The following is a 57,137-nucleotide window of genomic DNA, read 5'->3' on the forward strand; positions in this document are numbered from 1 at the left end:
GTTGTTTCCCTCTCCACGACGGACGTTAGCACCCGCCGTGTGACTCCCGGATAGTACTCTCAGGTATTCGGAGTTTGGTTGGGTTTGGTAAGACGGTAAGTCCCCCTAGCCCATCCAGTGCTCTACCCCCTGAGGTATTCATCCGAGGCGATACCTAAATATCTTTCGCGGAGAACCAGCTATTTCCCAGTTTGATTGGCCTTTCACCCCTAACCACAAGTCATCGGAGCCTTTTTCAACAGGCACCCGTTCGGTCCTCCAGTGAGTGTTACCTCACCTTCAACCTGCTCATGGCTAGATCACTAGGTTTCGGGTCTAATACAACGAACTTGACGCCCTATTCAGACTCGCTTTCGCTACGCCTTCGCCTATCGGCTTAAGCTTGCTCGTTAAATTAAGTCGCTGGCCCATAATACAAAAGGTACGATGTCACCCAGAACGTATCTTGGGCTCCATCTGTTTGTAGGTGTCCGGTTTCAGGTCTATTTCACTCCCCTCGTCGGGGTGCTTTTCACCTTTCCCTCACGGTACTGGTTCACTATCGGTCGCTGAGGAGTACTTAGGCTTGGAGGGTGGTCCCCCCGCGTTCAGACAGGATTTCACGTGTCCCGCCTTACTCGTGGATACATCATCGCATTACTCGTACGGGGCTATCACCCTCTGGGGCCCAGCTTTCCTGACTGGTTCCGATTGTCTTTGATGTATCACTGGCCTGGTCCGCGTTCGCTCGCCACTACTAACGGAGTCTCTGTTGATGTCCTTTCCTCCAGGTACTTAGATGTTTCAGTTCCCTGGGTTTGCTTGAAACCTCCTATGTATTCAGAAGTCTCATACCTTCTCTTGATAACCGGAAATCCAAAACCTCACGGTCAAGGATCGTTTGATTATCTCTCACAACCCCAAGACCAAGGTCTTGGAGTTCCGGCTATCGAAGGTGGGTTTCCCCATTCGGAAATCCATGGATCAAAGCTTCTTCGCAGCTCCCCACGGCTTATCGCAGCGTAGCACGTCCTTCATCGCCTCTCAGCGCCAAGGCATCCACCGAACACCCTTAAGGCACTTGATTGCTCTCATTATCAATGTCCACACACTCGGCAGAATGTTGTCTGTACGATTGCCTTGCGGCGCGCGCCCTCGATGAACGCTACGTACAGCCGGACAATGATTAGAAAGACCAGCTTGCTTCGTAAGATCGTTCCGATAGCGAGGCGGTCAAGCTTCGCTAAAAGGATCATTTACAACTCGCATGTCTTTCAGACGCAGCCTTGTGAGCTGCACTGAACGACGCGCGAGCGCCGAAATGATCCGGAGATAATGAAGTATCGCGCAACAATTGCTTGTTGCCCGATCCAACTCGGATCGATCTCCTCTTTACGATGTCAGAAATCACGCAACTTGCTGTCTATCCAGACTAGCAGGATGCGAAGTGATGTTTCGCGGACGATTTGGTACAAACAGCGCCGGCAATCAGCCATCTGGTGGAGCCAGACGGGATCGAACCGACGACCTCATGCTTGCAAAGCACGCGCTCTCCCAGCTGAGCTATGGCCCCGTAACCAGAAGACGAATGCTCACTCGATGAGTGTGGTGGGCCTGGGAAGACTTGAACTTCCGACCTCACGCTTATCAAGCGCGCGCTCTAACCAACTGAGCTACAAGCCCCTAACGCATATCCCGTCAAGGACCATGGGATCCTGCCGATGCAGGCCCAGCGCGTGTTCGTCCGCGAAGAAAGAGAAACGTAGACGGCGAAATCCCGCCAATGCAGCTCAACGATCCTGACGACCGTTGGCCACTGATGTTTCTAAAACAGCTCGATAGAAGCAAGCTTCTGAAGAGCCATCCTTAGAAAGGAGGTGATCCAGCCGCAGGTTCCCCTACGGCTACCTTGTTACGACTTCACCCCAGTCGCTGACCCTACCGTGGCCGGCTGCCTCCTTGCGGTTAGCGCACCGTCTTCAGGTAAAACCAACTCCCATGGTGTGACGGGCGGTGTGTACAAGGCCCGGGAACGTATTCACCGTGGCGTGCTGATCCACGATTACTAGCGATTCCAACTTCATGGGCTCGAGTTGCAGAGCCCAATCCGAACTGAGACGGCTTTTTGAGATTTGCGAAGGGTCGCCCCTTAGCATCCCATTGTCACCGCCATTGTAGCACGTGTGTAGCCCAGCCCGTAAGGGCCATGAGGACTTGACGTCATCCCCACCTTCCTCGCGGCTTATCACCGGCAGTCTCCTTAGAGTGCTCAACTAAATGGTAGCAACTAAGGACGGGGGTTGCGCTCGTTGCGGGACTTAACCCAACATCTCACGACACGAGCTGACGACAGCCATGCAGCACCTGTGTTCCAGGCTCCGAAGAGAAGGTCACATCTCTGCGACCGGTCCTGGACATGTCAAGGGCTGGTAAGGTTCTGCGCGTTGCGTCGAATTAAACCACATGCTCCACCGCTTGTGCGGGCCCCCGTCAATTCCTTTGAGTTTTAATCTTGCGACCGTACTCCCCAGGCGGAATGCTTAAAGCGTTAGCTGCGCCACTAGTGAGTAAACCCACTAACGGCTGGCATTCATCGTTTACGGCGTGGACTACCAGGGTATCTAATCCTGTTTGCTCCCCACGCTTTCGTGCCTCAGCGTCAGTATCGGGCCAGTGAGCCGCCTTCGCCACTGGTGTTCTTGCGAATATCTACGAATTTCACCTCTACACTCGCAGTTCCACTCACCTCTCCCGAACTCAAGATCTTCAGTATCAAAGGCAGTTCTGGAGTTGAGCTCCAGGATTTCACCCCTGACTTAAAAACCCGCCTACGCACCCTTTACGCCCAGTGATTCCGAGCAACGCTAGCCCCCTTCGTATTACCGCGGCTGCTGGCACGAAGTTAGCCGGGGCTTATTCTTGCGGTACCGTCATTATCTTCCCGCACAAAAGAGCTTTACAACCCTAGGGCCTTCATCACTCACGCGGCATGGCTGGATCAGGGTTGCCCCCATTGTCCAATATTCCCCACTGCTGCCTCCCGTAGGAGTTTGGGCCGTGTCTCAGTCCCAATGTGGCTGATCATCCTCTCAGACCAGCTACTGATCGTCGCCTTGGTAGGCCATTACCCTACCAACTAGCTAATCAGACGCGGGCCGATCTTTCGGCGATAAATCTTTCCCCGTAAGGGCTTATCCGGTATTAGCACAAGTTTCCCTGTGTTGTTCCGAACCAAAAGGTACGTTCCCACGCGTTACTCACCCGTCTGCCGCTGACGTATTGCTACGCCCGCTCGACTTGCATGTGTTAAGCCTGCCGCCAGCGTTCGCTCTGAGCCAGGATCAAACTCTCAAGTTGGACTTGAACTTTGAACCGGCTGATCACAACGTTTGACGAGGTCCCACCATTATCGACCGAAGTCGATGTGCTGCCTGCGATTCACATCGCGGGCAACGATGGTGTTTCCTTTGAAACGTGTACCGCCGAAGTCTTTCGTCCGGTCTCGATCAAAAAAAGCCGAAGCTTTTCAGATGCGAGACCCGCAAGGACTCCGCCGTCCACGTTTCTCTTTCTTCATCTTCACTTGTCAAACAGCCCGGGACCAGGAGGCCCCAACCTTCCGGAGTGGAAGGATCCCGACACCCTTACCGGCGACGAATGAACTCCAACCGATTTGTGTCGGCTGTTGTGCACTCAACGAGGTGAGGAGCATCAGTGGCGCGTTCGCTCGCCTTGGTCAGTGACCCGGCGGCGCCGCGCTCAGTGGTCGGGTTATAGGCCCCCCCGCCCGGGATTGTCAACGCCCATCGTCAACAAATCGTCGCACAGTGGATTGTCGAAAATAATCGAGTGATTACAGCGGATTAGGCGACCGCCGATTGAGTGGAGCGAAGCCCCTCGGCAAAAAAATCTGAAAAAAGTTTGCCTCCCAGGGGGCTCTGAACGGGCTCGGAAGGGGCTCCTGGGGGAGAACTCCGGATGCAGCCTGCTGCGCCGCACCAACCGGGGCCCGCACCCGGTCGTTCAGGAAACTTTTTCCATAGTGGGTGCCGTACTAGAGCCACAATCCCGCGGCGTTCTGGTATGAGACAAGCTTGAATCGCTGGATGCCAGTGGGGGCTGCCGGCGATTTTCATGGGGTTCAGAGAAGGCGATCTGACGATGACGCGGCCTTCTTCGGACATTCGAAAGACATCGAGAGACCTTCACCTGCCCAGCTGTTCGTAATTTCGGCCGGGCCCTAGCTTGGGGCCTACTGAGCGCGAGCACCTGTGCGATTAGGCTTTTCCGGCGATGCCCCTGCAAGAGGGCAACCAGGGAGAGGCTTGAAACGAGGGATTTCGGGTCGCTGATTGGGGGACTTGGGTTGAACCAGAGGACGTCACGCGGCGCTTACGGGCGTGAGACCGGGATCATCGATCTCGGCCACGAGCCGCCGCTGTCCGTCGATGGTTCTGAAGCCGCCGTCATCGATCGCCGTCGCGTCTCGGTACAATGGTTCAGCGGTACAATTCTGACCGGACTCTGCGGCGCAGCCCTGATCGGCGGCGCCGTTTTCGCATCTCTCGACGGTGAAATGACCTTCGCCAAGGTACCGGAGCGGGTCGAAGGCGCGCTGCGTGGTGCCTTCGGAGCTGCCGACCGCACCGCCACGCTGCACAAGAGCGACCGCCTGCCGCCGCCGAATGATTCCACGGCATCGCGCAACATCGTGCGCGTCTCGACGGTCGCCCGCGTCGGCAACCGCGACGTGATGCGGGTGCGGCCCTTCATCCGGATCTCCGGCAATTTGTCGATGACGACGAGCGATCTGTCGGCAAAGATTCCCCCGTTCAACGCGCAGCGTCTGCTCACCGACGTCGGCTCCGATTCGAAGACCGCGGCCGACGATCCGAACAATCCTGAGGCCGTCGAGCCTGACGCCGAGGTTTCCTTCGTCACCAAGGATCTTTCGTCGGTGCTGCCGAAGGCCAAGATTTCCGCAGTGGTGGCGCTCGACGACATCCTGATGCGGGTGCGCGATGCCGCCAATTGGCGCGGCAATGGCGGGGTGCGCTACGCCTCGCTCTCCAATGCCGCCGCCGATGTCTCGGGCGCGAGCGGCCCGTCCGACATGAAGATGGCCTACGCCACCGAAGTGTCGCCATCCGATCCCTATGCCGGCTTCGAGACCCGCGTGGTGCCGGAAAACGTCACTCTGCTGCCGAAGACCAAGGAGCAGATCACCGGCGGCAATCCCAACGGCGAACGCGTCCATCTGGTCAAGAAGGGCGACAGCGTCGGCTCCGTCCTGCGCGATCTCGGCGCCACACCTGACGAAATCAAGGCGATCGTAGCGACGCTCGGTCCCCGCGGCCGCGACGGCGGCCTGAAGGAAGGCGAAAAACTTCGCATCCTGATGGCGCCCGCAAGCCCCGGCGCCAGACTCCAGCCCTACCGCGTCGTCGTCGCCAACGACACCATCGTCGAGGCGATTGCCGCATTGTCGGATCTCGGCAAATACGTCGCCGTCGACGTTTCGAGCATGAACACCGTCGCCGATGCCACGGCCAACGCCAACAGCGACGACGATGACGATGACGACGGCAGCGGTGTCCGGCTTTACCAGAGCATCTACGAGACCGCGATGCGCAACAAAGTGCCGATGCCGGTCATCGACGACATGATCAAGATCTACTCCTACGACGTCGACTTCCAGCGCAAGGTACAGCCGGGCGACTCGTTCGACGTGTTCTACGCCGGCGAGGACGAGGGCACGACCGCGGTCGACAAGAACGACGTGCTGTTCGCCTCGCTCACGGTCGGCGGCGAGACCAAGAAATATTATCGCTATCAGAGCCCCGACGACGGCGTCGTCGACTACTACGACGAGACCGGCAAGAGCGCGAAGAAGTTCCTGGTCAGGAAGCCCGTCAACAGCGCCATCATGCGCTCCGGCTTCGGCGGCCGCCGCCATCCGATCCTCGGCTATGTGAAGATGCACACCGGCGTCGACTGGGCCACCGCCTACGGCACGCCGATCTTTGCCGCCGGCAACGGCGTGATCGAGAAGGCCCAGCTCGAAGGCGGCTACGGCAAATACGTCCGCATCAAGCACAACAACGGCTACGAGACCGCCTACGGCCATATGTCGGCTTTTGCCAAGGGCATGGAGCCCGGCAAGAAGGTGCGACAGGGCCAGGTCATCGGCTTCGTCGGCTCGACCGGCCAGTCGACCGGCCCGCACGTTCACTACGAAATTCTCGTCAATGGCCGCTTCGTCGATCCGATGCGCGTGAAACTGCCGCGCGGCCGTTCGCTCGAAGGCCCGATGCTCGCGGGCTTCGAGAAGGAACGCGACCGGCTCGACGGCATGATGAGCGGCCGCGCCGGTGCCATCGCCCGCATGTCGGATGCGACCGGCGGGCCGTTGCAGGTCAGCAACCGCTAGTTTTTAGGATCAGACGTCAAAATAAACGCCCCGGAGAGGACAAGCTCTCCGGGGCGTTTTCATTTTGCTCTGAGTGCTGCCGCTCAGTTCAGCTTGCGCTTCGACACGGGCGCCTCGAACTGGGCGATCTCCGCGGTCTGTGGCGCCTTGCCGTTGAAGGTCAGCACGTTGCCTTCGGACGAGATCGCAACGGTATCGCCGTCCCTGACGTCGCCGGCCAGGATCATCTCGGCGAGCGGATCCTGGAGGTAGCGCTGGATCACCCGCTTCAATGGCCTTGCGCCATAAGCGGGATCCCAGCCCTTGGCAGCGAGCCAGTCTCGACCCGACGCATCGAGCGTCAGCACGATCTTGCGATCGGTCAGCAGCTTCTGCAGCCGCGCGAACTGGATCTCGACGATCCGGCCCATCTCGCTCCGCTGCAGGCGATGGAACAGGATGATCTCGTCGACACGGTTCAGGAACTCGGGGCGGAAATGCCCCCGCACCATCCCCATGACCTGCTCACGCACGGCAGAGGTGTCTTCGCCTTCGGGTTGATTCACCAGAAACTCCGAACCGAGGTTCGATGTCATGATGATCAGCGTGTTGCGGAAATCGACGGTACGCCCCTGACCATCGGTCAGACGACCATCGTCGAGCACCTGCAACAGGACGTTGAAAACGTCCGGATGCGCTTTCTCGATCTCGTCGAACAGCACGACCTGATAAGGCCGGCGTCGCACGGCTTCGGTGAGCGCACCGCCCTCGTCATAACCGACATAGCCCGGAGGCGCGCCGATCAGCCGCGAGACGGAATGCTTCTCCATGTACTCGGACATGTCGAGGCGGACCATCGCGGTCTCGTCGTTGAAGAGATACTCGGCGAGCGCTTTGGTCAGTTCGGTCTTGCCGACGCCGGTCGGGCCCAGGAACATGAACGAGCCGGTCGGCCGGTGCGGGTCCTGCAGGCCGGCACGCGAACGGCGCACGGCGGTCGCGACCGCACGCACGGCCTCGGCCTGGCCGACGACGCGCTGTCCGAGCTGCTCCTCCATCTTCAGGAGCTTCTCTTTCTCGCCCTCCAGCATCTTGTCGACGGGTACGCCGGTCCAGCGCGAAACCACCTGCGCGATGTGGTTGGCGGTCACCGCCTCCTCCATCATCTCGCCTGAGCCTTCGCGCGCCTCGATGTCGGCGAGTTGCTTCTCGAGCTGCGGGATCCTTCCATAGGCCAGTTCGCCGGCCTTCTGGAATTCACCGCGCCGCTGCGCATCGGCCAGATCGACGCGCAGGGCGTCGAGCTCCGACTTCAGCTTCTGGGCGTTGGAGAGCTTGTTCTTCTCCGCACTCCAGCGCGCGGTGAGCGCCGCAGACTTCTCCTCGAGCTCGGCCAGTTCTTTCTGGAGCGTCTCGAGTCGAGACTTCGAGCCGAGATCGCTTTCCTTCTTCAGCGCCTCCTGCTCGATCTTGAGCCGGATGATCTCACGATCCAGCGAATCCAACTCTTCCGGCTTGGAATCGACCTGCATCTTCAACCGCGCAGCCGCCTCGTCCATCAGATCGATGGCCTTGTCGGGCAGGAAGCGGTCGGTGATGTAGCGGTTGGACAGGGTCGTCGCCGCCACGAGCGCGGAATCGGTGATCCGCACGCCATGGTGCTGCTCGTACTTGTCCTTGAGGCCGCGCAGGATGGAGATGGTGTCCTCGACCGACGGCTCGCTGACGAAGATCGGCTGGAAGCGCCGTGCCAGCGCCGCGTCCTTCTCGACGTGCTTCTGATATTCGTCGAGCGTGGTCGCGCCGATGCAGTGCAACTCGCCGCGCGCGAGCGCCGGCTTCAGGAGATTGGAGGCATCCATCGCGCCATCGCCCTTGCCAGCGCCGATCAGCGTGTGCATCTCGTCGATGAACAGGATGAAATTGCCGTCGCTCGCGGTGACTTCCTGGAGCACGGCCTTCAGCCGCTCCTCGAACTCGCCGCGGTATTTTGCACCGGCGATCAGCGCGCCGAGGTCGAGCGAGAGCAGCTTCTTGTCCTTCAGGCTCTCCGGCACGTCGCCATTGACGATGCGCAGCGCGAGCCCTTCCGCGATGGCGGTCTTGCCGACACCGGGCTCACCGATCAGGACGGGATTGTTCTTGGTCCGGCGCGAGAGCACCTGGATGGTGCGGCGGATCTCCTCGTCGCGGCCGATGACCGGGTCGAGCTTGCCGTCACGCGCAGCCTGGGTCAGGTCGCGGGCATATTTCTTCAGCGCGTCATAGGCGTTCTCGGCCGTGGCGGAATCCGCGGTGCGGCCCTTGCGCAGCGCCTCGATGGCGGCGTTGAGATTTTGCGGGGTGACGCCGCCCTTGGCGAGGATCGCGCCGGCCTCGCTGGTCTTCTCCAGCGTGAGACCGAGCAAAAGTCGCTCGACGGTGACGAAACTGTCCCCGGCCTTCTCGCCGGCCTTTTCGGCGGCGTCGAAAGTGCGCGCGAGTTCGGGCGCCAGATAGATCTGGCCGGCACCGCCGCCAGACACCTTCGGCACCTTGCCCAGGGCGTCCTCGGTCGCCTTCAGGATTGCACGGGAATTACCGCCGGCACGGTCGATCAGACCTGCGGCCAGCCCCTCGTTGTCGTCCAGCAGCACTTTCAGGACGTGCAGGGTCGAAAACTGCTGATGCCCCTCGCGCACCGCAAGCGACTGCGCGGATTGGACGAAGCCCCTCGATCGCTCGGTATATTTGTCGATATTCATGTCTTTTCTTTCCCTCGGCCTGCCCCTGGGGCCCTCTAAGGCACCCCAAACGGCATCTTCATTGGGTTTCCGCGAGCCGCGTTGACGTTCCTCAACCGACAGCGGTCGTCATCAGCCGGCGCTGGCGCCGGCCTGATCCAAATGTGGGAAGCGTGCCCTCGGATCGGAAGAGGCCAGTTCACAATTTCGTGCGCCGAACGTCTGCTTGGCCAGGGCAGAGAGAATCCCCTAAGTAGACCCATGAACCTCAGCGCAAAGTCAGCCAACCAGACGGCGGAGATCGCCGGCCTTTACCGCTACCCGATCAAGGGCCTGACGCCCGAATCCCTGCCCCGGGTGCCCTTGCGAGCCGGCCAGACCCTCCCCGCCGACCGCCGCTATGCCATCGAGAACGGGCCCAGCGGGTTCGACCCGGAGGCGCCGGAGTGGAAGCCGAAAATCCAGTTTCTGATGCTGGCCCGCAATGAGCGGCTGGCCTCCCTCGACAGCCGTTTCGAGGACGCGACCAACCGCCTGACCATCCGCAAGGACGGCCAGATCGTCGCCAGCGGCGACCTGGAAACTGCGGCCGGGCGCGCCGCGATCGAGAGCTATTTCAGCGAAAACTTTCAGCCGGAGCTGAAGGGCCCGCCAAAATTGCTGTCAGGCCGGGGCCACAGCTTTTCCGACGTGGCCCGCAAGGTCGTGTCCATCATCAACATCGAGAGCGTCCGCGCCATCGAGACCATGCTCGGCGGCGCCGCCGTCAATCCGTTGCGCTTCCGCGCCAACCTTTACCTGACGGGCTGGCCGGCCTGGTCCGAGCTCGATCTCGTCGGCCAGACGCTCGCGATCGGGCAGGCCCGGCTGAAAGTGGTGAAGCGCATCGTCCGCTGCCCGGCCGTCAACGTCGATCCCCAGACCGCCAAGCGCGATCTCGAGATACCGCCGACGCTGTCGCGCCAACTCGGCCACATGGATTGCGGCGTCTATGCCGAGGTCATCGCTGACGGCGAGATCGGCGTCGGTGACGTCGTTGCGACGGAAGAGCCGAAGCTGGTGTGACGGGACGCAGCTTCAACACACGCCGTCATTGCGAGCGCAGCGAAGCAATCCAGACGAATTCCGTGGAGGGATTCTGGATTGCTTCGTCGCTTCGCTCCTCGCAATGACGAGAGTGAGACGTCGCTACCTCAATTCGGCATCACATACGCATAGATGCGGCCGCGCGAAATCGGGGCCTCGCGGACGCGGTTGCCGTTGTTGCCGGAGATCATGATCGGATTGCCCTGCGCGTCGATGCCGGTGATGATGCCGACATGACCGCCGCGGCGGCCGCGCGACATCACCGCGATGGCGCCGACCTGCGGGCCGGAGACGCGCGTGCCGTAATGCGCAAACGAGCTCGCCATGTCTGAGCCGGTGCCATGATGCCCCGTGTGTTGCAGCACCATGTTCATGAAGCGCGCGCACCACAGGCTGCCGCGCCCGGTGGGATTGCCGCCGATATAGCGGCGTGCCTCGGAGACGAGACCGGATCCACCGCCGAGGCCGCCGCTCGCGACGGCGCTGCCGCCATTTGCGCTCGGATCATAGCTGGCCTGCGTGTTGGCGAATCCGCTCGCCCGCAGTTGCGCCGCGCCGCGCTCGAAGCGCGAGCTGCGTGCATGATGGCGATAATGATGATGTCTGGCGTGATGCACGTAAGCGTGCCGCTCTGCGCTGTGACGATGATGGGGCCGCGCTGAGGCCGGAGAAACGAACGCGGCAAAAGCCGCGAAGATAATCGCCATCGCGGCAACACGGCGCGACAGGCGAGACGCAAGCAACTCAAACATTCTTCATCCTTCGTTGACACCCCCACTTCCAATCGGCCCGTGCGGTGGCCGACATCCGACTGGCCGTTAAGCCGTCCGATGTGGCGAGAAAAAGACGCGGCGGCAGCGAATAGCTGCGATGATCTTGCGGCAATGCTGGTTCGATGCTGCCTCATTGCGGCCAACAGCATTAACTGCAATCCTGAAGTCACGGCTTGAAGAGAGGGAAACGGTTAATGCCCCACGCCACGACCAGGGACGACGTCCGCATCTACTTCGAAGAAGCGGGTCAGGGAACGCCGATCATTTTTCTGCACGAGTTCGCGGCCGACTACACCAATTGGGAGCCGCAGATGCGCTACTTCTCGCGCGGCCACCGTTGCATCACCTATTCCGCGCGCGGCTACACCCCGTCTGACGTGCCTGATGGCGAGGTCTATACCTACAAGCATTTCTACACCGACGCGCTTGCGGTGCTCGATCATCTCAAGATCGAGCGCGCGCATCTCGTCGGCCTGTCGATGGGCGCCTACTCGTCGCTGCAGATCGGATTGAACGCGCCGCAGCGCGCGCTGTCGATGACGCTCGCCGGCGTCGGCTCCGGATCGGAGGTCGAGAACCTGGAAGCCTGGCGCAAGCAGTGCCGCGCCAATGCCGAGCAGTTCGAGGCGCTTGGATCTGCCGAGGTCGCAAAAGTCACGCGCGAGGCGCCGAGCCGGATTCCCTTCCTGGTCAAGGACCCGCGCGGCCACGCCGATTTCTATGCCGCGCTGGCGCGGCACGACTCCAGAGGCTCGGCCAACACGATGCGCGGCTTCCAGGGCGGCCGCCCCTCGATCTATGCGATGACTGATACGATCAAGAGCGTGGCCACACCGGCACTGATCATCTGCGGCGACGAGGATGATCCGTGTGTGGGTGCAAGCCTGTTTCTGAAAAAACATCTGCCGGCTGCGGGCCTTGCAATGTTTCCGAAGTCCGGCCACGTGCTGAATCTCGAGGAGCCCGCACTGTTCAACCAAAGCGTGGAGCGGTTCGTGACGCTGGTGGAAGCGGGACGATGGCCGGTGCGCGATCCGCGGTCGCTGGCGGCGCATTAGGCACAGGCGCCGCCACACACTCCGTCGTTGCGAGCGCAATGACGGAGGATTGACTTCAGGAGCGCGGACGAAAAGCTACTTCCCCTGCCCGCGGCTCAGCAAGAACACGCCCTGCTCGCCGAACAGATTCCACACCCACCATGGCAGCCGCAGCCGCAGCGGACGGCCGTAGAGGTCGAGCGCCTCGGCACGCTCCATCTTGACGCCGATGGCGTCGCAGAGCTCGACGAAATCCTTGATGGTGCAGAAATGGATGTTGGCGGTGTCGTACCAGCTCGCCGGCAGATTTTCCGTGCGCGGCATGTGACCGCCGACCAGGAGCTGAAGGCGCATCCGCCAGAAGCCGAAATTCGGGAACGTGACGATGGCGCGGCGGCCAATGCGCAGGAGATTCTCCAGCACGACCTTCGGCTGCCGCGTCGCCTGCAGCGTCTGCGACAGGATCACGTAGTCGAAAGCGTCATCAGGGTAGTTGATGAGGTCAGTGTCGGCATCGCCCTGCACCACAGCAAGGCCCTTTGCCACGCAGCGATTGACGCCCTCGCGCGACAGTTCAATGCCGCGGCCGTCGATGCCGCGGGTCTCCAGCAGCTGAAGCAGATCGCCGTCACCGCAGCCGACGTCGAGCACCTTCGAGCCCGGCTTGACCATTTCGGCGACCAGCAGGTGATCAGCGCGAAATGGGCCGGACTGTTCCGACGCGAGGCCGCCCAGCGGCAGCGCTTCCTGTACAGACATCGCTAGCCGTCCTTGTCAGTCATTCCTGGCTGTGAGCCCGCGCGCTTTGCCCGCCGATTGCAGGAAGGCACGCGAGATATCGAAGAATTCGGGCACTTCGAGCAGGAAGGCGTCGTGGCCGCGATCGGTTTCGATCTCGGCGAACGACACTCGCGCGCTCGACGCGTTGAGCGCATGCACCAGCGCGCGCGATTCCGACGTCGGGAACAGCCAGTCGCTGGTAAAGGAGACCACGCAGAAGCGGGTCTCGATACCCGCGAACGCTTTCGCCAGCACGCCACCATGGTCGCCGGCGATGTCGAAATAGTCCATCGCGCGGGTCAGATAGAGATAGGAGTTGGCATCGAACCGCTCGACGAAGGACGAGCCCTGGTAGCGCAGATAGGACTCGACCTGGAAATCGGCGTCGAACGAGAAGGTCGGCAGCTCGCGATCCTGCATGCGGCGGCCGAACTTGCGATGCAGCGCTGCATCCGAGAGATAGGTGATGTGCGCAGCCATGCGCGCGACCGCGAGGCCGCGATGCGGATGGATGCCCTGATCGGCGTAAGCACCGTTGTGCCAGTCGGGATCGGCCATCACGGCCTGACGGCCGAGTTCGTGGAAGGCGATGTTCTGCGCGGAGTGCCGCGTCGAACAGGCGATCGCCAGCGCGGAGTAGACGCGTGCGGGATAGGCCGCGGTCCATTGCAGCACCTGCATGCCGCCCATCGAACCGCCGACCACCGCGAACAGCGTGTCGATGCCGAGCCGGTCGATCAGCATCGCCTGCGCACGCACCATGTCGGGAATGGTGATCACAGGGAAATCCAGCCCCCACACCTTGCCGGTGGCGGGATTGATCGAGGCCGGGCCGGTCGAGCCCATGCAGCCGCCGATCACGTTGGAGCAGATGATGAAGTACCTGGCGGGATCGAGCGGACGGCCGGGGCCGACCAGCGTCTCCCACCAGCCAGACTTGCCGGTGACCGGATGCTCATTGGCGACGTGCTGATCGCCGGTCAGCGCATGGCAGATCAGCACCGCGTTGGAGCGATCGGCGTTGAGCTCGCCATAGGTCTTGTAGGCGATCTGGAACGGGGTGAGATCGACGCCGCAATCGAGCCGCAGCGGCTGGTCGGCGCCGAACAGCGCGACCTCTGAACTCGGATGATCGACCTCATGCGACCGATCGTCGGCACTGATCGTGGGACTTGGGATCGCAGGACTTGGGACAGACTTGACGCCAACCATCTCTGACCATCGACCTCGTTCGCGATCGGACTTCAGACCGCCACTGACATCAGGCCATGAAAAACCCGGCCTGAACGATAGGTTCGGCCGGGATCGAAAGCGTCCCCGGCCTGTTTAGCGAGTTTTTTAACGTGGCTGCAAGCCGGCCGGCTCAAATGACCACGGAACAGGCAAAAACCTACCGGCTTGGGCTGATTTCGTCAAGTCGCGGTCCGGATTAGCCAAAATAGCCTCGCCCCGGGCAGCACGACAGGTCGTCATTTCTCTTTGCTTTCGCCGCCCTGACTGCCTAATCAGGACATCGACCGCAGCGGTTCCGGCTTGCCGATCCGCATTGGAATGCCTCTCAACAGCCTTGTCAGATATGTCCCAACGTCCGCCCGCGCCACCATCGCTCCAGGAATTGCGCAAGGAGATCGACGCGATCGACGAGGGCATGCATCGCCTCTTGATGCAGCGCGGCGACATCATCGACCGCCTGATCCAGGTGAAGCAGACCCAGGAGGTGGGCTCGGCGTTCCGCCCGGCGCGCGAGGCCTCCATGATGCGCGACATCGTTCAGCGCCATCGCGGCATCCTGCCGCTCGACACGGTCGAGAGCATCTGGCGCGTCATCATCTCCACCTTCACCTATGTCCAGGCGCCCTTCTCCGTGCATGCCGACGTCTCGGTGAGCGAGCCGGCGATGCGCGATTCCGTCCGCTTCCATTTCGGCTTTACGGTTCCCTATGTCGCGCATTTCAGCGCGCAGGCCGCGGTCGAGGCAGTGGCGAAGTCCAAGGGCGATCTGGCGCTGGTCTCGGCGACCTCCAGCCGCACGCCGTGGTGGCTGGAGTTGGAAGCAGACGGTGCGCCGAAGATCATTGCGCGCCTGCCCTTCGTCGAGCGCGCCGATCATCCGGCGGCGCTGCCTGTGTTTGCGGTCTCGCGCGTCGCCGACAGCGCCGTAGTGACCGAGGTCGAGACGTTCAGCGTGCGCGTCTCGGGCTGGAACGCCGAGGTCGCGCGAACGCTGTCGCCGTTCGCCGACATCGTGGCGGTGCCCGATACCGCCTTCGACGGCGCGGCATTGCTGGTCTCGGTCACATCAGACACCAGCATCGAGAAAATCAGGGCTGCCCTGATTGCAGCGGGAGCCTCGGTGCGGTCCACGGCCCTCGTCGGCAGCCACGCAACGCGCTATACGGTGCCCCCGACCGGGTCGAAATCGTAGATCGCGTACCGCTTAGCCTATCCGGAGTTGAAGAATGTCCCGCCCCGTGCCGAATCCCGGCATTCTCGATATTGCCCCCTACACGCCGGGCAAGACCCCGGTCGCCGAGCCCGGCCGCAAGGTGTTCAAGCTCTCCGCCAACGAGACGCCATTCGGACCCTCGCCCAAGGCAATCGAGGCCTTCAAGCACGTCGCGGATCACCTGGAAGATTATCCTGAGGGAACCTCGCGCGTGCTGCGCGAAGCGATCGGTCGCTCCTTTGGCCTCGATCCCAACCGCATCATCTGCGGCGCCGGCTCGGATGAGATCCTGAACCTGCTCGCCCACACCTATCTCAGCCACGGCGACGAGGCGATCTCGACCACGCACGGCTTCCTAGTCTACCCGATCGCGACCATGGCGGTCGGCGCCAAGAACGTGGTCGCGGCGGAAAAGAACCTGACCTGCGACGTCGACGCGATCCTGAAAGCAGTGACGCCGAAGACAAAGCTGGTCTGGCTCGCCAACCCCAACAATCCGACCGGCACCTATATCCCGTTCGACGAGGTCAAGCGCCTGCGCGCCGGACTTCCCTCGCGTGTGCTGCTGGTGCTGGATGCCGCCTATTGCGACTACGTCTCGCGCAACGATTACGAGATGGGGATCGAGCTGGTCGCCACCACCGACAACACGGTGGTGACGCACACCTTCTCCAAGATCCACGGCCTTGCGGCCCTGCGCATCGGCTGGATGTTCGGCCCCGAGCACATCATCGACGCCGTCAACCGCATCCGCGGTCCCTTCAACGTGTCGACGCCGGCGATGTATGCCGCGGTCGCCGCGATCGAGGACACCGCGCATCAGGCGATGTCGAAGCAGTTTACCGAGACCTGGCGCAACTGGCTCACCGAGGAGATCACCAAGCTCGGCCTGAAGGTGACCTCTGGCGTCGCCAATTTCGTGCTGATCCACTTCCCGGAAACCGGCAAGACCTCGGACGCGGCCGACGCCTATCTCACCAAGCGTGGCCTCGTGCTGCGCGCGCTGAAGAACTATGGCCTGCACCATCAGCTGCGCATGACCATCGGCACAGAGGAGGCGAACCGCCTCGTCGTCGAGGGCCTGCGCGACTTCATGGCCGGCAAATGAGCGTGGATCCGCACTTCCAGCGCGTCGCATTGATCGGCTTCGGCCTGATCGGCGGTTCGATCGCACGCGCGGCGAAGCTTCAAGGCTTGGCTGGCGAGATCGTCACCACCGCGCGCTCGGAGAAGACACGCGCGCGCGTGCTCGAGCTTGGCATCGTCGACCGGGTCGTGGCGACCAATGCGGAAGCGGTGAAGGATGCCGATCTCGTCATCCTCTGCATCCCCGTCGGCGCCTGCGGCCCGGTGGCGCAGGAGATCGCCGCGCATCTCAAGCCCGGCGCCATCGTCTCTGACGTCGGCTCCGTGAAGGGTGCGATCGTCAAGGACATGGCGCCTTTTCTGCCGAAGAGCGTCCATTTCGTACCGGCGCACCCCGTCGCCGGCACCGAGCATTCGGGCCCGGATTCCGGCTTCGCCGAGCTCTTCATCAACCGCTGGTGCATCCTGACGCCACCTGAAGGCACGGACGCCGCGGCCACCGCGCACTTGCGCGCGTTCTGGGCCGCGATGGGCGCCAAGGTCGAGGTGATGACGCCGGATCATCATGATCTCGTGCTCGCGATCACCAGCCATCTGCCGCATCTGATCGCCTATACCATCGTCGGCACCGCCGACGAGCTGCAACAGGTGACGGAGTCGGAAGTCATCAAATTCTCGGCGGGCGGCTTCCGCGACTTCACCCGTATCGCGGCCTCCGATCCGACGATGTGGCGCGACGTCTTCCTCGCTAACAAGGACGCCGTGCTGGAGATGCTCGGCACCTTTACCGAGGATCTGGCCAAGCTCACCCGCGCGATCCGCCGCGGCGACGGCGAAGCGCTGTTCGACCATTTCACGCGCACCCGCGCCATCCGCCGCGGCATCGTCGAGATCGGCCAGGATTCGGCGGCAGCGGATTTCGGCCGCCAGCACGGGCAGCTCGACAAGAAGCCGGGCTAGGCGCGATCCTTCTGCGCGATGCGGCGGCGACCGGCGAGACCGGCGCCGATCTGCATGCACACGCCCAGCATCCAGGTCGCGCCGAACAACAGATTGCCAACCGGATCGGACGTCTCATCGAAGACAAAGGCATAGAGCGCGAGCAGGCCGGCTCCGGCCGCGAGAAACGTGCCGCCCGCGCTGACGAGCCCGATTGCAGGCGAACGATGCGCCGGCCCTGCCTGAAGCAGCGGCCAGCGCGGGATGTCGATCCCGAGATAGGCGCCGGTCATCCCGAGCACGATCAGAAGTGCTGTGAACTCGACGGTGTCGAACCAGGGCAACTCGACCCGCATCAGCAAGGCGGCGACGAAGGTCGCACCGACCGCGCCCGTCATCGCCAGGCCAAGCCGGGCGATGACGTGCGCGAGCCGAAGGATCAGGGCACCGCCGGACAATTGCCGTCCTCTGCAGATTAGAACGGGTAGTACCGGACCTGCGTCATGACGATGTTGTCGTCGGTCTTGGGCGCCCCGCCAACACCGGCGAAGGCGAATCGTTGCGTGTGGGAATACTGCACGCCGGCTTTGAGCGTGCCGTAATTGCCCTGGTAGATGGTGTCGTAGATGCCGGCGGTGATCTGCCGGACTTCCTTCGTATTGCCGTTACAGGTCGCGGCCGGCGTGTTCTCGGTAAAGCAGCCGGTGTTGTTGTAGAGCGGATTGCCGTACCCGAACGGCACCGTGCCGACATTTGCGAAATTCGCCTTTGCCTTTTCCAGGCCGGCATAGGAGTAGACATCGAGGGTCGGCATCGCATGCCAGACCAGGCCGACCGTGGCCGCCGTGATCGTCAGCGGCAGGACCGTGCCGTCCTGCGCCAGCGCCGCGTCCGGGAACGGCGTCTGCGTGAAGCGGCCGAGCACACCATGCGAGCCGTAAAGCTGGAGGTCGAGTGTTTTCGGAATCAGCTCGGCAAAGATGTGACCACCGAAGCTCCCGGTGTCGTAGGTGTGGTTGACACCGTTGAAGCGATCGAACAGCTGGCGATAGAGAGCCCAGGCTTCGACATGCAGTTTGTAGGGCCCGAGCCTCGGATCCCACGCCGCCTTGACGGTGACGTCAGGCACCTGATTCAGGCTGACATTGTTGAGGTTGTTGAAGAAGCTGCCGCCGGGGCCGGTCAGATTGACCTGGAGGTTCGGATTCAGCACGCCTTGCGGACCCACCGCGGGTGTACCGACCGTCGGGGTGTTGCCGCCGAAGAACGACGTCTGCGCATTCTCGACGGAGGCAGCCAGCTTGAACTCCGGCCCGATGTCCTGCCAGACGCGCAGGCCGGGTTGGCGCGCAGAGATGAATCCAGGAACGGATTCGAAGTCGATCACGCCGGGCGCATCGACACCGCGCGGATCGATGCCCGCCTTGCTCGGCGAGTTCAAGGACCATGATTGACCGGCGAGGACGTGAAAGCCAAGATCGCGACGATAAACTTCGAGGCTGAGCTGCCGCATCCGCGGGTTGAACGAGTTGGTGGCAACGGAGCTTGCCGTCTGCGCCGCACCCTCGAAGTCGATTTCGCCGTAGCCGGCGAGATGCGTATCGGGATCAGCGTCGCCTTCGGCAAGCACCGAGAACCGGCTCTGGCGCGCGGAGAACCGCGTCTCCGGGAAATAGAAATTGTGGCTCTGCGGATAGGGAATGAAATTGTAGACCGAGCCGGTGTCGGAGGCGATGTTGCGCGAGCGGTAGATGCCGGTGAGATCGACCCAGCCGCCGAATGTCAGGGTGATGCCCTTGTAGCAGATCTTGCCCGACGCTGACGCGCACGCATCGACGGGCAGCGCCTTATAGGCGGCTGGCATCGGCAGGGCGCGCGACTGCGCCGCCTCGACCTGGCGCGTCTTACGCGCCTCCGAATCCACCTTCTGCTGGAGCTCCTTCAGCTTGGCCTTCAGCGCCTGGATTTCTGACGTGACATTGTCGTCGGCACGCACCTGTCCCGAACAGGCAGCGAGTAGTCCCAGCATGAGTCCGCGAGTGATGATCCGCACGTAAGCCTCCCTCCACTGGGGAAGCAGGTTCTGATGTTTGCGCCCCCGGCGCGTGCATGCTTCCCTGGTGTGGAGTGATTTGAATGCGGCCGCGGTTATTCTCAGCGAGTTGCATCTTCTGCATCACGTTTTCCTGACGATCCTGTTTGGAATATTGTCGTGGCTTCCCTGATCCGCACGCGCGCGACTGCCGTGCGCCCGATGCAACGCGGATTGGGCCCGACCGGGACATGGCCGGGCCCAACTCCGCGACGCGCAACATCCCAAGGGGGATGGCGGCTATGGGCCCTTGGTCGCGCGGATCACCGTGGGGCGCGGTGATTTCGCAGAAGGCGTATTGGCGATGGAATCGCGCTTCGCCGTGCTGGGATGATTGCGATCAAGGGCCCCGGGCCCCTGCGACTGCCACTGCGCGAACGCAGGCGTCGCGACCACGGCCGTGACGGCAATGGCGGCAACAAACGGCTTGGATCTGGTCAAGAATGTCTCTCCTGCCTGAGGAGCCCCTGCATCGTGCGGGCGGCATGGAGAGAGATCGGACGTTGGAGCTCCGCATTCCCGATGCGAGGCCGCCGCGTCATCACATTGGCGCGAAGGCGCCGTGAGCGTGGATCAATACAGCGGCGGAATCTGGCCGACCTTGAACGGGCCGAGCAGCACGGCACCGTCGGCGAATTTCAGCGGGAAGGTGCGGGCTTTCTTGCCCTCGAGCGTGCTCTCGGTCCCGATCGAGTTGATGCCGGCGGCAACGCCGGCATTGGCGTTCTGCTTGATAACCTTGCCGAGGCCGGGAACGGCACGGTCGAGTGCGCCGAAGAGATTGTTGAGGTCCTGCGATTTCACGCCGGGCGCGACGCGATCGAGCGTGGCCTGCGGCACGCCCTCCTCCAGCATCTTCTCGATGCCGAGCGCCGGGATGACGCGCTCGAGGCCGGTCACGGTCATCTGCAATTCGCCGTCCAGCCGGCCGTTGGCCGAGAGGCCCAGCGTGCCGGCCGCGACCGCGATCATCTCGCCCTGCTGGATGCGCGACTGCACGATCTCGATATGGCCGCCGGCGGCCTGGATCTCGCGAAAGCGCTGCGGCCAGGGTTTTGGCGTGAAGTCGGAAAGGCCCGTGATCTTCGCACGCGTGTCCGCCTCGAACGGCTCGGCGAGCAAGGGATGTACGCCCTGGATGCTGCCTTGCGAGACCTGGAGTACGGTCTCGATCACGGGATGATCGGCCGGCGATCCATCGGCGATGCGCCCATGCAGTTCGACCTGCTTGGCGCGTGCGAGCGGCACCTGTACGCTGCCGTCCATCCTGTTGATGCTGGGATCGTCGAACACGATGGAAGCGCGCTCCGGCACCGCGGGCAGGCCAACCACGCTGCTGCGGCCTTTGCTCCAGTTCACTACGAAGGTGTTTTGCGTGACCCCGTCGACCAGCGTCGCCGGTGCGGAAAACTCGGCGATAACGTGCTTGGGGTCATAGACCTGGGCCAGGACCAGAATGTTGTCGAGCTTGGCCGTGAACGGCGTCTTGCTCGCGTTCTGCGAGACCAGAGCGACGCTGGCGCCGGAGCACTGGACCTCGAAACGGAACGGGAAGCCCGCGATCGAGCGCTTGGCGCAGTCATAAATGCGGCCGGCCTTGGCCTCCTGCGCGCGCCAGGCGTCGGCCGCGACCTCAGCCTGCGACGCCGCATAGAACCAGAAACCGCTCCAGGCGGCCGCAAGGATCAGGAGGAGGATGGAAGGAATGAAGAGCCCCCAACGGGAGCGCCGGCCTGTGGCAATGATCGTATCGGACATGCGGCGACCCTTTGGTCCCAGATTTTGTCAAATGTAAGCGGGGCGGGCCTGCGACGAAAGGCGGAGAATTTGCTTCGCTTGGGGGCACGGTTCTGATAGCCGTGCCCGAAATGTCCGAAATCACCCTCCCCTCCGTCACCGCAGCCAAGGGCGACCTCTGGGTGTTCGGCTATGGCTCGCTGATGTGGCGGCCGGGCTTCGAATTCGAGGAGCGCGTTCCGGCGCGGCTGGTCGGCGAGCACCGCGCGCTCTGCGTCTATTCCTTCGTGCATCGCGGCACCCCGGAGCAACCGGGTCTGGTGCTCGGGCTCGATCGCGGCGGCGCCTGCCGGGGCATTGCCTTCCGCGTCGCCGAAAGGAACCGCGCCGATGTTGTCGGATATCTGCGCGAGCGCGAGCAGGTCACGTCGGTCTATCGCGAGGTGATGCGCTCGGTATGGCTGGAGAACGAAGCGCGTGAGCGAGTCTCCGCACTCGCTTATGTCGTCGACCGCGGGCATGTGCAATATGCCGGCCGGCTTTCGCTCGCCGACCAGCACCGCCATGTGCTGCAAGGTCACGGCCAGTCCGGCGCAAACCGCGACTACGTCACCGCGACTGTGAAGGCGATCGAGGCGGAAGGTTTTCGCGACGCACAACTGCATCAGCTCGCGATGATGCTGCATGGCGACGTGCATTCGCTGCACGCCTCGGCTCCCGATGACAACAGAGACAGCCGCTAATTCTCTGACGGCGCGTAGCCCGGCGCTGAACCGATGAGCCGCTCCTGCTCCTTCCGGCTCGCCTCGACGAGCCGACCGGTTGCATCCTCGATCGCGGTTTCCACACGGGAGAGAAATTGATCCTTGGGCAGGCCCGGCGGCAGCGGATCGAGAAACTCAACCACCAGCGTGCCGGGATAGCGCATGAAGGTGCGGCGCGGCCAGAACAGGCCGGAATTGAGCGCGATCGGCAGGCATGGCACGCCGCAGGATGAATAGATCTGCGCAAAGCCGGTCTTGTAATCCGCCGGTGCGCCCGGCGCGCGGCGCGTGCCTTCCGGAAAGATCACGAGCTGGCCGCCGCCGCGCACCGCCTCGCGCGCGCGACGCGTCATGTCGAGCAGCGCCTTCACGCCGGCATTGCGGTCGATCGCGATCATCCCGGTCTTGACCAGGAACTGGCCGAACACCGGGATCTGCATCAGCTGACGCTTGAGGATGAAGATCGGGCGGTTGAAGAAGCCCGGCAGCACAAACGTCTCCCAGAACGACTGGTGCTTCGCAACGATGACCAGCGGTCCCTGCGGGATTTTCTCGGTCCCGCGGAATTCGACCTTGATGTTGCAGACCGCGCGCATCAGGAAAATCGTCGCCTTCGCCCACCATTCGGCCACCGTCAGCATGGCGCGCGGCGGCAACGCGAAGGTCGGCAGCGCCACGATCGCGAGGCACACCAGCACGGTGTAGAACAGCACGTTGAACAGCAGCGAGCGCAGGAAAATCAGGAACATCGAAAATCCGATCAATTGGCCTGCGCCGTGGCAGGCCGCTTGGATTGCAGGCCCGCAGGCTGCTCCGACATCTCGGGGGAAAGGTCAATCCCGAAATCCTCCAGCCGCACCCTGAGCTCGGCAGCGATGTACTTGACATATTCGGACAGGAGCAGCCGCAACGTCGAGGCCGAGGTCCACCACGGCTCCTCGCGCCATTTGTCGCCGACCACCGCGAACGGGATCAGAGCGGTCTCCGGCATCGCGTGCGAGAACTCGACCAGCGCGCGCGGCATGTGATAGTTCGAGGTGACGACGATCAGCGATTTGAAACCGCGCCCATCGGCCCAGCGCCGCGCCTCCGCCGCGTTGCCGCGGGTCGTGAGCGCGGTGCGGTCGAGATCGACGCAGCAACTCATGAAGCCGCGGTTCTCCGGCAGTGTCCTCGATATCTCGCTCGCCGTCGAGGTCGGGTGCACGCCCGAGATCAGCAGCCGCCTGCCGTAGCCGGCCGCCAGCAGTTCCATCGCATCGGAGACCCGCGAGGAGCCACCGGTCAGGACCACGATGCCATCAGCCTTGCGGTCCGGCGCGATCTCGGCGCCGCGCAATTGCGACAGGAACGCGACGAAGCCCGCCGCCGCGCCGACAAAGACAAACGCAACCGTCGACACGACGGTCGCGCGCAGCCAGCCGCGCGGCAGTTTCGGCGATCGATCGTCGGTCGGCGAGGTCATTTGATGTCGATGATCCCTTCCCCGGATGATTTTAAGACGTTTTGAGGCGAAGTGGAGTCCGGTTTATCGGACTCAATCCACGTCATTCAATGTCGCGAACAGCGTCTGGCGCGAGGCGACCGCGGTGATTGCGCCGATCAGGACCGCCTGCACCGCGAGCACGACATAGCCTGATGGCCGCAGCGAGAACGTGCCGAGCAGGGCCGCGAACTGGTCCCCGACCGGCGTGCCGGAGAACCAGCCGGCGATCGACTCGGAGAAGCCGAACAGCAGCATGGCGACGCCGCCGCCGATGACGCCGCCTTCGAGGCCGAGCCTGAGGAAGTGTCGCAGGAAGTGATTGGCGATATAGCGGTCGCCGGCGCCGACGAAATGCAGAACCTCGACGATCGGGCGGTTCGCCGCCATTGCACCGCGGGTTGCGAACGAGACCGAGATGATGGTCGCGACGATGACGAGCGCGAGGATGCCGATGCCGGCGAAGAAGGTGGCGTTCGTCATCGAGCGCATCCGTTCGATCCAGGCGCGGTGATCGTCGACGCTGGCGCTTGGCGCCGCTTGCGTCACGCGCGTACGCAGCGCGCCGAGATCGAGCACCGTCCCCGGCTGCACACGCGCAATGATCATGCGCGGCACCGGCAGATCGTCCATCGACAGCCCGGTCCCGAGCCAGGGCTCGAGCAGCTTGCCGCTCTCCTCCTTGGTGAACGGCTTGACCTCGACGATGCCGGCCTGCGCGCGGATCGCGTCGGTGACGGCAGAGGTGTCGCGCTCGATGTCGCGCCCGGATTGTGGACGAACCTGGATGGTGATCTCGCTCGCGACATCGGATTGCCACTCCGCAGCCGAAGCGCTCACCAGCAGCACTGTGCCCGTCGTCATCGAGGCCAGGAAGGTCATGATGGCGACGACGGCGAGCAGCGCGCGACCGTGGATCGAGGCGCGCGGCACGATCGGCGACAGGTTGCGCGCCCTGGCCGGCAGCGGCGGACGCTCCTGCCCGAGGTCGACCAAAACGCCGCGCTCGTCGGTCCTACTCATAGACGTGCAGCCGTCCCTGATGCAGCACGAAGCGGCGCGCTTCGTATTGGTCCATCAGGGCGATATCGTGGGTGGCGATGATGACGGCGGTGCCTGACTTGTTGAGCTCGATGAAGAGCCGCAGCAAGCGCCGTCCGAGCGTCGGATCGACGCTGCCGGTCGGCTCATCCGCGAGCAGGAGTTGCGGCCGCGAGATCACCGCACGCGCGATCGCCGCGCGCTGCTTCTCGCCACCGGACAGGATCGGCGGCAGCGCATCCATGCGGTCGCCGAGGCCGACCCAGCGCAGGAGGTCGATGACCTCCTTGCGATAACTGGACTCGCTGCGGCCCATGACACGGAACGGCAGCGCCACGTTTTCATAGGTGGTCATGTGGTCGAGGAGACGGAAATCCTGGAGCACAATGCCGATGCGCTTGCGCAAATCGGCGATCTCGTCCTTGCCGAGCTGGGAGATGTCGTGGCCGAACAGGTTGACGAGGCCGCGCGTCGGCCGGTGCGACAGAAACAACAGGCGCAGCAGCGACGTCTTGCCGGCCCCGGACGGGCCGGTGAGGAACTGGAAGGAATGCGCCGGGATCTGGAAACTGAGGTCGCGCAGAATCTCCGGCCCCAGGCCGTAACGCAATCCGACATTTTCGAACCGAACCAAGCTCAGCTCCGTTCGAGAGGGGACGTAGGCCGCAGGGCGGCCAAGCTTCGCCGCATGCGATCAAGGGGTTGTGCGACCGTTATGGTTTCCGGTTCGTTAACGGTCGCCCTGTAGCATCCTCGGCAGCATCCTTAGAAAGTCCCTTCTCGGAGAACCCTGGCGTCAGGTTCCCCGCGGCAAGGTCATCGTCGAGGCCGTCTATGCATATCGTCTGCCCCCATTGTACGACATCCTACGCCATCAAGCTTGCGAGCCTTGGGGCCAATGGGCGCACGGTCCGCTGCTCCCGCTGCAAGGAAACCTGGATGGCGCATCCCGAGGATGCCGTCGAGGAGGCGGTTGTGCCGGCCATGGCCGCGGCCAGCCAGGCCGACGACCAGTCCGACCTTGCCGAGCAGTGGAACACCTACGCCAAGGATGACGCTGCCGCCGGAACGCCGGTGGTCGAGAGCCCCTCGATTGCGAGTGACTGGCCGACCGAAGACGCCGCTGAGCCCGAGGACGAGTGGTCGGCGGCTGCGCGTGCCGCGGAAGAGGAAGTCGTCGGCGTCCAGCACCAATCCTGGTTCCGCGGGCTGTTCAGCCGTCGTGGCGCCAAGGTGAGCCGGCCGAAGCCTGCCGTCGCTCCACGCAGATCCTATTACGGCCTGCCGATCGCCTGCGCCGCCATGGGCGCGCTGGTGCTGGCGCTGGTGCTCTGGCGCGGCGACATGGTGCGCCTGCTGCCGCAGACCGCGGCCTTCTACAAAATGGTCGGGCTGGAAGTGAACCTTCGCGGGCTCGCCTTCAAGGACGTGAAGCTCTCGACGGAGACCGTGGACGGTAAGCAGGTGCTGGTGATCGAGGGTGTAATCGTCGGCCAAAGCAAGAAGCCCTTGGACATTCCGCGCCTGCGCTTTGCCGTGCGCGATGCGCAAGGCGCCGAGATCTACGCCTGGAATTCGGTTCTGGAGCAGACCGTGCTGCAACCCGGCGAGCGCGCCTTCTTCCGCTCGCGCCTGGCCTCGCCGCCCCCGGAAGGCCGCAATATCGACGTTCGCTTCTTCAACCGGCGCGACATTGCCGGCGGCAGCGTGTAATCCGCTTGGTTGAGTTCGCACGGGGAGGTTGTCCCTTGCCAAAAATATTGATCGCCGATGACGAGGATTCGATGCGCCAGCTGGTGGCGCGCGCCATCGCCATGGACGGCCACGAGACCGTCACGGCACAGGATGGCGCCGAGGCGCTGGAGATCCTGACCCGGGAGGACGGCGCGTTCGATCTCCTGCTCACCGATATCCAGATGCCTGTCATGGACGGCATCGCGCTCGCGCTCTCCGCCGCGCGCGACTTTCCGCAACTGACCATCTTGCTGATGACGGGCTTTGCCGACCAGCGCGAGCGCGCCTCGAACCTCAATGCGCTGGTGCATGACGTCGTGACCAAGCCGTTTTCGGTGGCGGACATCCGTACGGCGGTGGCCGATGCGCTTGCAGCGAAGAAGGGGTAGCGGAGATTTCACGCCGTCATAGCGAGGAGCACTTGCGACGAAGCAATCCAGAATCATTCCGTGGAAAGACTCTGGATTGCTTCGCTACGCTCGCAATGACGGAGGATGTGGCGAGGTCGTAGCTCTCAAAAATCCTTCAGCAGCCGCTCGATATAGTCGAGCTCGATCTGCGGACGCGAGGGGTCGCCGAGGCGGCGGCGGAGTTCTTCCAGGATGCGGCGGACGCGCTGGACGTCGATCTCGCCGGGAATCTTGACCGTATAATCATCGCCGAATTCGCGGCCGTGCAGCGGACGTCCGAGCGGGTCGGTCTGGTTGCCGCCGCTCTGCTGACGACCGGCGCGATTGCCGGGACCATCGCCCTGGCCGTCGCCATCGCCCTGCTGCATTCCCTCGGCCATCTTCTGCGCACCCTTGCGCATGGCATCGAGCGCCTTGCCTTGGGAATCCACCGCACCGTCGGCATTGCCGTCGCCGAGCTTCGATCCCGCATCGCCCATGGCGCTGTCGGCGGAATCGAGCCCGCCCTCGTCATCACCCTGGTCGGCGTCCTGATCGCCATCCTGGCCGGGCTGGCCCTGATCGCCCTTCTGTCCCTGTTGGCCCTTCTGACCCTTTTGCGAGAGACCGCGCTTGGCCATCTCGTCCTGGAGCTTCTTCAGGCGATCGCGCAATGCCTGCTGGTCCTGCTGCAGATCCGACATCGACTGGTCGCCGGGCTGCTGCTTGCCGCGCATGCGGTCACGCCGGGAGTCCTGGCCCTGCTTGTAGGTCTTGTCGCGCAATTGCTGCTGCTTGCGGATCATGTCGCCGAGCTCGTTGAGCGCCTGCTCCATGTCGCTCTCGCCGGATTGTCCCGGCTGCGCCATCTGGAGGCCCTCAAGCATCTGCTGGAGCTGATCGAGCAACTGCTTGGCCGCATCCTTGTCGCCGGAGCGCGACAGGCGCTCCATGCGGTCGATCATGTTCTGGAGGTCCTGCTGGCGCAGGATTTTCGTGTTCGGATCAAGCGGACGCGCGAGATTCTGCGCGTCCTTGTTGTTGCGGAACTGCTCGGCGAGCTGACGCATGAAATTGTCCAGCGCTGCCCGCAGATCCTGCGTGAGCTTCTTGATCTCCTCGTCGCTGGCACCGCGCTCCAGCGCCTGCTTCAGCGCATCCTGCGCGGCACGCAACGCCTTCTCGACGTCGGAGATGTTGCCGTCCTCGATCGTCACCGCCAGCGCCCACAGGCTCGCCACGACCTCGCGCAGCGCATCGTCGGTGCGCGCCGCCTCGAGCTGGCGCGTGACGCTGTAGAGGCCGAGATATTGCCCCGTCTCCTGCGTGAACAGTTCGGGCGCGATCATCAGCGCGTCGAGCGCGGTGTAGACGTCGGAATTCCTGTTGGCATCGAGTGCCAAGATGCGGCGCTGCTCGATCAGGGCGCGTGCGAGCGGCTTGGTGAACAGCCGCTCGGGCAGGCGCATGTTGAAAGGCTCGCTTCGAGCCTCGTTGCCGGCCTCGTCCTTGGCGGTCAGCGTCAACGTGACATCGGCGCCGGCATAAGGATTGTCGCTGAGATCCTTCACCGTCTGGCCGACGCCGTTGCGAGTGCGCGCATTCGGCAGCACCAGCGGGAATTGCGGCGGCTGGAACAGCGGCCGCGCAGCGGCCTTGCTATCAGTCTTGCCGTCACCGTCCTTGCCGGCATCGGCGGTGCGCGGAGCGACCAGTGCCTCGGCGCCGGTGACGCCGTAATCATCCTCGATCTTGTAGACGAGCTGGAGCGCGCCGCGCGCCTGGCGCTCCGGATCCTTGGCGAGCGCGATTGTCGGCGGATGGTCTGCCGTCGCCGCAAAGGCCCATTGCGGCTGGCCCGAGGGCGCGCGGACGTGAGCGGTGCCATCGCCGGTGATGGTGAAATGCTTTTCGTTGGTGCCCTTGGGTGCGGCTTCGGCAGGCTCGGTCTCCTTGAGACCACCGGAAACGACGACATCCAGGCTACCGCCGGAAGACCGCACAATCAGGGTCGAACCCGCGGGAACGGCAAGCGGACCGGAGGCCGGAAGCGCCGCGGCCTCCTTGTTGGCAGCCGACAGGATCACCGGCGGCTTGCCGGTGTAGAGCGGCGGCGTGACCCAGGCATCGACGCGGACATTGGTCGGCGCAAGCACGCCGTTCCAGTCGAAGGCCGCGCCCAACCTGAACGCGCGCTCATCGCCTGCGGCAAAGAAGGTGGCGACCAGCATCACCATGACCAGTGCACGCAGGGCCCAGGGGTCATGGATGGCGAGGCGCGGGTGCGGCAAACCGGCGCGGATGCGTTTGAGCGAGGCCAGCGTGCGCTCGCGCTGCGCCTGCCAGAGCGCCTGCGCGACCGGATCCTGCGAGGTCAGCGTATCCGTGAGCGTCGTGGCGGGACGGTGGCGAATGCCCGAACCGCGATCGAGCCGCGCGAGCGCCTCTTCGCGGCTTGGCCAGCGAAAGCGAACCAGCGGGAACAGGGCGATCGCGGCGAGGCCCGCGAAAATGACGAGACCAATGGCGCGTCCGACCGAGGGCAACGCCAGCCAGAGGCCAGCCCAGGACACAACCAGAAACAGGCCGATAACCGTGAGGAAACGAGCCAAGCCCGGCCAGGCACGCTCCCAGGCGATGGCATACGTGGACCGCTCGAGGGCCTGCGCCAGCTTCAACCGCGACAGAGCATCGCCATCGCGGATCGGGTCTGACGGGTCGGGGGTGACGCCGTTCAATCAACTCTCCAGGTTGCCCGGTCGACTGAAACTTACCACAACGGCAGCACTGAGGCATCCGTTCCTGTACGGGAGACACCCCTTTTCCCGCATAACACGAGGACGTGACTGGGCCGCCGCAACCCCTTAGTTTCCGCGCCGCCATCCGAGCGAAATAGAGGAAATGCCATGGACAAGAAGATGCACGACAAGGGCCTGGAAGTCCGCAAAGCGGTGCTGGGCGAGACCTATGTCAACAACGCGCTGAAGAACGTCGACGATTTCAACCGTCCGTTCCAGGAGATGCTCAACGAATATTGCTGGGGCACGGTGTGGGGCCGCGAAGAGCTGCCGCGCAAGACCCGCAGCATGCTCAACATCGCGATGATCGCAATCCTCAACCGCCAGCACGAATTCCGCGCGCATTTGAAGGGTGCGCTCACCAACGGCGTCTCCCGCGACGAAATCCGCGAGATCCTGATGCAGGTCGCGATCTATGGCGGCATGCCGGCCGCAGTCGACAGCTTCCGCATCGCGCGCGAGGTGTTCGCGGAGATCGATGGGAGGGCGTGAGGGGACGCATCACTCTCACCGTCGTCCCGGACAAGCGATGCGTAGCGTAGCGCCGATCCGGGACCCATAACCACAGGGAGATGTGGTTACGGGGACTCGGAGTGACCGCCTTCACACAACGACTCCTCCCTGGGGTTACGGGTCCCGCCCCCCCGCGTGCAATTGCGCGCTAGGCCGGGACGACATCGAGTGTGTTGCGCGGCCTTCGACAAACAACGAATAACCAAGACAAGGAATCACCATGGACATCGGATTCATCGGCCTCGGAAACATGGGTTTCCCGATGGCGCGGCGGCTGGTCGAGGCCGGTCACAAGCTCGTCGTGTTCGACACCCGCAGAGAGGTCGTCGACAAGCTTGTCGCGCGTGGCGCGACGGCGGCAACGTCGCCGAAAGACGTTGCCGACAAGGTCGAGACCGTGATGGCGAGCCTACCGTCGCTGCAAGCGTCGCTCGACGTTGCCACAGGAGCGAACGGCGTGATCGAGGGCAGCCGCGCCAAGCGCTTCATCGATCTTTCGACCGTCGGATCGACGATGGCTTCGAAAATTCACGGCCTGCTGGCCAAGCGCAACATCGTGCAGATCGACTGCCCCGTCTCGGGCGGCGTCGGCGGCGCCGAGAAGGGCACGCTGGCGGTGATGGTGTCAGGACCAAAGCCGGAGTTCGATCTGCTCAAGCCGGCGCTCGACGTGATCGGGAAGGTGTTCTTCATCGGCGAGAAGCCGGGCGCGGCGCAGACGATGAAGCTCGCCAACAACTTCCTCTCGGCCACGGCGATCGTGGCGACCTCGGAAGCGGTGGTGATGGGGGTGAAGGCCGGGCTCGATCCCGCCGTGATGATCGACGTCATCAATTCGGGCTCGGGCATGAACACTGCGAGCCGCGACAAGTTTCCGCGCTCGGTGCTGCCGCGCACCTTCGACTTCGGCTTCGCCACCGGATTGATGGTGAAAGACGTGCGGCTGGCGCTGGAGGAGATGAAGCAGCTCGGCCTGTCGATGGAGGTTGCAGATGCCGTCGGACGACTGTGGGAAACGGTGATCAGCGCGGAAGGCGCCGAGTCCGATTTCACCGCGGCGATCAAGCCTATCGAGAAGAAGGCCGGCGTGGTGGTCGGCGGGAAGACCGGCGGGTTGGCGGGGAAATAGCGCCCGGACCAGTCACAGCCAGGGCGCCGGCGTATCCATCGCGATGAGCTGCTCGACTTCGATGCGCGGGCGCACCACCGCGTATTGATCGCCCTTCACCAGCACCTCCGGCACCAAGGGCCGCGTGTTGTAGGTGCCTGCCTGCACGGCGCCATAGGCGCCTGCGGTCATGATGGCGATGAGATCGCCGGGCTTCGGCGTCGGCAGCGTGCGATCGAGCGCGAGATAGTCGCCGGTCTCGCAGACCGGGCCGACGACGTCGGCCGAGATGGTCGCCGCGCCCTTGGCCGGCTCTGTCACCGGCACGATGTCGTGATGCGCCTCATACAGCGTCGGGCGGATGAGATCGTTCATGGCGGCGTCGATGATGACGAAGTTCTTGCCGTCGCCGTGCTTCACGTAAATGACCTTGGCGACCAGGATGCCGGCATTGCCGACGATCATGCGGCCCGGCTCGAACATCAGCGTGCAGCCGAGATTGTGGCTGACGCGCTTGACCATCGCGGCATAAGCATCCGGCGCCGGCGGCGCCTCGCGGTCCATGTAATAGGGGATGCCGAGACCGCCGCCGAAATCGACGTGGCTGATGTTGTGGCCGTCGCTGCGCAGCGTCTGCACGAATTCGGAAAGGATGCGGAACGCAATCTCCATCTTGGAGAGATCGGTAATCTGGCTGCCGATGTGCACGTCGGTACCCGTGACCGTGATGCCCGGCAGCTTCGCGGCGCGGGCATAGACCTCGCGTGCATGCACGATCGGGATACCGAACTTGTTCTCGGACTTGCCGGTCGAAATCTTGGCATGCGTGCCGGCATCGACATCAGGATTGACGCGGATGGAGATGCGCGCGGTCTTGCCGGTCTCGGTCGCAAGTCGCGAGAGCAGTTCGAGCTCGGGCTCGGATTCGACGTTGAGGCAGAGGATGTCGGCGGCAAGGGCCGCGCGCAGCTCGGTCTCGGTCTTGCCGACACCTGAGAACACGATCTTGCTGGCGGGAATGCCGGCCGCGAGCGCGCGCTTCAATTCACCGCCCGAGACCACGTCAGCGCCGGCGCCGAGCTTTGCGAGCGTGCGCAGCACCGATTGATTGGAGTTCGCCTTCATGGCGTAGCAGACCAGCACCTTCTCGCCGGCAAAGGCATCGGCGAAGACGCGGTAGTGCCGCTCGAGCGTGGCAGTCGAATAGCAATAGAACGGCGTGCCGACCGTTGCGGCCAGCTCGGACAGGTTCACCGCCTCGGCGTGCAGCACGCCGTTGCGATAGTCGAAATGGTTCATGGCGTTGGCTCAGCTAATCCGGCTCATTTTTTGCCGGGAGGTTCGTCCAGGAGCGGGTCGAGGATAAACGGTCTTTTCTTGCCCTTGGTCGCCGCCGGCGCGGCGTCCGCGCCGTAGGTCGGATTGAACACGCTCGGCGTTTTCTGGGCTTCGGTCTCGGTGTCACCAGGCGCGGCGATGTTGGCCGTGGACGCGTTGGAGGCGGTCGGCGGCAGATCCAACGGGCCCTTGCGGCCACAGCCGGCGAGCGCAAGCGCACTCACGCTCAGGACAATGATGGCCCACCCCGACCCGGCCGGGCGAAACTTTGACGTCACGACGAAATCCCCACTACGCGGGCGGCACCATACAGAGATTGGCGCGCTCTGGCGAGAGCCGGATGACCATGAAACATAAGCGAAATTTTGCCTTCAGCCCAATTTTCGCTCTTTTTCCAGCCGCTTCGCCCAGGCCTTGGCCTGCGACGCCACGTTCTTCGGCGCGGTGCCGCCGAAGCTGGTGCGGCTCTTCACCGACGATTCGACAGAGAGCACGCCGAGCACGTCCCTGGTGATCTTGGGCTCGATCGCCTGCATCTCCTTGAGCGGCAGCTCATGCAGCGCCACGCCCCCCTCGGCGGCCTTGGCGACGATGCGGCCGGTGACATGATGGGCTTCGCGGAATGGCATCTTCAGCGTGCGCACCAGCCAGTCGGCGAGGTCGGTGGCGGTGGCATAGCCCTCACCCGCAGCGGCCTTCATCTTGGCTTGGTCCGGCACGAGGTCGCGAACCATGCCGGTCATGGCGCGAACGGCCAGCGACAGCGCGGCAAAGCCCTCCATCGCGCCCTGCTTGTCCTCCTGCATGTCCTTCTGATAGGCGAGCGGCAGGCCCTTCATGACGATCAGGAGACCATTGAGCGCGCCGATGACGCGACCGGTCTTGGCGCGCACGAGTTCGGCCGCATCCGGATTGCGCTTCTGCGGCATGATCGAGGAGCCCGTGGTGAACTTGTCGCTGAGGCGGATCATTCCGACCAGCGGCGAGGTCCAGATCACGATCTCCTCGGCAAAGCGCGACATGTGCACGGCGCAGATCGATGCCGCCGACAAGGTCTCCAGCACGAAGTCGCGGTCGGAGACCGCGTCGAGCGAGTTCGCCATCGGACGATCGAAGGCCAGCGCCTTTGCGGTGGCGTGACGGTCGATCGGGAACGAGGTACCGGCGAGCGCGGCCGCACCCAGCGGCGATTCATTGAGCCGCTTGCGCGCATCCTGAAAACGGCCGCGATCGCGCGCGGCCATCTCGACATAGGCGAGCAGGTGATGGCCGAACGTGACGGGCTGCGCGGTCTGCAGATGCGTGAAGCCGGGCATCACGGTGCCGGCATGCTCCAACGCGCGTTCCACCAGCGCCTGCTGGAACGCGGCGAGCGCGGCATCGGTCTCGTCGACGATGTCGCGGACATAGAGACGAAAATCGGTTGCGACCTGGTCGTTGCGCGAGCGCGCGGTGTGCAGGCGGCCGGCGGCGGGGCCGATCAGCTCCGACAGGCGGCTCTCGACATTCATGTGAATGTCCTCGAGCGCGCGCTTGAATTCGAAGCCGCCCTTGCCGATCTCTGACAAAATCGTGTCTAGACCCTTGCCGATATTTTTCGCATCAGAGGCTGTGATGATGCCGTTCGCGGCAAGCATCGCGGCGTGGGCCTTGGACGCGGCGATGTCCTGGGCAAAGAGGTGACGATCGACGTCGATGGAGACGTTGATCTCTTCCATGATCTCATCGGGACGTTCCGAGAACCGGCCGCCCCACATCTTGTTGCTCATGATCCCCTGCTCACGCCTTGCTTTGCCGCATGTTTGCTGGCGGAGGCCAGCCGTATTAAGAGGCCCCTGATAGCCATATCTGCGACCGGATGACAAACGATATGCTCGACCCAAAGCCCTCCGCCACGCGCCGGATCCCCATCGTCATCGCCACTGTGGTGGTTGGCGGGCTGGCCGGCTTCGCCGCGCTGTACGGGCTAGGCCTGGGTCGGCCCCTATCAGGCGATCCGGTCTGCCGCGCGGCGGTCGCAACCGCGCAAAAGATCGCCCCATTGGCCCATGGCGAGGTGGCGGCCCTGACCATGGCGAGCAAGCCCCTGAAGCTGCCAGACCTGGCTTTTGAGGACGCTGACGGCAAGCCGAAGAAACTGTCGGATTTCCGCGGCAAGACCCTGCTGGTAAACCTCTGGGCCACCTGGTGCGTGCCCTGCCGAAAAGAGATGCCGGCGCTGGATCAGCTCCAGACCAAGCTGTCAGGCCCGAATTTCGAAGTGGTGGCGATCAACATCGACACCCGCGACCCCGAGAAGCCCAAGACCTTCCTGAAGGACGCCAATCTGACCAGGCTCGGCTATTTCACGGACCAGAAAGCCAAAGTTTTTCAAGATCTTAAGTCGATAGGCCGGGCGCTGGGCATGCCGACCTCGGTACTGGTCGACCCGCAGGGCTGCGAGATCGCGACGATCGCGGGGCCGGCGGAATGGGCGAGCGACGACGCGCTCAAGCTGCTGCGGGCCGCGTTGGGCCCGGCTGCCGCTTCGTTTTAGAGTTTCAGGCGGTGATGTTGAGGTTGCCGCCGACACCGGCGCCCACATTGGCGAGCGAGGGCTGACCGGCGCCCATCAGCGTCAAAACGGCGGATTTCTCCGCATCCGCATTCTGCTTCATCAGCGTCGCCGAGATATTCGACTGCAGCGCGCCTTGCTGAGAGGCCAGCATGGTGCTGACCATCGCCATCGTGTCCATTACGCAAACCCTCTTACCGGCGGCACCCTAGGCGGGATCGGTTAATGGGGCATGAATTGTCACAGAGTGGACGCCCGGCCGAGGTGCCTTATCGCGTCGGAACCGGCTTGGCGCCGCGGTAGTCGTAGAAGCCGCGCTGGGTCTTGCGGCCGAGCCAACCGGCCTCGACGTATTTCACCAGCAGCGGGCACGGCCGGTACTTGGAGTCGGCCAGCCCCTCGTGCAGCACCTGCATGATCGACAGGCAGGTATCGAGGCCGATGAAATCGGCGAGCTCCAACGGGCCCATCGGATGGTGGGCACCGAGCTTCATTGCCGCGTCGATCGCCTCGACGTTGCCGACGCCTTCATACAGCGTGTAGATCGCCTCGTTGATCATCGGCAGCAGGATGCGGTTGACGATGAAGGCCGGGAAATCCTCGGAGACAGCGACCTGCTTGCCCAGCTTTGAGACGAATTCCTTGGATGCCTCGAAGGTCGAATCGTCGGTCGCGATGCCACGGATCAGCTCCACCAGCTCCATCAGCGGCACCGGATTCATGAAGTGAATGCCGATGAAGCGCTCGGGCCGGTCGGTGGCAGCAGCGAGCCGTGTGATCGAGATCGAGGACGTGTCGGAGGCGACGATCGCCTCGGGCTTCAAGATTGCACAGAGATCGTGGAAGATCTTGCGCTTGACCTCTTCCTTCTCGACCGCGGTCTCGATCACGAGATCGCAATCGGCGAGGTCGTCGAGCTTCTCGGCGAGCTTGATCCGCCCGACCGCCTTGGCCTTGTCCTCCTCAGTCACGCCCTTCTTGGAGACCTGGCGCGCCAGATTGCCGTTGATGGTCGCCATGCCTGACTTGAGGCGGTCGGCCGAGATGTCGTTGAGCACCACGTCGAAGCCGGCCAGGGCTGCGACATGCGCGATGCCATTGCCCATCTGACCCGCGCCGATCACGCCGACCTTCTTGATTACTGCCGCCATAATGTCATCCACCGGAACGGCGCGCATATCGCGCCCTGCCTATCCCCTGAGCCGGGAGGACCGATTTAATCAGAACCTTGGCTCGAAACCTAGATTGGATCGCTTCGAAGGCGTGCCCCACGCCAAAGAAAACGCCTCGGAAATGCAACACCGGCCGGAGTTTATACCTCCGGCCGGTGTTTTTAGCGCGTTTTACTTGCCGAGCTTGCCGAGTTCGGCCGTCAGCTCCGGAACCGCCTGGTAGAGATCGGCGACCAGTCCGTAATCGGCGACCTGGAAGATCGGCGCGTCCTCGTCCTTGTTGATCGCGACGATGACCTTGGAGTCCTTCATGCCGGCCAGATGCTGGATCGCGCCAGAAATGCCCACAGCGACATAGAGCTCGGGGGCCACGACCTTGCCGGTCTGGCCGACTTGCCAGTCGTTCGGCGCATAGCCGGCGTCGACAGCCGCGCGCGAGGCACCGACGCCGGCGCCGAGCTTGTCGGCCAGCGGCTCGATGTACTTGGCGAAGTTCTCGCGGCTCTGCATGGCGCGGCCACCGGAGACGATGATCTTGGCCGAGGTCAGCTCGGGACGATCGCTCTTGGCGACCTCCTCACCGACAAAGGACGACAGGCCGGGATCGGCCGCCGCAGCGACGCTCTCGACCGGCGCGCTGCCACCGGCGGCTGCCGCCTGGAAGGTCGAGGTGCGGACCGTGATGACCTTCTTGGCGTCCTTCGACTTCACCGTCTGGATGGCGTTGCCGGCATAGATCGGACGCTCATACGTGTCGGGGGCGACGACCTTGATGATCTCCGAGACCTGCATGACGTCGAGCAGTGCGGCGACGCGCGGCATCACGTTCTTGAAGCGCGAGGTGGCGGGCGCGACGATCGCATCATAGGAGGGCGCCAGCGAGACGATCAGCGCGGCCAGCGGCTCGGCGAGATCATGCGCGTAGGCCTCGCCTTCGGCGACCAGCACCTTGGCGACACCGGCAAGCTTCGAGGCCGCCTCGGCCGCGGCCTTGGTGCCCTGCCCGCCACCAGCGACCAGCACAAGGACTTCGCCACCGAGCTGGGACGCCGCGGTCAGGGCCTTGTTGGTGGAGTCCTTGAGGACTTCGTGTTCGTGTTCAGCAATCAGCAACGTGGTCATCAGAGCACCCCGGCTTCGTTCTTGAGCTTCGACACCAGCTCGGCGACGTCCTTCACCTTGACGCCGGCCTTGCGGCCTGCGGGCTCAGTCGTCTTCAGAACTTCGAGGCGCGCAGTGAGGTCGATGCCGTAATCGGCAACCGTCTTGTCCGCGATCGGCTTCTTCTTGGCCTTCATGATATTCGGCAACGAGGCATAGCGCGGCTCATTGAGACGAAGATCGGTGGTGACGATCGCCGGTCCCTTGAGCTTGACCGTCTGCAGGCCGCCGTCGACTTCGCGGGTCACCTTGAAGTCGGAGCCTTCGACCTCGAGCTTCGAGGCGAAGGTCGCCTGCGACCAGCCGAGCAGCGCGGCCAGCATCTGGCCGGTCTGATTGCTGTCGTCGTCGATCGCCTGCTTGCCGAGGATGATCAGGCCGGGCTGCTCTTCTTCAGCAACCTTCTTCAGGATCTTGGCGACAGCGAGCGGCTCGACGTTGCCCTCGGCCTTCACCAGGATGCCGCGATCCGCGCCCATGGCGAGACCGGTACGGATCGTCTCCGACGCCTGCGCAGGTCCAATCGAGACCACCACGACCTCGGTCGCCTTGCCGGCTTCCTTCAGGCGCAGCGCTTCCTCGACAGCGATTTCGTCGAAGGGGTTCATCGACATCTTGACGTTGGCGAGTTCAACGCCCGATCCATCGCCCTTGACGCGGACCTTGACGTTGTAATCGACCACCCGCTTTACCGGCACTAAGACCTTCATCGATCCTCTTTCACTCAATTTGGGAGGGGGGCTATTCAACTGGCGCGGAACCTAAAGGCCTGATCCGGCCCGGTCAACGCGCGAAGGGGCCTAATTTTAGACCTTAGAAATGCTGATCTCAATGGGTCAGCGGTTCTGGCCCGGAACCCAGAGCACGTCGCCGGCGCCATTGTGGTTGGTTGCGCGGCTGGCCACGAACAGGAAGTCCGACAGGCGATTCATATACTGGATGCCAGCCGGGCCGACCAGCTCACCGGGCTGGGCTGCCAGTTCCACCATCACCCGTTCCGCCCTGCGGCAAATCGTGCGAGCGACATGGAGGTAGGCGGCGGCCGGCGTGCCACCCGGGAGCACGAATGAGGTGAGCGGCGCGAGCTTGTCGTTCAGCGCGTCGATATCGTGCTCGAGCCGTTCGACCTGGCTCGCGACCACCCGCAGCCGCTCTGCTCTTTTAGTTCCTTGGCCCTCGCGCTCGGGCACCGCGAGATCAGCGCCGAGATCGAACAGATCGTTCTGGATGCGGCCGAGCATCGCATCGAGCTCCGGCGCATCCCTGGTGTGAAGCCGCACCACACCGATCGCGGCATTGGTCTCGTCGACCGTGCCGTAAGCCGTAATGCGCAGATCATATTTCGGACGGCGCTCGCCGGTTCCGAGCGCTGTCGTGCCGTCGTCACCGGTCTTCGTATAGATGCGGTTGAGCACGACCATGTTAATGCCCCATCGCCCAGACAGCGACCATGGCAATGACGATCGCGATGAACTGAAGCAGCACGCGCAGGCGCATCAATTTCTGCGAGGTGTTGGGCGAACCGCCACGCATCATGTTGACGAGACCGAGCAGCAGCACCACCGCCACGGCGGCCACGGCGATCGGCAGGATGAAAGTACTCAGGAGAGATGCCATTTGAGGGTGATAACACCGTGTGCGTCGCTCCGCCATGGCGTTCCCAATCTGGCTTTTAGGCGAATAATGTCAGAAGCTGGCCGGATGATTTCCGATTTGCGCGCATCGCCGGGCGTGTTCGCCTCTCCCCACCCGCGGGGAGCGGGAGAATTGCGGAGCAGGTTGTGAAGGCAATCCGCACCATCTACGTCATCGTGGAAGACGCCTTCTACACGTTCCTGGCCGACGACGGCTGGGCGATCGCGAGCCATATCGCGCTGTCGACGCTGATGGCACTGTTCCCATTCCTGATCGTGCTGACGTCGCTGGCTGGCTTCTTCGGCTCCAAGGAGCTTGCCGACCAGGCGGCGGGACTCATGCTGCAGGTTTGGCCGAAGCAAGTGGCGGACTCGCTGTCCGGCGAGATCCACGACGTGCTGACCACCACCCGCACGGGCGTGCTGACGATCGGCGCGGTGCTGTCGGTCTATTTCGCCTCGAACGGCGTCGAGGCGCTCAGAGTGGCGCTGAACCGCGCCTATGCAGTGGTGGAGATGCGGCGCTGGTACTGGCTGCGGCTGGAATCGATCGGCTACACGCTGGTCGCAGCCTTCACCGCGCTCGCCATGGCGTTTCTGATCGTGCTCGGCCCGCTCCTCATCGAGGCGGCGCGGCGCCACATTCCGCTGTTCGTCGACTCCAACGAGAGCATCCTCACCTGGATACGCTACGGCATCACCATCGGTGCGCTGGTGGTGGCGCTGTTCATTCTGCATGCCTGGCTGCCGGCGGGACGGCGCGGCTTCTTCCAGATCCTGCCCGGCATCGTCTTCACGATGGGAGCCTCGCTGATCTCTGGCATCGTGTTCGGACAATATCTGGCGCGCTTCGCCAACAATTACGTGACGATGTATGCGGGGCTCGCTTCCGTGATCATCGCACTGGTGTTTCTGTATTTCATCGCCGCGATCTTCGTCTTCGGCGGCGAGCTCAATGCCGCGATCATCAAATCGCGGCTTCCTCACGGCGTCTCGCTTCAAGCAGCGCAGTCGCTAAAGCCCGCGGGGACACAGGCTTGACCAGGAAGGCATCGGCGCCGGCCTCGCGCGAGGCTGCCTCGTCCTCGCCTCGGCCGGACACGCCGATAATCGGGATCTGAGCCAGCGGCGCCTGCATCGTGCGGATCCGCTTGATGGCCTCGACGCCGTCGATGCCCGGCAAGACCATATCCATCAGCACCGCATCGAAACCACCTTGCGCGAGGCGGGTCACCGCATCCTCGCCGCGTCCGATGAACTCGGCATGATGACCAAGCTCGGTCAGGATCGTATTGAGCACGACACGGCCGAAGGGATTGTCCTCGACGCTGAGCACGCGCAGCGCCGCCAGCGCATCGGCTTCATCGCCTTCAGCCCTGCGTGCCTTCGCCGGCCCCGCCGCATCGAGCGTGACGGTCAGGGTGAAGGTGGCGCCGCCACCACGCCGCGGCGCGACCGTGATGTCGCCGCCCATCGCGTGCGCCAGTTGCTTCACCGAGGACAGGCCGAGCCCGGCGCCGCCGAAGCGCGAGGCGATGGTGACATTGGCCTGCGTGAACGGACGGAACAGCCGCTTGATCTCGGCCATGGTCAGGCCGATGCCGCTGTCGGACACAGCAAAGGCAACGCCAACCTTGCGCGTGGTCTTATTGGCCTTGCCGCCTGCTTTGCCTTTGGCCGGACGCCAGGGCGCGGCCGAGATCGCCACACCGCCCTGATCGGTGAATTTGACGGCATTGTCGATCAGGTTCTCGAGCGCGGCGCGAAGGCGAACGGGATCGCCGACCACGAGTCCGGGCAGCTTGTCGGAGATCTCGACCTCGGCCTGGAGACCCTTGGCGGCGGCGCGGCCGGCAAGCGAATCGCCCGTGCTGCGGGCAAGCGCCCGCAGATCGAACAGATCCTGCCGCAGGGTGCTGCCGCCCGGACCCTTGCCGGTCTTGGCGGCATCGACGAACAGCGTGGCAAGGTTCGCCAGATGCTCGGCACCGGCTTTGATGGTATCGGCCCAGCGCCGCTCGCGCTCGCCGAGATCAGAGGTCGAAAGCAGGTCGCTGATCGCGAGAATGCCGGTCAAGGGCGTGCGAACCTCGTGGGCAAAGGCCGCAAGTGCCGCCTGGATTACGTCCGGCGTGACGGGCTTGGTGCCGCGCTTACGCAACCTCCCGGCCGTCCCGGACCGCTTCCGAGGCGGTTGCCTGGACTTTCGCGTGGTGCGCGCCGCGCGCGTTTTCGCCGCCATAAATCCCCTTCGAAGTATCCTCTTCGAGCCCCGGGTTCGCCGGCGAGCATGGCACGGCGGAACCCCCGGAGTCACGGCGGCGTTTGGCTAACCCCCAGAGAAACTTAGCCTAATCCCACGAACAGGCGGATACCGGCGGGCGAGGAACCAGCCGCGCGCAACTCTCGCAGGCCGGTCGAGCGATCTGATTTCGACAGCTTCCGCCCCTCCGCATCGCGAATCAGGGGGTGATGGCGATAGGCGGGTTCGGGCAGCCCGAGCAAAGCCTGAAGCAGGCGATGGACCGAGGTGGCGTGAAACAAGTCCTGGCCGCGCACGATTTCGCTCACGCCCTGCAGCGCGTCGTCGACCACCACGGACAGATGGTAGCTGGTCGGGGTCTCCTTGCGGGCCAGGACGACGTCCCCCCAGGCCTCAGGCCGCGCGGCGACCGTGCCGCGCTCGCCCTCGGGGCCCTCGCCCAACTCGTTCCAGGTCAGGCCGGAGAGCCGCCGGCAGGCCGCCGCCATGTCGAGGCGCAGCGCGTAAGGCGCGCCTGAATCGATCAGGCGCGACCGTTCGCCCGCGGGAAGTGACTTCGCGTCGCCAGGATAAAGCGGCGCACCGTCGGGATCGCGCGGCCACGGCCCATCCGCCTCGCGCGCAGCGACGAGCTTTGCGATTTCTGCGCGGCTTTCAAAAGCGGGATAGACGAGACCGAGCGCCGAGAGCTGTTCCAGCGCGGCACGATAGTCGGCGAGATGCTCCGACTGCCGGCGCACCGGCGTCTCCCAGACGATCCCCAGCCAGGCGAGGTCCTGGTAGATCGCGGTCTCGTATTCCGGCCGGCAGCGCGTCGCGTCGATGTCCTCGATCCGCAGCAACAGCCGCCCGCCGCTCTCACGCGCGCGGTCGAGGTTCAGCAGCGCGGAGTAAGCGTGGCCGAGATGCAAGTGGCCATTCGGGCTGGGGGCAAATCGGAAAACGGGTGGCGCCATATGCAAAGATCTCGTCATGGCCAAGTTCGCCCCGGCCATCTTCTGTTACGATAGGAGATGGATGCGCGGGTCAAGCCCGCACGACAAATAGAGCAGCAATGACGATCCACCTCGAAACCCAGTCCGATCTCGAAGAAGCTGTCCACACGCTGGTCAAGCGCGATCCGCGGCTCAAGCCCGTGCTTGATATCGCGGGCATGCCGGCGTTGCGGCGGCGTGAGCCGGGCTTTGCGGGGCTTGCCCATATCGTCTGCGGACAGCAGCTTTCGACCGCGAGCGCGGCGGCGATCTGGGGACGGCTGTCCGCCGCCTTCGATCCGTTCGATCACGAGGCGGTGCGCCGCGCCCGCACCGACCGCCTGGGACGGCTCGGCCTGTCCGCCGCCAAGATCAAGACGCTGAAACATCTCGCACGCGAGATCATCGCCGAGCGGCTGAACCTCGACGTGCTCGCGGAAGAAGATGCTGACGCCGCGCATCACACGCTGATCTCACTGCCCGGCATCGGACCATGGACCGCCGACGTCTATCTGTTGTTCTGCCTCGGCCATGGCGATGCCTGGCCCGCCGGCGATCTCGCTGTGCAGGAAGGCATCAAGGTCGGGCTTGGCCTTCAGGCACGACCGACGGAAAAGCAGATGGCGCCGCTCGCCGAACCCTGGCGCCCCCTGCGTGGCGCCGCCGCACATCTGTGGTGGAGCTACTATCGCGCGGTGAAGAAGCGCGAGGGCGTCATCACCGGCGAAGCGAACGCTGTTTCAAGCAATGTTGCTGTTACAAAGCGCACGGCCGCCAAGGAGATGCCGGCACGGAAAAAGCCGGGACCTTCACCATGACATCGACCGAGTGCCGACCGCGTCCGCAAGCGTGCCAAAAGAGCAGCGTTTCGGCACGGCATGGTCGGGCTTTGCCCGATGTTGGAGAGAGGCCTGAGCGTCGTCGAGAGCCGCGGGCCGAAAGCCGTGCAGCAGGTTTATTTCGATACGCTAAAGGGCGCATTCCGCCTGAGCAGGGCCATATGCTTTCACTGCTCAGGTAAAGCGCTTTTGACACAAGTCGAACCGGTATAGCGTCAGCCTCAGAGGAAACGCCGCGAAGACGGCCACGAGGTCGCGCATGCTGGATCGCACGAGGGATATGGCCGTTTCCGTGCAGGCCTGGCTCGATGAATTCGAGCGCGCGCTCAGCAAGCCGGATCGCGCCGCGCTGGACCGTCTCTTCCTCGCTGACTGCTTTTGGCGCGATGTGCTGGCGCTGAGCTGGAACCTGCAAACGATCGCGGGCCGCGATACAATCACGCAGGCGTTGACCACGCTCGCCCCCGAAGCGGCGCCAAACAATTTCAGGATTGCGCCGAACCGCGCAGCGCCGCGCTGGGTGACACGCGCGGGCACCAACAACATCGAAGCCATCTTCAGTTTCGAGACTGCACTCGGCCGTGGCAGCGGCATCGTGAGGCTCGTACCCGACGCCGCCGACGGCGATCGTCTGAAGGCGTGGACGCTGCTCTCTGCGCTCGAGGAGCTCAAGGGCTTCGAGGAGCAGCTCGGCGCCTCACGGCCGCGGGGGCAGGCCTATTCGCGCGATTTCCGCGGGCCGAACTGGCTCGATTTGCGCAACGCCTCGCGCGACTATGCCGATCGCGATCCCGCCGTGCTGGTGGTCGGCGGCGGCCAGGCCGGGCTTGCGATCGCCGCGAGGCTGAAGCAATTGCAGATCGACACGCTGATCGTCGATCGCGGGGCGCGGATCGGCGACGTCTGGAGGAAGCGCTATCACGCGCTGACCCTGCACAACCAGGTGCAGGTCAATCACATGCCCTACATGCCGTTCCCGCCGAGCTGGCCGACCTACATCCCCAAGGACAAGCTCGCAAACTGGTTCGAGGCTTACGTTGATGCGATGGAGCTGAACTTCTGGACCGGCACCGAGTTCGAGGGCGGCACTTACGACGAAGCCAAGGGGCACTGGACCGTCACGCTGCGCCGGGCCGACGGCAGCCAGCGCACCATGCATCCCCGCCATGTGATCATGGCGACCGGCGTCAGCGGCATCGCCAACATCCCTGATATTCCGACGCTCGATCGCTTCAAGGGCACGCTGCTGCATTCGAGCCGCTACGAGGACGGCGAAAACTGGAGCGGCAAGCGCGCCATCGTCATCGGCACCGGCAACAGCGGCCATGACATCGCGCAGGATCTTCATTCCAGCGGGGCCGAGGTGACGCTGGTGCAGCGGTCGCCGACCCTGATCACCAATATCGAGCCATCAGCGCAACTTGCCTACGCGACCTACAATGAGGGCTCTCTGGAGGACAACGATCTGATCGCGGCTTCGATGCCGACGCCGCTTGCGAAGAAGACCCATGTGATGCTGACCGAGCAGTCGAAGGAGCTCGACAAGGAGCTGCTCGACGGCCTCCGCGGCATCGGCTTCAAGCTCGACTACGGCGAGGCCGGCACCGGGTGGCAATTCAAATACCTCACCCGCGGCGGCGGCTATTATTTCAACGTCGGCTGCTCCAACCTGATCGTCAAGGGTGCGATCAAGCTGAAGCAGTTCGAGGACATCGAGAGTTTTACGGCCGACGGCGCCCAGATGAAGGACGGCACGGCTATTCCGGCCGATCTCGTCGTGCTCTCCACCGGCTACAAGCCGCAGGAATATCTGGTGCGAAAGCTGTTCGGCGACGGCATCGCCGACCGCGTTGGCCCGATCTGGGGTTTTGGCGACGGCTTCGAGTTGCGCAACATGTATGCGCGCACCGGACAGCCCGGCCTGTGGTTTATCGCCGGCAGCCTCGCGCAATGCCGGATCAATTCGAAATTCCTCGCGCTCCAGATCAAGGCGATCGAGGAAGGCATTTTGCCGCGTGAGGTGGGTCCAGTGTGACCACACTTATCATTCCGTGGCGCGCGCAGCGCGAGCCCGGAATCCATCCATCCCCAAGTTATGCTGCACAATGGATTCCGGGCCCGCGACTTCGTCGCGCCCCGGAATGACAAAAGGAGAGACCCATGCCAGCTATTCTCGGCAGCGGCGAGCACCGCTACCGCGTCGTCGAAAACTTCGCAAAGCTGCCGGACGGCTGGCAGCTCACCGACGTCGCCTCGGTCGCGGTCGACAGCAAGGATCGCGTCTACGTCTTCAACCGCGGCGAGCATCCGATGGTGGTGCTGGATCGCGAGGGCAATTTCCTGCGCAGTTTTGGCGAAGGCCTGTTCTCGCGCGCACACGGCCTGCACATCGATGCCGACGACAATCTCTACTGCACCGATGACGGCGACCACACCGTGCGCAAATGCACCACCGACGGCAAGGTGCTGCTGACGATCGGCATCCCGGCGAAGCCTGCGTCCTTCATGAGCGGTGAACCGTTCCATCGCTGCACCCATACCGCGCTCTCGCCGAAGGGCGAGATCTACGTGTCCGACGGCTATGGCAATGCGCGCGTGCACAAATACACGCCCGACGGCAAGCTGATGAAGAGCTGGGGAGAGCCAGGCACCGATCCCGGCCAGTTCAATATCGTGCACAATATCGCGAGCGATGCCGACGGCTGGGTCTATGTCGCCGACCGCGAGAACCACCGCGTGCAGGTGTTCAACGGCGAAGGCAAATACGAAACGCAATGGAACAATCTGCATCGGCCCTGCGCGCTGTGCTGTTGTGGCGGTAGCAAAAGCCCGACCTTCGTGATCGGCGAGCTCGGCCCCGGCCTGGCCGTCAACCGCAAGGTGCCCAATCTCGGTCCGCGCCTGTCGATCGTGGACGCCACGGGAAAGCGCATCGCGCGGCTCGGCGGCGAGGAAGGTCCGGGCATTGCGAGCGGCAAGTTTCTCGCTCCTCACGGTATCGCACTGGATTCCAGGGGCGACATCTATGTCGGCGAAGTCGGCGTCACCGACTGGAAGACCAGCTTTCCGGACCAGGAGATGCCGGCCTTCGTGCGCGGTACGCGGTGTTTGCAGAAGCTGGAGCGGGTGCGGGAGTAGCCGTCTGGAGTCACAGGGTGATGATCGAGGGGTTCCGCGCCGATGGCGTGGCCCCTCTCAAATCACGGCGCTTTTAGGCGTTTCGCCACCTCGCTGCCGCATTGCATGGGCCTGAATAAGTCGCTCAACGGGCTTCACAATCCCGTCACGCTGCATGTAGTATGTCAGTACATGCTGCTTCGCAGCGTATATTGGAGGCCGGGAGCGTTACTTGAACGCACATGTCTCGCAAGGCAGTTGGCCGGTGCTGGTCCTCAACGCGGACTTCCGGCCGCTGAGTTACTACCCACTGTCTCTTTGGTCGTGGCAGGACGCGATCAAGGCGGTGTTCCTCGACCGCGTCAATATCGTCGCGCATTACGATCAGGCGGTTCACAGTCCCACGCTGCAAATGCAGCTGCCGAGCGTGGTCTCGCTCAAATCCTTCGTCAAGCCGACCACTCATCCCGCTTTCACCCGGTTCAACGTCTTCCTGCGCGATCGTTTCGCCTGCCAATATTGCGGCTCGCCCGAAGACCTTACCTTCGATCACATCATCCCGCGCAGCAAAGGCGGCCAGACCACCTGGGAGAACGTGGTCGCGGCCTGCTCGCCGTGCAACCTGCGCAAGGGAAATCTCACGCCGGTGCAAGCCAAGATGTTTCCGCGCCAGCACGCCTTCGCGCCGACGGTGCACCAGCTCCACCGCAACGGCCGGCTGTTTCCTCCGAATTACCTGCACGACAGCTGGCTGGACTATCTCTACTGGGATACAGAGCTGGATCCGTAGGGCCGCACAGCCGGCAGCCGACTGCCCCAAATCCTTATCGTTTCGTTACCGGACCTTAAGATTCAGTCCGCAATCTCGCCTGTAATCGGCGCCGCGCCGCCCTGCAGAGATTAGCGAACCGATGCTCACCGCAACGTTGGAGCAGATCCAGGCCTCGCCGCGGAAGCGGACGATCTATGTCTGCGTCATTCTTGCGCTGCTGGCGGCCGTGCTTGGCTTCAAGGCCTTCCGTTTCTTCGCAGGCGGCCTCTGGTATGGCGGCCAGACCGCGGACTTCGCGGCCTTCCATATCGTCGCGCAACGGATCTGGCTCGGCGGTCTCGACCTGACCTACCAGTTTGCGTCGTTCACTGAGATGCAGATGGAAGCGGCCGGCGGGGCGACAGACGTGATGCCATGGACCTACCCCCCGCAATTCGACCTGCTGGTTGCGCCCCTCGCATTCCTGCAGGGCTGGTCCGCCTATCTCCTCTTCACGGCCGTCACACTGGCCGCCTATCTGATGGTGCTTCGCACCGTCGCGGCAAACAATTTCGCGCTCGTGCTCGTGGTCTTTTTCCCGGCCATCGCGATCACCATCGCGATCGGCCAGAACGGGCTCCTTACCGGCGCGCTGATCGGATTGGTCTGCATCAACGCAGAGCGGCGCCCGGTGCTATCGGGCCTCGCGCTCGGCATCATGGTGATCAAGCCGCATCTCGCCGTTGCCGCGGGCGTCTACATGCTGTTGACGCGCCGCTGGTCGGCAGTGCTGAGCGCGGCGATCGTGGTGATCACGAGCTCGCTCGTCTGCACGCTCGCCTTCGGTCCGCAGATCTGGGTCGCCTGGCTTGGCAGTATCCGCGAGGCCGCGAGCTATCTCGAGGACGGCCGCTATCAGCTGTTTCGGATGATCTCGGCCTATGCGGCCTTGTACAACGCCGGCCTTCCCGCCGCGTGGGCGTTCTGGGGGCAGATGGTGATGGCAGCGTTGGCGCTCGTTGCCGTCGCCCTCGCCGTTGCGCGCGGACCGTCTCCCCGCTTCGCGCTTGGTATCGTCGCTGTCGCTTCCGTGATGATCAGCCCTTACGCTTATGACTACGACCTGCCGATCGTGGGAATCGGGCTTGCGCTATTGCTTCCCGACCTTGCCAGCCTGGCGAGCCCACGCGAACGCGGCACCATCTATGGGCTTCTCCTGCTGGCGAACGCCTATGGACTGCTGCAATCGGCACGGCTGTCGGCGGAGAATGCCCATGCGAGCGATCTGGAGCGCTTCATGACGCCCGCCGTCGGCGGCTTCGCGCTGATGGTGGTGCTTGCGATCCTGGCGTGGTGGCTGCTGCGCGAGGCCAAGCCTGCCGCTATCCGCCTGCGCGGTGAGGCCGCTTAGCTTGGCGCGCGTCGGTGATTACGCCCGCTGCAAGGCCAGCGTGACACCACCGAGCGTAAGCGCCATCGCCATCCATTCGCGCAAGCCAAGCGGCTCGCCCAAAATGATTGCGGCAGAGACCACGCCGATCACGGGAACGATCAGCATGCCCGTCGAGGCCGAGGTCGGCGGCAGGCGGCGCAGCGTCTCGAACCAGGTGACGTAGCAGACACCCATTGGCACCAGCGTCATGTAGACGAAGCAGCCGAGCCCCAGCGGCGTGATCGCAGTCACGTCCGGGCGCTCGAACAGAACACCGAGGACCAGCATGGCGGCGCAGCCGAGGCCGACCTGCCAGGCGACGACAACCAGCGGCGGCATCGGCAACGGCTTGCGGTTGAGCACATTGCCGAGCGCGAACAGGATGGCGCAGGACAGCGCCAGTCCGATGCCAAGCAGCTTGTCGGCACTGAATGCAAAGCCGTTGCCGCTCAACAGCAGCGCGACGCCGGCAACGCCGAGGACGAGCCCAAGAATGTCCCTGATGGTCGGACGCGTGTGCAGCACCGGCCAGGCGAACAGCATGGCCCAGATCGGCATGGTGTAGGCGAGCAGGGCGCCCTCCCCCACGCTGACATATTTCATCGCGACCGTGCCGAAACCCATCCAGGCGAAGACGTTGGTCAGCGTCGCAAACAGCAGCCGCGGAATCGCCTCGCGCGGGATGGTAAGCCGTTCCTTCCGGCTCAACGCCAGCATGGCAAGAATCAAGCAGGCGCAGACGCCGGCGAGGCCGCGGGCAAACAGCGGCGGCCATTGCTGGAGCAACAGCTTCATCAGCGGCCAGTTCAGCGCCCAGCCGACCCCGGTCACACCGAGGCAGAGGAAGCCGATCGTCCTGTCGCGCCGCGCCAAATCCATGGATAGCGCTTAGCAGGCGAACGCGGCATGCTCCACCTCGGCTGGCGCATGCTGGCCATCGGACGACGGAACCGGAACGGCCGACGTCCGTTCAAATCGGAGTCCATGCGGCGGCCAGCGCTGCCGCGCAACCGAGGGAGGCTCACCATGCCCGCAGCCGAGAAGGATCATGTCTACAAGATCCTGGAACTGGTCGGATCGTCCGAGACCTCGATCGATGACGCCATCAAGAACGCGGTCAGCCGCGCGTCCAAGACCATCCGCGACATGAAATGGTTCGAGGTGGTGCAGACGCGCGGCCACATCGAGAACGGCACGGTGCGCCACTACCAGGTGACCCTGCGCGTCGGGTTCACGCTGGAGAGCTGAGCCGGGTTTGCGCCCGGCAGCGCCTGGGATATCACTGGGGTCGCGGCCGGACGTCCTGGCCGGACCGAGAGCGTTGCCGTGACCGACGAGATCAAGCTTGTCCTCTTCGATATGGACAATGTTCTCTGCGAATATGACAGGGGAAAGCGGGTCGCACGCCTGGCGGAGCTTGCCGGATCCACCGACGAATTCGTCCACCAGGCGATCTGGGATAGCGGCTTCGAGCTGCTTGGCGATTCCGGCACGCTCGATGCCGTCGATTATCTGCGAGGCTTCGGCGAACGCATCGGCTATCCGCTGTCGCTCGACGAATGGGTGGAGGCGCGACGTTGTTCAATGCGGGCCGACCGCGCGATGCTGGAGATCGTCCGAGACCTGCGCCGAACCGTCGACATAGCGGTGCTGACCAACAACACCACGCTGGTCGCTGATCACATCGATACGCTGCTGCCGGAATTGCGGCCGGTGTTCGGCTCCAGGATCTACACCTCGGCCCAGTTCAAGACAGCCAAGCCCGATCCGCTCTGCTATCGCCTCTGCGTTTCAGAGCTCAAGGTCAGACCCGAGACCGTCCTCTTTGTCGACGACCTCGCGGCCAATGTTGCCGGCGCCAGGAAAGCGGGCCTCCTTGCGCATCACCACACGTCCGTCGAGACGTTCAGGCAAGCCCTTTCGGGTTACGGCCTGCTTCGCGAGACGTGAGCGAATTCGACGTCAGGCCAGATCGACGCCGCGCCGCTCCGGGATCAGCGCGAGCAACGCCACGATGTCGATCAGGTAGAGCAGCGCAAGGCCTGCGATCGCGGTCGGAAAACCGTAGGCGGCACTGACGATACCGACGACCAGCGGACCGAAGCCGGCAACCGCCCGGCCGATGTTGAAGAACACGTTCTGCGCGGTGGCACGCGCCGCGGTCGGATAAAGCTCGCTCATCAGCGCGCCGTAGCCACCGAGCATGCCATTGACGAAGAAACCCATCACCGCTCCGCCGATCAGCAGCGCACCAGCGGTCGTCAGCTGCGAATAGACCATCACCATGATGGCCGCGCCGAGCATGTAGGTCAAAAACGCCGCGCGGCGGCCGAAACGATCGGCCGCGTGACCGAACAGGAAGATGCCGAGCGCCATGCCGGCGATAGTGACCGCGGTCCAGAGCGCGGATTGCGTCAGGCCATAGCCGAACCGCGTCGAGAGATAGTTCGGCAGCCAGATCATGATGCCGTAATAGCCGAAATTCTGCACCGAGCAGAGAATGATCATTCCGATGCCGATCCGGGTCGTCTCCGCATCGGCCACGAGCGCACGAAGTGACGAACCGGCATTCGCGGCGTTCGCCTTGTGCGCGATGAAGACGTCTGGCTCGTGCAGCTTGCGCCGGATCACATAGGCGATCACCGCCGGAAACACGCCGAGCGCAAACATCCCGCGCCAGCCGATGATCGGCAGCAGGACCGGCGTCACCAGTGCCGCCGCGAGCACACCGAACTGCCAGCCAAGCCCGACATAGGACGTTGCCCGCGCACGCTTGCCGGCGGGCCACGCCTCGGCCACCAGTGCCATGCCGATGCCGAATTCGCCGCCGAGACCGATGCCGGCGATGGCCCGATAGGCCAGGAGGTCCCAATAGCCCTGTGCCAGCGCGCAGAGGCCGGTGAAGACCGCGAACAGGACGATGCTCCAGGTCAGAACCCGCACGCGACCAAGCCGGTCCGACAGCATGCCAAAGATGAGACCGCCGACGACTGCGCCGACCAGGGTCCCCGTGACCAGCGAGGCCGCTTGCGGCTGCGTGAGCTGAAGGTCCTTCGAAATTGCCGTCAGCATGAAGCCGAGGATGAGGAGGTCGAACCCATCCATGGCGTAGCCCAGCGCCGATCCCCACAGCGCCCGGCGCGCTTGCGCGTCCCGATCCGTCGCGGCCGTGTCAATCGCGCCGAGAGTTACGTCTTGTACCTGGCTCATACGTCCCCCCTACGCCAGCCGGCCCCTTGCAATCAAGGCCTCCGGGGGACCTATGCACCGCGCAACCTAGGCCAGATGACACGACACGAAATGCCCGCTCGCGCCTTCCTTCAGTTCCGGCGCGCTTTCGGCGCAGCGCGGCTGCGCGATCGGGCAGCGGGTGTGGAAGTGGCAGCCCGACGGCGGCTTCATCGGGCTCGGCACGTCGCCCTTGAGGCGGATGCGGTTGCGCTTGAGCTTGGGATCCGGCACCGGCACGGCCGAGAGCAGCGCCTTGGTGTAGGGATGCTGCGGGTTGCGATAGAGGTCGCTCGCCTTGGCCAGCTCGACGATCCGACCGAGATACATCACCGCGACACGGTCGGAGATGTGCTCGACCACCGAGAGGTCGTGCGCGACGAACAGATAGGTGAGGTTCAGCTCAGCCTGGAGATCTTCCAGCAGGTTGATGACCTGGGCCTGGATCGAGACGTCGAGCGCCGACACCGGCTCGTCGCAGACGATCAGCTTCGGCTCGACCGCGAGCGCGCGCGCGATCACGATGCGTTGGCGCTGGCCGCCGGAGAACTCGTGCGGGTAGCGGCGCATGTGATCCGCCTTGAGGCCGACCTTCACGAGCAATCCCGCGACGCGCTCTTCGCGCTCTTTCGCGTTGGACGCGAGATTGTGGATGGTGAAGGCCTCGCCGAGGATGGAGCCGACCGTCATGCGCGGATTGAGCGAGGCGAACGGGTCCTGGAACACAAGCTGCATGTTTCGGCGCATCGCCCGCAGATCGTTGCCGCCGAGCTTGCCGACGTCCTGGCCGTCGAACATGACCTCGCCGTCCGTCGGCTCGATCAGGCGCAGCACGCAGCGTCCCGTCGTCGATTTGCCGCAGCCGGATTCGCCGACCAGGCCGAGCGTTTCACCGCGATTGACCGAGAACGACACGCCGTCGACCGCATAGACGGTGCCGACCTGGCGCGACAACAGGCCGCCGAGCACGGGGAAATGCTTCTTCAGGCCGCTGACGCGGAGCAGAGGCTCGCTCATGCCGCGCCTCCCAGCTGTGTATCGCCGAGATGACAAGCCATGCGGTGGCCGGGTGCGATCTGGCGCAGCAGCGGTTCCTTCTCCGTGCAGACGTCCATGGCGAACTTGCAGCGCGGCGCGAACCGGCAGCCGACCGGCGGGTCGATCAGGATCGGCACCGAACCGCCGATCGCCTCGAGCCGCGTCTTGTGCGCGCTGTCGAGATCGATGCGCGGGATCGAGCGGATCAGGCCTTGCGTATAGGGATGGCGCGGATCGGCGAAAAGATCGTCGACAGCAGCCTCCTCCACCACCTTGCCTGCATACATCACGACGACACGCTGGGCCGTCTCGGCGACGACGCCCATGGCATGGGTGATCAGCATCACCGCCATGCCGAAGCGCTCTTTCATGTCCTGCAGAAGGTCGAGGATCTGCGCCTGGATGGTGACGTCGAGCGCGGTCGTGGGCTCGTCGGCGATGATCAGCTTGGGCTTGCAGGCGAGCGCCATCGCGATCATCACGCGCTGGCGCATGCCGCCGGAGAACTGGTGAGGATAATTGTGCACGCGACCTTCCGCGTTCGGAATCTGCACCAGCTTCAGCATCTCGATGGTGCGATCGAGCGCCTGTTTCCTGGTCAAACCTTCGTGCCGGCGCAGGCTCTCGGCGATCTGCTCGCCAACCGTCAGCACCGGATTGAGCGAGGTCATCGGCTCCTGGAAGATGAAGCCGATCTCCTTGGCCCTGATCTCGTCGAGCTCGTTGCTGGTCAGGGGCACCAGATCGCGGCCATCGAAGATGATCTCGCCGGCTGCGATGCGGCCCGGCGGCATCGCGATCAGCTTCAGGATCGACATCGCCGTGACGGTCTTGCCGCAGCCGGATTCTCCGACGACGCAGAGCGTCTCGCCCTTGTTGATGGTGATGTCGACGCCGTCGACGGCCTGAAGGATGCCGTCGTCGGTGGAGAAATGGGTCTTGAGACCTTTGATCTCGAGCAGCGGCGCCATCAGATCACCCGTCGCGCATCAAGCGCGTCACGCAGACCGTCGCCGATGAAGTTGATGGCGACCACCGCGATGAAGATCGCGCCGCCCGGAAACAGAGCCCAGTGCGGGCCGATATCGAGGAAATCCTTGGCGTCGAACAGCAGCCGGCCCCAGGTCGGGGTGTCAGGCGGAAAGCCGAGGCCGAGGAAGGACAGCGTCGATTCCGCGATGATCGCAGCGGCGACGTCGATGGTACCGGCGATGATCACCGGACCGAGCGCATTGGGCAGGATGTGTTTCACCACCTGCCGCACCGGGCTCGCGCCGAGTGCACGCGCGGCCTCGACGAATTCCTTCTCGCGGATCGACAGGAACTGCGCGCGGACGAGACGCGCCACCGGCATCCAGCGCAAACCGCCGATCACGAGCACGATCAGGATGAAGATGCCGCCCTCGGGGCCGAACACCTGCTTCAGCGCGTCGCGGAACAGATAGATCAGCAACAGCAACAGCGGCAGTTGCGGCAGCGACAGAAAGAGGTCCGTGAGCCACATCAATCCGTGGCCGAGCGCGCCGCGCGACATGCCGGCGAGCGCCCCGATCAGCGTGCCGATCAACACCGACACGAGCATCGCCGCCAATCCGACCGCAAGCGAGATCCGCCCGCCATAGATCATCCGCGCCAGGATGTCCTGGCCGAGATCGTCGGTGCCGAAGGGATGGGTCAGCGACGGACCCTGCAAGCCCGCCACGATGTCGATGTCGTTGATCTTGACGCGCCAGACGAAGGGACCGACCACGACCGCCAGAATCAGGACGAGGAGCATGCACGCACTGACGACGGCGAGCTTGTGGCGGCTGAAGCGCCGCCACGTCTCGCGCCAGGGCGAGTAAGCGCGCCGCTCAGCGGAGGGAGATGCGAGGGTCAAGCCAGCCATAAAGGACGTCCGCAACGAGATTGAACAGCACGACGAGGCAAGCGAAGACGAAGGCGACGGCCATCACCACCGGCGTGTCGTTGGAAAGGATGGAGGAGATCAGGAGCGAGCCGATGCCGGGGATGCGGAAGATCTGCTCGGTGACGATGGCGCCGCCGAACACGGCCGGCAACTGCAGCGCAATCAGCGTGACCACCGGGATCATGGCGTTGCGCATCACATGCTTGACGATGACCTTGGCCTGGCCGAGGCCCTTGGCCCGCGCCGTGGTGACATAGTCGAGCCTGATGACGTCGAGCATCGCCGAACGCACGAAGCGCGTCATCGACGCCGCCTGGAACAGGCCGAGCACCGCCACAGGCATGATCGCCTGCCGGATCATCTCCAGCACATAGTGGATGCCGGTGGCCTTGATGTCGGTCGTGTAGACGAAGGGAAGCCAGTCCAGCGTGACCGAGAAGATCAGGATGAACAGGATACCGGTGAAGAAGGTCGGCAGCGAGAATCCGACAAAGGCGAGCGTGTTCGCGATGCGGTCGAAGATCGAATAGGGCTTCGTCGCCGCATAAACGCCGACGGGAATTGCGACCAGGAGGGCCAGGATCTGCGACGAGCCGATCACGTACAGCGTGGTCGGCAGGCGTTGGAGGATGAGCGTATCGACGTTCATCCGGCTGACGAACGAGAAGCCCCAATCACCATGCATCATGGCATTGAGCCAGTGCAGATAGCGAAGGTAGATCGGATCGTCGAGGCCAAACCTGGCCCGAAGCGCGGCCTGCACTTCAGGCGGCACGTTCGGGTTGGTCGCAAGCTCGCTGAAGGGGTCGCCTGGCGCGAGCGCCAGGACGACGAACAGGACGACCGAGATTCCGAGCAGGCTCGGAATCGCGATCATCAGGCGACGCAGGACGTACTGACTCATGAGCGAATAATCCGCCTAGACGCCCGTGCTCAGCCCTCGCGGTACCAGTCCTGGATATTGTCAGTCTGGTTGGCCCAGCCGGACAACGCCGGCCGGAGCGTGTTGCTGGCAGCCTCCACCGCAAGACGGTGCATCACGGGAATGACGACAGTGTCCTGCCACATCAGGTCGTTGCACTTGATGTAGAGCGCGGCACGCTTGACCGGATCGGTCTCCGTGTCGGCAGCGTCGACCGCGGCATCGAACTCCTTGTTGACCCAGCGCGGGAAGTTCTGCCCCTGCCACTTGTTCTCCTTGGTCGCCACATTGCGCGAATGATAGCGGCGCATGTGGAGGGCCGGATCGGGCTGCGTCATCGGGATCTGGAACTCCTCGATGTCGGTGTAGAACTTGGAATAGGTGTCGGGGTTGGCGACGTCGGAGGAGAAGAACACCGAGGCCACGACCGATTTCAGCTCGACGTCGATGCCGGCTTTCTGGAAGGCCTGCTTGACGATTGCCTGGGTCTTCTGGCGCGGACCGTTGATCGAGGTCTGGTACACGAACTTCAGCTTCTTGCCGTCCTTCTCACGGATGCCGTCGGCGCCGGGCTTCCATCCGGCCTTGTCGAGCAGCGCGATCGCCTTGTCGACATTGAACTCCCATTTGGTGTTCTTCGACACGAAGTCGTCGGGACCATTGAGGTAATTCGCGGTGGTACGGCCGGCACGGCCGTAGATCGCCTTCTTGACGGAGTCGCGATCGACCAGCAGCGCGAGCGCCTGGCGTACAGCAGGATCCGACAGGCTCGGATGCTTGGTCTTCATCGACGAACGCTCGCCATCGACCTCGATGTTGGGATCGGTGAAGTTGATGGCGATGAACTCGATATCGCCGCCGACAGCGTAGAGGGTCTTGCCCTTGCCGCCCTTCTCGAGGCGCAGCAGCACCTCGTCTTCCACCTGCATGTTCCAGGCGAAATCATATTCGCCGGTTTGAATCACGGCGCGCGCCGCCGAGACCGCGTCACCGCCGCCCTTCATTTCGACGCTGTCGAAGAACGGGCGATTCGCCATGTGGTAGTCGGGGTTGATCTCGCCGCGCACCAGATCGCCCGGCTTGAACTCGACGAATTTATAGGGACCGGTGCCGACCGGCTTCAGATTGTTCGGCGCCTCGCGGGACTTTGCGCCCTTGTAGTCGGCGAACAAATGCTTCGGGAGGATGCAGCCATAGGCGCCGACGAAGGCGTTGGCCCAGAACGGCGTCGGCTCCTTGAAAGTGATCCGGACAGTGAGGTCGTCGACTTTCTCGACGGTGAGGCCGCTATAGGTGCTGATCGAGACGCACGCGGTGGCGGGGTCGCTGGCATATTCCCAGTTGAAGACGAGGTCATCGGCGGTGACCGGCTTGCCGTCGTGCCATTTGACGCCGGGCTTGAGCTTCCAGGTGACGGTCTTCGCATCGGCGGACAGGCCGCCATTCTTGATTGACGGGATCTCGGCGGCGAGAATCGGATTGAGATGGCCGTCGACGTCCCAGCTTGCGAGCGGCTCATAGAACAGACGCGAACCGTCCTGATCCTTGGTGCCGGTGGCAAAATGCGGATTGAGCAGAGTGGGTCCTTGCCACCACAGCAGCTTGAGCGGGCCGCCGCCGCCGCGCTTGGTCGGCGGATACGGCGACGGGCTCTGCGCCATGGCGACGCCGCCGATCGAGAGGATCTGGTTCGCCATGGGGGCGGTAAGGCCGACAGCGGCCAGGCGCTTGACGAAGGCGCGGCGATCCATCCGCCCGTCCTTCACGTCACCGATCATCGAACGCAGTTCTTTATCCAGCATGGTTGTCCCCCGTCTGGTTCCCTTATGGATGCAAGCGGCCGCGGGACGGCCGCCGTGTTTTGGCTGGCCGTAGATGGCACACTGAA

The 57,137-nt window shown here is 63.7% G+C and carries 51 protein-coding genes, 2 tRNA genes and 1 riboswitch; of the genes, 20 read left to right on the top strand and 33 right to left on the bottom strand.

The features are described from left to right. Positions 1-1,476: 1,476 nt before the first annotated feature. Together JQ631_RS15595 and JQ631_RS15600 are read right to left on the bottom strand one after the other, a co-directional pair. Positions 1,477-1,552: transfer RNA gene (locus JQ631_RS15595), tRNA-Ala, on the bottom strand. 33 nt (positions 1,553-1,585) lie between these two features. Beyond that, a tRNA-Ile gene (locus JQ631_RS15600) sits at positions 1,586-1,662 on the bottom strand. A gap of 2,683 nt (positions 1,663-4,345) precedes the next feature. Here JQ631_RS15600 and JQ631_RS15610 point away from each other — a divergent pair. Next, a complete protein-coding gene (locus tag JQ631_RS15610; protein ID WP_212327411.1) occupies positions 4,346-6,409 on the top strand; it encodes a M23 family metallopeptidase in 2,064 nt (687 codons plus the stop codon). An 83-nt stretch (positions 6,410-6,492) separates the two neighbouring features. On the opposite strand, the gene clpB is transcribed toward JQ631_RS15610, so the two are convergent. Continuing rightward, complete coding sequence (gene clpB, locus JQ631_RS15615; protein WP_212327412.1) at positions 6,493-9,132, bottom strand: ATP-dependent chaperone ClpB; 2,640 nt, start codon at positions 9,130-9,132, stop codon at positions 6,493-6,495. Positions 9,133-9,372: 240 nt separating this feature from the next. Between clpB and JQ631_RS15620 the strand changes: the two genes are divergently transcribed. Continuing rightward, positions 9,373-10,176, top strand: coding sequence for an MOSC domain-containing protein (locus JQ631_RS15620; protein WP_212327413.1), 804 nt, complete (start codon positions 9,373-9,375; stop codon positions 10,174-10,176). Positions 10,177-10,304: 128 nt separating this feature from the next. On the opposite strand, the gene JQ631_RS15625 is transcribed toward JQ631_RS15620, so the two are convergent. Further along, complete coding sequence (locus JQ631_RS15625) at positions 10,305-10,949, bottom strand: TIGR02594 family protein (RefSeq protein WP_212327414.1); 645 nt, start codon at positions 10,947-10,949, stop codon at positions 10,305-10,307. A 215-nt stretch (positions 10,950-11,164) separates the two neighbouring features. Here JQ631_RS15625 and JQ631_RS15630 point away from each other — a divergent pair, with 215 nt between their 5' ends. Then, positions 11,165-12,028 (top strand): alpha/beta fold hydrolase, encoded by an 864-nt coding sequence (locus JQ631_RS15630; protein ID WP_212327415.1) that lies wholly within the window; start codon positions 11,165-11,167, stop codon positions 12,026-12,028. Between the two features lie 75 nt (positions 12,029-12,103). Here JQ631_RS15630 and metW read toward each other — a convergent pair whose 3' ends face one another. Beyond that, positions 12,104-12,766 carry a methionine biosynthesis protein MetW gene (metW, locus tag JQ631_RS15635; RefSeq protein ID WP_212327417.1) on the bottom strand — a complete coding sequence of 221 codons (663 nt, stop codon included), beginning with the start codon at positions 12,764-12,766 and terminating at the stop codon, positions 12,104-12,106. Positions 12,767-12,781: 15 nt separating this feature from the next. Next, positions 12,782-13,999 (bottom strand): homoserine O-acetyltransferase MetX, encoded by a 1,218-nt coding sequence (metX, locus tag JQ631_RS15640; RefSeq protein ID WP_212327419.1) that lies wholly within the window; start codon positions 13,997-13,999, stop codon positions 12,782-12,784. 93 nt (positions 14,000-14,092) lie between these two features. Further along, positions 14,093-14,172, bottom strand: a riboswitch (SAM riboswitch). Positions 14,173-14,363: 191 nt separating this feature from the next. On the opposite strand from metX, the gene JQ631_RS15645 reads away from it, so the two are divergent. Genes JQ631_RS15645 through JQ631_RS15655 form a run of 3 tightly spaced genes read left to right on the top strand, consistent with a single transcriptional unit; the run spans position 14,364 to position 17,279 of the window. Continuing rightward, a complete protein-coding gene (locus tag JQ631_RS15645) occupies positions 14,364-15,212 on the top strand; it encodes a chorismate mutase (protein WP_212327421.1) in 849 nt (282 codons plus the stop codon). 34 nt (positions 15,213-15,246) lie between these two features. Further along, the gene (hisC, locus tag JQ631_RS15650) at positions 15,247-16,341 is read left to right on the top strand and encodes a histidinol-phosphate transaminase (RefSeq protein WP_212327423.1); all 1,095 of its coding nucleotides are present in this window, start codon (positions 15,247-15,249) and stop codon (positions 16,339-16,341) included. Then, complete coding sequence (locus tag JQ631_RS15655; RefSeq protein ID WP_212327425.1) at positions 16,338-17,279, top strand: prephenate/arogenate dehydrogenase family protein; 942 nt, start codon at positions 16,338-16,340, stop codon at positions 17,277-17,279. The genes hisC and JQ631_RS15655 overlap by 4 nt, the downstream gene beginning before the upstream one ends. On the opposite strand, the gene JQ631_RS15660 is transcribed toward JQ631_RS15655, so the two are convergent. The 4 genes from JQ631_RS15660 to JQ631_RS15675 all read right to left on the bottom strand — a co-directional run bounded on the left by JQ631_RS15660 (position 17,276) and on the right by JQ631_RS15675 (position 21,108). Continuing rightward, the gene (locus JQ631_RS15660) at positions 17,276-17,716 is read right to left on the bottom strand and encodes a hypothetical protein (RefSeq protein WP_212327427.1); all 441 of its coding nucleotides are present in this window, start codon (positions 17,714-17,716) and stop codon (positions 17,276-17,278) included. The two genes, JQ631_RS15655 and JQ631_RS15660, sit on opposite strands and share 4 nt — an antisense overlap. 17 nt (positions 17,717-17,733) lie before the next feature. Continuing rightward, entirely contained in the window at positions 17,734-19,311 is a 1,578-nt protein-coding gene (locus JQ631_RS15665) for a hypothetical protein (RefSeq protein WP_212327429.1), read from the bottom strand. 279 nt (positions 19,312-19,590) lie between these two features. Then, on the bottom strand, positions 19,591-19,791 hold the full coding sequence (locus JQ631_RS15670; RefSeq protein ID WP_212327431.1) for a hypothetical protein: 201 nt from the start codon (positions 19,789-19,791) through the stop codon (positions 19,591-19,593). A 132-nt stretch (positions 19,792-19,923) separates the two neighbouring features. Further along, positions 19,924-21,108: a DUF2125 domain-containing protein gene (locus tag JQ631_RS15675; RefSeq protein ID WP_212327433.1), complete on the bottom strand. Its 1,185-nt coding sequence runs from the start codon at positions 21,106-21,108 to the stop codon at positions 19,924-19,926. 110 nt (positions 21,109-21,218) lie between these two features. On the opposite strand from JQ631_RS15675, the gene JQ631_RS15680 reads away from it, so the two are divergent. Continuing rightward, positions 21,219-21,830: a gamma-glutamylcyclotransferase gene (locus tag JQ631_RS15680; RefSeq protein WP_212327435.1), complete on the top strand. Its 612-nt coding sequence runs from the start codon at positions 21,219-21,221 to the stop codon at positions 21,828-21,830. On the opposite strand, the gene JQ631_RS15685 is transcribed toward JQ631_RS15680, so the two are convergent. The 4 genes from JQ631_RS15685 to ftsE all read right to left on the bottom strand — a co-directional run bounded on the left by JQ631_RS15685 (position 21,827) and on the right by ftsE (position 25,009). Beyond that, the gene (locus JQ631_RS15685; RefSeq protein ID WP_212327437.1) at positions 21,827-22,600 is read right to left on the bottom strand and encodes a lysophospholipid acyltransferase family protein; all 774 of its coding nucleotides are present in this window, start codon (positions 22,598-22,600) and stop codon (positions 21,827-21,829) included. The genes JQ631_RS15680 and JQ631_RS15685 overlap by 4 nt on opposite strands. Positions 22,601-22,611: 11 nt before the next feature. Further along, the gene (locus JQ631_RS15690) at positions 22,612-23,316 is read right to left on the bottom strand and encodes a YdcF family protein (protein ID WP_212327439.1); all 705 of its coding nucleotides are present in this window, start codon (positions 23,314-23,316) and stop codon (positions 22,612-22,614) included. Positions 23,317-23,388: 72 nt separating this feature from the next. After that, on the bottom strand, positions 23,389-24,357 hold the full coding sequence (locus JQ631_RS15695; protein ID WP_212327441.1) for a cell division protein FtsX: 969 nt from the start codon (positions 24,355-24,357) through the stop codon (positions 23,389-23,391). Continuing rightward, entirely contained in the window at positions 24,350-25,009 is a 660-nt protein-coding gene (gene ftsE / locus JQ631_RS15700) for a cell division ATP-binding protein FtsE (RefSeq protein ID WP_128954174.1), read from the bottom strand. The genes JQ631_RS15695 and ftsE overlap by 8 nt, the downstream gene beginning before the upstream one ends. Before the next feature lie 200 nt (positions 25,010-25,209). Here ftsE and JQ631_RS15705 point away from each other — a divergent pair, with 200 nt between their 5' ends. Together JQ631_RS15705 and JQ631_RS15710 are read left to right on the top strand one after the other, a co-directional pair. Continuing rightward, complete coding sequence (locus JQ631_RS15705; protein WP_212327443.1) at positions 25,210-26,088, top strand: MJ0042-type zinc finger domain-containing protein; 879 nt, start codon at positions 25,210-25,212, stop codon at positions 26,086-26,088. A gap of 35 nt (positions 26,089-26,123) precedes the next feature. Then, complete coding sequence (locus JQ631_RS15710; RefSeq protein WP_212327445.1) at positions 26,124-26,498, top strand: response regulator; 375 nt, start codon at positions 26,124-26,126, stop codon at positions 26,496-26,498. Positions 26,499-26,623: 125 nt separating this feature from the next. Here the strand turns inward: JQ631_RS15710 and JQ631_RS15715 are convergent, their stop codons facing one another. Beyond that, positions 26,624-29,236, bottom strand: coding sequence for a TIGR02302 family protein (locus JQ631_RS15715; protein ID WP_212327446.1), 2,613 nt, complete (start codon positions 29,234-29,236; stop codon positions 26,624-26,626). Positions 29,237-29,404: 168 nt separating this feature from the next. Between JQ631_RS15715 and JQ631_RS15720 the strand changes: the two genes are divergently transcribed. Beyond that, on the top strand, positions 29,405-29,788 hold the full coding sequence (locus JQ631_RS15720; RefSeq protein ID WP_212327447.1) for a carboxymuconolactone decarboxylase family protein: 384 nt from the start codon (positions 29,405-29,407) through the stop codon (positions 29,786-29,788). A 241-nt stretch (positions 29,789-30,029) separates the two neighbouring features. Beyond that, positions 30,030-30,938, top strand: coding sequence for an NAD(P)-dependent oxidoreductase (locus JQ631_RS15725; RefSeq protein ID WP_212327448.1), 909 nt, complete (start codon positions 30,030-30,032; stop codon positions 30,936-30,938). A gap of 12 nt (positions 30,939-30,950) precedes the next feature. Here JQ631_RS15725 and lysA read toward each other — a convergent pair whose 3' ends face one another. The 3 genes from lysA to argH form a co-directional block, all read right to left on the bottom strand. After that, positions 30,951-32,216 (bottom strand): diaminopimelate decarboxylase, encoded by a 1,266-nt coding sequence (gene lysA / locus JQ631_RS15730; protein WP_212327449.1) that lies wholly within the window; start codon positions 32,214-32,216, stop codon positions 30,951-30,953. Between the two features lie 23 nt (positions 32,217-32,239). Next, on the bottom strand, positions 32,240-32,533 hold the full coding sequence (lptM, locus tag JQ631_RS15735) for an LPS translocon maturation chaperone LptM (RefSeq protein WP_212327450.1): 294 nt from the start codon (positions 32,531-32,533) through the stop codon (positions 32,240-32,242). A 93-nt stretch (positions 32,534-32,626) separates the two neighbouring features. After that, positions 32,627-34,024, bottom strand: coding sequence for an argininosuccinate lyase (gene argH, locus JQ631_RS15740; protein WP_212327451.1), 1,398 nt, complete (start codon positions 34,022-34,024; stop codon positions 32,627-32,629). 101 nt (positions 34,025-34,125) lie between these two features. Between argH and tlpA the strand changes: the two genes are divergently transcribed. Beyond that, positions 34,126-34,791, top strand: a complete 666-nt coding sequence (tlpA, locus tag JQ631_RS15745; RefSeq protein ID WP_212327453.1) for a thiol:disulfide interchange protein TlpA — start codon at positions 34,126-34,128, stop codon at positions 34,789-34,791. Between the two features lie 4 nt (positions 34,792-34,795). Here tlpA and JQ631_RS15750 read toward each other — a convergent pair whose 3' ends face one another. The 6 genes from JQ631_RS15750 to JQ631_RS15775 all read right to left on the bottom strand — a co-directional run bounded on the left by JQ631_RS15750 (position 34,796) and on the right by JQ631_RS15775 (position 38,759). Further along, complete coding sequence (locus JQ631_RS15750; protein ID WP_212327455.1) at positions 34,796-34,990, bottom strand: hypothetical protein; 195 nt, start codon at positions 34,988-34,990, stop codon at positions 34,796-34,798. An 88-nt stretch (positions 34,991-35,078) separates the two neighbouring features. Then, on the bottom strand, positions 35,079-35,960 hold the full coding sequence (locus JQ631_RS15755; RefSeq protein WP_212327457.1) for a 3-hydroxybutyryl-CoA dehydrogenase: 882 nt from the start codon (positions 35,958-35,960) through the stop codon (positions 35,079-35,081). Positions 35,961-36,152: 192 nt separating this feature from the next. Continuing rightward, a complete protein-coding gene (locus JQ631_RS15760) occupies positions 36,153-37,103 on the bottom strand; it encodes an electron transfer flavoprotein subunit alpha/FixB family protein (protein WP_212327459.1) in 951 nt (316 codons plus the stop codon). Continuing rightward, positions 37,103-37,852, bottom strand: coding sequence for an electron transfer flavoprotein subunit beta/FixA family protein (locus JQ631_RS15765; protein ID WP_212327461.1), 750 nt, complete (start codon positions 37,850-37,852; stop codon positions 37,103-37,105). The genes JQ631_RS15760 and JQ631_RS15765 overlap by 1 nt, the downstream gene beginning before the upstream one ends. Before the next feature lie 126 nt (positions 37,853-37,978). Beyond that, positions 37,979-38,563 carry a cob(I)yrinic acid a,c-diamide adenosyltransferase gene (locus tag JQ631_RS15770; protein WP_212327463.1) on the bottom strand — a complete coding sequence of 195 codons (585 nt, stop codon included), beginning with the start codon at positions 38,561-38,563 and terminating at the stop codon, positions 37,979-37,981. A 1-nt stretch (position 38,564) separates the two neighbouring features. After that, positions 38,565-38,759, bottom strand: coding sequence for a twin transmembrane helix small protein (locus tag JQ631_RS15775; protein ID WP_212327465.1), 195 nt, complete (start codon positions 38,757-38,759; stop codon positions 38,565-38,567). Between the two features lie 164 nt (positions 38,760-38,923). Between JQ631_RS15775 and JQ631_RS15780 the strand changes: the two genes are divergently transcribed. Further along, positions 38,924-39,817, top strand: coding sequence for a YihY/virulence factor BrkB family protein (locus JQ631_RS15780; RefSeq protein ID WP_212327466.1), 894 nt, complete (start codon positions 38,924-38,926; stop codon positions 39,815-39,817). Here the strand turns inward: JQ631_RS15780 and JQ631_RS15785 are convergent. Then, on the bottom strand, positions 39,744-41,018 hold the full coding sequence (locus JQ631_RS15785) for an ATP-binding protein (protein WP_212327467.1): 1,275 nt from the start codon (positions 41,016-41,018) through the stop codon (positions 39,744-39,746). The two genes, JQ631_RS15780 and JQ631_RS15785, sit on opposite strands and share 74 nt — an antisense overlap. 104 nt (positions 41,019-41,122) lie before the next feature. Continuing rightward, the gene (gluQRS, locus tag JQ631_RS15790) at positions 41,123-41,995 is read right to left on the bottom strand and encodes a tRNA glutamyl-Q(34) synthetase GluQRS (protein WP_212328615.1); all 873 of its coding nucleotides are present in this window, start codon (positions 41,993-41,995) and stop codon (positions 41,123-41,125) included. Positions 41,996-42,093: 98 nt separating this feature from the next. Here gluQRS and JQ631_RS15795 point away from each other — a divergent pair, with 98 nt between their 5' ends. The 5 genes from JQ631_RS15795 to JQ631_RS15815 all read left to right on the top strand — a co-directional run bounded on the left by JQ631_RS15795 (position 42,094) and on the right by JQ631_RS15815 (position 48,131). Continuing rightward, positions 42,094-42,831, top strand: a complete 738-nt coding sequence (locus JQ631_RS15795; RefSeq protein WP_212327468.1) for a DNA-3-methyladenine glycosylase family protein — start codon at positions 42,094-42,096, stop codon at positions 42,829-42,831. 280 nt (positions 42,832-43,111) lie between these two features. Beyond that, the gene (locus tag JQ631_RS15800) at positions 43,112-44,887 is read left to right on the top strand and encodes a flavin-containing monooxygenase (RefSeq protein WP_212327469.1); all 1,776 of its coding nucleotides are present in this window, start codon (positions 43,112-43,114) and stop codon (positions 44,885-44,887) included. A gap of 125 nt (positions 44,888-45,012) precedes the next feature. Next, the gene (locus tag JQ631_RS15805) at positions 45,013-45,990 is read left to right on the top strand and encodes a peptidyl-alpha-hydroxyglycine alpha-amidating lyase family protein (protein WP_212327470.1); all 978 of its coding nucleotides are present in this window, start codon (positions 45,013-45,015) and stop codon (positions 45,988-45,990) included. A gap of 211 nt (positions 45,991-46,201) precedes the next feature. Beyond that, the gene (locus tag JQ631_RS15810; protein WP_018316280.1) at positions 46,202-46,759 is read left to right on the top strand and encodes an HNH endonuclease; all 558 of its coding nucleotides are present in this window, start codon (positions 46,202-46,204) and stop codon (positions 46,757-46,759) included. Positions 46,760-46,880: 121 nt separating this feature from the next. Then, positions 46,881-48,131, top strand: coding sequence for a glycosyltransferase family 87 protein (locus JQ631_RS15815; RefSeq protein ID WP_212327471.1), 1,251 nt, complete (start codon positions 46,881-46,883; stop codon positions 48,129-48,131). Positions 48,132-48,149: 18 nt separating this feature from the next. On the opposite strand, the gene JQ631_RS15820 is transcribed toward JQ631_RS15815, so the two are convergent. Further along, entirely contained in the window at positions 48,150-49,031 is an 882-nt protein-coding gene (locus tag JQ631_RS15820; RefSeq protein WP_212327473.1) for a DMT family transporter, read from the bottom strand. Positions 49,032-49,178: 147 nt separating this feature from the next. Between JQ631_RS15820 and JQ631_RS15825 the strand changes: the two genes are divergently transcribed. After that, positions 49,179-49,400, top strand: a complete 222-nt coding sequence (locus JQ631_RS15825) for a dodecin (RefSeq protein WP_212327475.1) — start codon at positions 49,179-49,181, stop codon at positions 49,398-49,400. A 78-nt stretch (positions 49,401-49,478) separates the two neighbouring features. Next, positions 49,479-50,102 carry an HAD family hydrolase gene (locus JQ631_RS15830; RefSeq protein WP_349644984.1) on the top strand — a complete coding sequence of 208 codons (624 nt, stop codon included), beginning with the start codon at positions 49,479-49,481 and terminating at the stop codon, positions 50,100-50,102. Between the two features lie 12 nt (positions 50,103-50,114). Here the strand turns inward: JQ631_RS15830 and JQ631_RS15835 are convergent, their stop codons facing one another. The 6 genes from JQ631_RS15835 to JQ631_RS15860 all read right to left on the bottom strand — a co-directional run bounded on the left by JQ631_RS15835 (position 50,115) and on the right by JQ631_RS15860 (position 57,051). Beyond that, a complete protein-coding gene (locus tag JQ631_RS15835) occupies positions 50,115-51,362 on the bottom strand; it encodes an MFS transporter (RefSeq protein ID WP_249160307.1) in 1,248 nt (415 codons plus the stop codon). A 66-nt stretch (positions 51,363-51,428) separates the two neighbouring features. Beyond that, positions 51,429-52,397 carry an ABC transporter ATP-binding protein gene (locus JQ631_RS15840; RefSeq protein ID WP_212327477.1) on the bottom strand — a complete coding sequence of 323 codons (969 nt, stop codon included), beginning with the start codon at positions 52,395-52,397 and terminating at the stop codon, positions 51,429-51,431. Then, complete coding sequence (locus JQ631_RS15845; RefSeq protein WP_212327479.1) at positions 52,394-53,389, bottom strand: ABC transporter ATP-binding protein; 996 nt, start codon at positions 53,387-53,389, stop codon at positions 52,394-52,396. Before JQ631_RS15845 ends, JQ631_RS15840 begins: the two co-directional genes overlap by 4 nt. Next, a complete protein-coding gene (locus tag JQ631_RS15850; protein WP_212327481.1) occupies positions 53,389-54,306 on the bottom strand; it encodes an ABC transporter permease in 918 nt (305 codons plus the stop codon). The genes JQ631_RS15845 and JQ631_RS15850 overlap by 1 nt, the downstream gene beginning before the upstream one ends. Then, positions 54,272-55,231, bottom strand: coding sequence for an ABC transporter permease (locus tag JQ631_RS15855; RefSeq protein ID WP_212327482.1), 960 nt, complete (start codon positions 55,229-55,231; stop codon positions 54,272-54,274). The genes JQ631_RS15850 and JQ631_RS15855 overlap by 35 nt, the downstream gene beginning before the upstream one ends. 29 nt (positions 55,232-55,260) lie before the next feature. Next, the gene (locus JQ631_RS15860; RefSeq protein ID WP_212327484.1) at positions 55,261-57,051 is read right to left on the bottom strand and encodes a peptide ABC transporter substrate-binding protein; all 1,791 of its coding nucleotides are present in this window, start codon (positions 57,049-57,051) and stop codon (positions 55,261-55,263) included. Between the last annotated feature and the right edge of the window lie 86 nt (positions 57,052-57,137).

The sequence above is a fragment of the Bradyrhizobium manausense genome, from assembly GCF_018131105.1.
GTDB classification, from domain to species: Bacteria; Pseudomonadota; Alphaproteobacteria; order Rhizobiales; family Xanthobacteraceae; genus Bradyrhizobium; species Bradyrhizobium manausense_B.

Excerpts from the sequence above, each read along its gene's own strand:
- clpB (WP_212327412.1), bottom strand. The coding sequence starts at position 9,132 with ATGAATATCGACAAATATACCGAGCGATCGAGGGGCTTCGTCCAATCC.
- JQ631_RS15705 (WP_212327443.1), top strand. The coding sequence starts at position 25,210 with ATGCATATCGTCTGCCCCCATTGTACGACATCCTACGCCATCAAGCTT.
- JQ631_RS15720 (WP_212327447.1), top strand. The coding sequence starts at position 29,405 with ATGGACAAGAAGATGCACGACAAGGGCCTGGAAGTCCGCAAAGCGGTG.
- JQ631_RS15630 (WP_212327415.1), top strand. The coding sequence starts at position 11,165 with ATGCCCCACGCCACGACCAGGGACGACGTCCGCATCTACTTCGAAGAA.
- JQ631_RS15695 (WP_212327441.1), bottom strand. The coding sequence starts at position 24,357 with ATGAGTAGGACCGACGAGCGCGGCGTTTTGGTCGACCTCGGGCAGGAG.
- JQ631_RS15675 (WP_212327433.1), bottom strand. The coding sequence starts at position 21,108 with ATGTCCGATACGATCATTGCCACAGGCCGGCGCTCCCGTTGGGGGCTC.
- JQ631_RS15770 (WP_212327463.1), bottom strand. The coding sequence starts at position 38,563 with ATGGTCGTGCTCAACCGCATCTATACGAAGACCGGTGACGACGGCACG.
- JQ631_RS15765 (WP_212327461.1), bottom strand. The coding sequence starts at position 37,852 with ATGAAGGTCTTAGTGCCGGTAAAGCGGGTGGTCGATTACAACGTCAAG.
- JQ631_RS15815 (WP_212327471.1), top strand. The coding sequence starts at position 46,881 with ATGCTCACCGCAACGTTGGAGCAGATCCAGGCCTCGCCGCGGAAGCGG.
- JQ631_RS15855 (WP_212327482.1), bottom strand. The coding sequence starts at position 55,231 with ATGAGTCAGTACGTCCTGCGTCGCCTGATGATCGCGATTCCGAGCCTG.
- JQ631_RS15840 (WP_212327477.1), bottom strand. The coding sequence starts at position 52,397 with ATGAGCGAGCCTCTGCTCCGCGTCAGCGGCCTGAAGAAGCATTTCCCC.
- argH (WP_212327451.1), bottom strand. The coding sequence starts at position 34,024 with ATGAGCAACAAGATGTGGGGCGGCCGGTTCTCGGAACGTCCCGATGAG.
- metW (WP_212327417.1), bottom strand. The coding sequence starts at position 12,766 with ATGTCTGTACAGGAAGCGCTGCCGCTGGGCGGCCTCGCGTCGGAACAG.
- JQ631_RS15620 (WP_212327413.1), top strand. The coding sequence starts at position 9,373 with ATGAACCTCAGCGCAAAGTCAGCCAACCAGACGGCGGAGATCGCCGGC.
- JQ631_RS15860 (WP_212327484.1), bottom strand. The coding sequence starts at position 57,051 with ATGCTGGATAAAGAACTGCGTTCGATGATCGGTGACGTGAAGGACGGG.
- JQ631_RS15680 (WP_212327435.1), top strand. The coding sequence starts at position 21,219 with ATGTCCGAAATCACCCTCCCCTCCGTCACCGCAGCCAAGGGCGACCTC.
- JQ631_RS15800 (WP_212327469.1), top strand. The coding sequence starts at position 43,112 with ATGCTGGATCGCACGAGGGATATGGCCGTTTCCGTGCAGGCCTGGCTC.
- JQ631_RS15755 (WP_212327457.1), bottom strand. The coding sequence starts at position 35,960 with ATGGCGGCAGTAATCAAGAAGGTCGGCGTGATCGGCGCGGGTCAGATG.
- JQ631_RS15625 (WP_212327414.1), bottom strand. The coding sequence starts at position 10,949 with ATGTTTGAGTTGCTTGCGTCTCGCCTGTCGCGCCGTGTTGCCGCGATG.
- JQ631_RS15725 (WP_212327448.1), top strand. The coding sequence starts at position 30,030 with ATGGACATCGGATTCATCGGCCTCGGAAACATGGGTTTCCCGATGGCG.
- JQ631_RS15820 (WP_212327473.1), bottom strand. The coding sequence starts at position 49,031 with ATGGATTTGGCGCGGCGCGACAGGACGATCGGCTTCCTCTGCCTCGGT.
- JQ631_RS15785 (WP_212327467.1), bottom strand. The coding sequence starts at position 41,018 with ATGGCGGCGAAAACGCGCGCGGCGCGCACCACGCGAAAGTCCAGGCAA.
- tlpA (WP_212327453.1), top strand. The coding sequence starts at position 34,126 with ATGCTCGACCCAAAGCCCTCCGCCACGCGCCGGATCCCCATCGTCATC.
- lysA (WP_212327449.1), bottom strand. The coding sequence starts at position 32,216 with ATGAACCATTTCGACTATCGCAACGGCGTGCTGCACGCCGAGGCGGTG.
- JQ631_RS15795 (WP_212327468.1), top strand. The coding sequence starts at position 42,094 with ATGACGATCCACCTCGAAACCCAGTCCGATCTCGAAGAAGCTGTCCAC.
- metX (WP_212327419.1), bottom strand. The coding sequence starts at position 13,999 with ATGGTTGGCGTCAAGTCTGTCCCAAGTCCTGCGATCCCAAGTCCCACG.
- JQ631_RS15775 (WP_212327465.1), bottom strand. The coding sequence starts at position 38,759 with ATGGCATCTCTCCTGAGTACTTTCATCCTGCCGATCGCCGTGGCCGCC.
- JQ631_RS15805 (WP_212327470.1), top strand. The coding sequence starts at position 45,013 with ATGCCAGCTATTCTCGGCAGCGGCGAGCACCGCTACCGCGTCGTCGAA.
- gluQRS (WP_212328615.1), bottom strand. The coding sequence starts at position 41,995 with ATGGCGCCACCCGTTTTCCGATTTGCCCCCAGCCCGAATGGCCACTTG.
- JQ631_RS15825 (WP_212327475.1), top strand. The coding sequence starts at position 49,179 with ATGCCCGCAGCCGAGAAGGATCATGTCTACAAGATCCTGGAACTGGTC.
- JQ631_RS15760 (WP_212327459.1), bottom strand. The coding sequence starts at position 37,103 with ATGACCACGTTGCTGATTGCTGAACACGAACACGAAGTCCTCAAGGAC.
- hisC (WP_212327423.1), top strand. The coding sequence starts at position 15,247 with ATGTCCCGCCCCGTGCCGAATCCCGGCATTCTCGATATTGCCCCCTAC.
- JQ631_RS15645 (WP_212327421.1), top strand. The coding sequence starts at position 14,364 with ATGTCCCAACGTCCGCCCGCGCCACCATCGCTCCAGGAATTGCGCAAG.
- JQ631_RS15835 (WP_249160307.1), bottom strand. The coding sequence starts at position 51,362 with ATGAGCCAGGTACAAGACGTAACTCTCGGCGCGATTGACACGGCCGCG.
- JQ631_RS15655 (WP_212327425.1), top strand. The coding sequence starts at position 16,338 with ATGAGCGTGGATCCGCACTTCCAGCGCGTCGCATTGATCGGCTTCGGC.
- JQ631_RS15845 (WP_212327479.1), bottom strand. The coding sequence starts at position 53,389 with ATGGCGCCGCTGCTCGAGATCAAAGGTCTCAAGACCCATTTCTCCACC.
- JQ631_RS15690 (WP_212327439.1), bottom strand. The coding sequence starts at position 23,316 with ATGACCTCGCCGACCGACGATCGATCGCCGAAACTGCCGCGCGGCTGG.
- JQ631_RS15750 (WP_212327455.1), bottom strand. The coding sequence starts at position 34,990 with ATGGACACGATGGCGATGGTCAGCACCATGCTGGCCTCTCAGCAAGGC.
- JQ631_RS15685 (WP_212327437.1), bottom strand. The coding sequence starts at position 22,600 with ATGTTCCTGATTTTCCTGCGCTCGCTGCTGTTCAACGTGCTGTTCTAC.
- JQ631_RS15850 (WP_212327481.1), bottom strand. The coding sequence starts at position 54,306 with ATGGCTGGCTTGACCCTCGCATCTCCCTCCGCTGAGCGGCGCGCTTAC.